General features: G+C 73.2%; 50 protein-coding genes and 1 riboswitch. Of the genes, 18 read left to right on the top strand and 32 right to left on the bottom strand.

Going from position 1 to position 56,596, the window contains the following annotated elements:
* Positions 1-169: 169 nt before the first annotated feature.
* The 5 genes from ACZ7C5_RS24335 to ACZ7C5_RS24355 all read left to right on the top strand — a co-directional run bounded on the left by ACZ7C5_RS24335 (position 170) and on the right by ACZ7C5_RS24355 (position 3,343).
* The gene (locus ACZ7C5_RS24335; RefSeq protein ID WP_470323461.1) at positions 170-1,018 is read left to right on the top strand and encodes a helix-turn-helix domain-containing protein; all 849 of its coding nucleotides are present in this window, start codon (positions 170-172) and stop codon (positions 1,016-1,018) included.
* Between the two features lie 11 nt (positions 1,019-1,029).
* Complete coding sequence (locus ACZ7C5_RS24340; protein ID WP_470323462.1) at positions 1,030-1,221, top strand: DUF397 domain-containing protein; 192 nt, start codon at positions 1,030-1,032, stop codon at positions 1,219-1,221.
* A gap of 147 nt (positions 1,222-1,368) precedes the next feature.
* Positions 1,369-1,788 (top strand): I66 family serine proteinase inhibitor, encoded by a 420-nt coding sequence (locus ACZ7C5_RS24345; RefSeq protein WP_401079022.1) that lies wholly within the window; start codon positions 1,369-1,371, stop codon positions 1,786-1,788.
* A 97-nt stretch (positions 1,789-1,885) separates the two neighbouring features.
* Positions 1,886-2,209, top strand: coding sequence for a DUF6191 domain-containing protein (locus ACZ7C5_RS24350; RefSeq protein ID WP_470323463.1), 324 nt, complete (start codon positions 1,886-1,888; stop codon positions 2,207-2,209).
* Positions 2,210-2,563: 354 nt separating this feature from the next.
* The gene (locus tag ACZ7C5_RS24355) at positions 2,564-3,343 is read left to right on the top strand and encodes a VOC family protein (RefSeq protein ID WP_401079017.1); all 780 of its coding nucleotides are present in this window, start codon (positions 2,564-2,566) and stop codon (positions 3,341-3,343) included.
* A gap of 134 nt (positions 3,344-3,477) precedes the next feature.
* Here the strand turns inward: ACZ7C5_RS24355 and ACZ7C5_RS24360 are convergent, their stop codons facing one another.
* From ACZ7C5_RS24360 to ACZ7C5_RS24370, 3 genes are all read right to left on the bottom strand, one after another.
* Positions 3,478-4,053, bottom strand: coding sequence for a dienelactone hydrolase family protein (locus tag ACZ7C5_RS24360; RefSeq protein WP_401079015.1), 576 nt, complete (start codon positions 4,051-4,053; stop codon positions 3,478-3,480).
* A gap of 99 nt (positions 4,054-4,152) precedes the next feature.
* Positions 4,153-5,028, bottom strand: a complete 876-nt coding sequence (locus tag ACZ7C5_RS24365; protein WP_470323464.1) for an ABC transporter permease — start codon at positions 5,026-5,028, stop codon at positions 4,153-4,155.
* The gene (locus ACZ7C5_RS24370) at positions 5,025-7,859 is read right to left on the bottom strand and encodes an alpha/beta fold hydrolase (RefSeq protein WP_470323465.1); all 2,835 of its coding nucleotides are present in this window, start codon (positions 7,857-7,859) and stop codon (positions 5,025-5,027) included. The genes ACZ7C5_RS24365 and ACZ7C5_RS24370 overlap by 4 nt, the downstream gene beginning before the upstream one ends.
* Positions 7,860-7,956: 97 nt before the next feature.
* Between ACZ7C5_RS24370 and ACZ7C5_RS24375 the strand changes: the two genes are divergently transcribed.
* Positions 7,957-8,976, top strand: coding sequence for a mechanosensitive ion channel family protein (locus ACZ7C5_RS24375; RefSeq protein ID WP_401079007.1), 1,020 nt, complete (start codon positions 7,957-7,959; stop codon positions 8,974-8,976).
* A 69-nt stretch (positions 8,977-9,045) separates the two neighbouring features.
* On the opposite strand, the gene ACZ7C5_RS24380 is transcribed toward ACZ7C5_RS24375, so the two are convergent.
* The 4 genes from ACZ7C5_RS24380 to ACZ7C5_RS24395 form a co-directional block, all read right to left on the bottom strand.
* Complete coding sequence (locus ACZ7C5_RS24380; protein WP_401079004.1) at positions 9,046-9,510, bottom strand: GNAT family N-acetyltransferase; 465 nt, start codon at positions 9,508-9,510, stop codon at positions 9,046-9,048.
* 1 nt (position 9,511) lies between these two features.
* A complete protein-coding gene (locus tag ACZ7C5_RS24385; protein ID WP_470323466.1) occupies positions 9,512-10,450 on the bottom strand; it encodes an RluA family pseudouridine synthase in 939 nt (312 codons plus the stop codon).
* Positions 10,451-10,504: 54 nt separating this feature from the next.
* Complete coding sequence (lspA, locus tag ACZ7C5_RS24390; protein ID WP_470323492.1) at positions 10,505-11,212, bottom strand: signal peptidase II; 708 nt, start codon at positions 11,210-11,212, stop codon at positions 10,505-10,507.
* Positions 11,213-11,343: 131 nt separating this feature from the next.
* On the bottom strand, positions 11,344-11,808 hold the full coding sequence (locus ACZ7C5_RS24395; RefSeq protein WP_317620284.1) for a TraR/DksA family transcriptional regulator: 465 nt from the start codon (positions 11,806-11,808) through the stop codon (positions 11,344-11,346).
* A 739-nt stretch (positions 11,809-12,547) separates the two neighbouring features.
* Here ACZ7C5_RS24395 and ileS point away from each other — a divergent pair.
* Positions 12,548-15,679 carry an isoleucine--tRNA ligase gene (gene ileS, locus ACZ7C5_RS24400; protein ID WP_401079000.1) on the top strand — a complete coding sequence of 1,044 codons (3,132 nt, stop codon included), beginning with the start codon at positions 12,548-12,550 and terminating at the stop codon, positions 15,677-15,679.
* A 228-nt stretch (positions 15,680-15,907) separates the two neighbouring features.
* On the opposite strand, the gene ACZ7C5_RS24405 is transcribed toward ileS, so the two are convergent.
* The 16 genes from ACZ7C5_RS24405 to rsmH all read right to left on the bottom strand — a co-directional run bounded on the left by ACZ7C5_RS24405 (position 15,908) and on the right by rsmH (position 34,551).
* On the bottom strand, positions 15,908-17,254 hold the full coding sequence (locus ACZ7C5_RS24405; RefSeq protein ID WP_470323467.1) for a DivIVA domain-containing protein: 1,347 nt from the start codon (positions 17,252-17,254) through the stop codon (positions 15,908-15,910).
* Between the two features lie 59 nt (positions 17,255-17,313).
* Positions 17,314-17,595 (bottom strand): YggT family protein, encoded by a 282-nt coding sequence (locus ACZ7C5_RS24410; protein WP_030060143.1) that lies wholly within the window; start codon positions 17,593-17,595, stop codon positions 17,314-17,316.
* Between the two features lie 99 nt (positions 17,596-17,694).
* Positions 17,695-18,312, bottom strand: a complete 618-nt coding sequence (locus ACZ7C5_RS24415; protein ID WP_188298871.1) for a cell division protein SepF — start codon at positions 18,310-18,312, stop codon at positions 17,695-17,697.
* Between the two features lie 307 nt (positions 18,313-18,619).
* Positions 18,620-19,408 (bottom strand): YggS family pyridoxal phosphate-dependent enzyme, encoded by a 789-nt coding sequence (locus ACZ7C5_RS24420; RefSeq protein ID WP_188298870.1) that lies wholly within the window; start codon positions 19,406-19,408, stop codon positions 18,620-18,622.
* On the bottom strand, positions 19,408-20,139 hold the full coding sequence (pgeF, locus tag ACZ7C5_RS24425; protein WP_401078989.1) for a peptidoglycan editing factor PgeF: 732 nt from the start codon (positions 20,137-20,139) through the stop codon (positions 19,408-19,410). The genes ACZ7C5_RS24420 and pgeF overlap by 1 nt, the downstream gene beginning before the upstream one ends.
* Entirely contained in the window at positions 20,136-21,359 is a 1,224-nt protein-coding gene (gene ftsZ, locus ACZ7C5_RS24430) for a cell division protein FtsZ (RefSeq protein ID WP_401078986.1), read from the bottom strand. The genes pgeF and ftsZ overlap by 4 nt, the downstream gene beginning before the upstream one ends.
* Before the next feature lie 364 nt (positions 21,360-21,723).
* The gene (locus tag ACZ7C5_RS24435) at positions 21,724-22,500 is read right to left on the bottom strand and encodes a cell division protein FtsQ/DivIB (RefSeq protein WP_401078983.1); all 777 of its coding nucleotides are present in this window, start codon (positions 22,498-22,500) and stop codon (positions 21,724-21,726) included.
* Positions 22,493-23,599 (bottom strand): undecaprenyldiphospho-muramoylpentapeptide beta-N-acetylglucosaminyltransferase, encoded by a 1,107-nt coding sequence (gene murG / locus ACZ7C5_RS24440; protein ID WP_188300855.1) that lies wholly within the window; start codon positions 23,597-23,599, stop codon positions 22,493-22,495. The genes ACZ7C5_RS24435 and murG overlap by 8 nt, the downstream gene beginning before the upstream one ends.
* 6 nt (positions 23,600-23,605) lie before the next feature.
* The gene (gene ftsW / locus ACZ7C5_RS24445; RefSeq protein ID WP_401078980.1) at positions 23,606-24,919 is read right to left on the bottom strand and encodes a putative lipid II flippase FtsW; all 1,314 of its coding nucleotides are present in this window, start codon (positions 24,917-24,919) and stop codon (positions 23,606-23,608) included.
* 101 nt (positions 24,920-25,020) lie between these two features.
* Positions 25,021-26,469: a UDP-N-acetylmuramoyl-L-alanine--D-glutamate ligase gene (gene murD, locus ACZ7C5_RS24450; protein WP_401078978.1), complete on the bottom strand. Its 1,449-nt coding sequence runs from the start codon at positions 26,467-26,469 to the stop codon at positions 25,021-25,023.
* Positions 26,466-27,527, bottom strand: a complete 1,062-nt coding sequence (mraY, locus tag ACZ7C5_RS24455; RefSeq protein ID WP_188300858.1) for a phospho-N-acetylmuramoyl-pentapeptide-transferase — start codon at positions 27,525-27,527, stop codon at positions 26,466-26,468. Before mraY ends, murD begins: the two co-directional genes overlap by 4 nt.
* Entirely contained in the window at positions 27,527-28,930 is a 1,404-nt protein-coding gene (locus ACZ7C5_RS24460) for a UDP-N-acetylmuramoyl-tripeptide--D-alanyl-D-alanine ligase (protein ID WP_188300859.1), read from the bottom strand. Before ACZ7C5_RS24460 ends, mraY begins: the two co-directional genes overlap by 1 nt.
* On the bottom strand, positions 28,927-30,492 hold the full coding sequence (locus ACZ7C5_RS24465) for a UDP-N-acetylmuramoyl-L-alanyl-D-glutamate--2,6-diaminopimelate ligase (protein WP_401078973.1): 1,566 nt from the start codon (positions 30,490-30,492) through the stop codon (positions 28,927-28,929). The genes ACZ7C5_RS24460 and ACZ7C5_RS24465 overlap by 4 nt, the downstream gene beginning before the upstream one ends.
* 94 nt (positions 30,493-30,586) lie before the next feature.
* A complete protein-coding gene (locus ACZ7C5_RS24470) occupies positions 30,587-32,824 on the bottom strand; it encodes a peptidoglycan D,D-transpeptidase FtsI family protein (protein WP_401078970.1) in 2,238 nt (745 codons plus the stop codon).
* Positions 32,825-32,906: 82 nt separating this feature from the next.
* Complete coding sequence (ftsL, locus tag ACZ7C5_RS24475; RefSeq protein ID WP_470323468.1) at positions 32,907-33,419, bottom strand: cell division protein FtsL; 513 nt, start codon at positions 33,417-33,419, stop codon at positions 32,907-32,909.
* A 157-nt stretch (positions 33,420-33,576) separates the two neighbouring features.
* Complete coding sequence (gene rsmH, locus ACZ7C5_RS24480; protein WP_401078965.1) at positions 33,577-34,551, bottom strand: 16S rRNA (cytosine(1402)-N(4))-methyltransferase RsmH; 975 nt, start codon at positions 34,549-34,551, stop codon at positions 33,577-33,579.
* Positions 34,552-35,091: 540 nt separating this feature from the next.
* Between rsmH and ACZ7C5_RS24485 the strand changes: the two genes are divergently transcribed.
* The 4 genes from ACZ7C5_RS24485 (at position 35,092) to ACZ7C5_RS24500 (ending at position 40,719) form a co-directional block, all read left to right on the top strand.
* Positions 35,092-35,658, top strand: coding sequence for a beta-class carbonic anhydrase (locus tag ACZ7C5_RS24485; protein WP_188300217.1), 567 nt, complete (start codon positions 35,092-35,094; stop codon positions 35,656-35,658).
* A 396-nt stretch (positions 35,659-36,054) separates the two neighbouring features.
* Positions 36,055-36,969 carry an AAA family ATPase gene (locus ACZ7C5_RS24490; RefSeq protein ID WP_317620399.1) on the top strand — a complete coding sequence of 305 codons (915 nt, stop codon included), beginning with the start codon at positions 36,055-36,057 and terminating at the stop codon, positions 36,967-36,969.
* Position 36,970: 1 nt separating this feature from the next.
* Complete coding sequence (locus ACZ7C5_RS24495; protein ID WP_401078962.1) at positions 36,971-38,293, top strand: DUF58 domain-containing protein; 1,323 nt, start codon at positions 36,971-36,973, stop codon at positions 38,291-38,293.
* Positions 38,290-40,719: a transglutaminase TgpA family protein gene (locus ACZ7C5_RS24500; RefSeq protein WP_470323469.1), complete on the top strand. Its 2,430-nt coding sequence runs from the start codon at positions 38,290-38,292 to the stop codon at positions 40,717-40,719. Before ACZ7C5_RS24495 ends, ACZ7C5_RS24500 begins: the two co-directional genes overlap by 4 nt.
* A 112-nt stretch (positions 40,720-40,831) precedes the next feature.
* Here the strand turns inward: ACZ7C5_RS24500 and ACZ7C5_RS24505 are convergent, their stop codons facing one another.
* The 3 genes from ACZ7C5_RS24505 to ACZ7C5_RS24515 form a co-directional block, all read right to left on the bottom strand.
* The gene (locus tag ACZ7C5_RS24505) at positions 40,832-41,224 is read right to left on the bottom strand and encodes a DUF3040 domain-containing protein (RefSeq protein ID WP_470323470.1); all 393 of its coding nucleotides are present in this window, start codon (positions 41,222-41,224) and stop codon (positions 40,832-40,834) included.
* Between the two features lie 456 nt (positions 41,225-41,680).
* Positions 41,681-42,433, bottom strand: a complete 753-nt coding sequence (locus ACZ7C5_RS24510; RefSeq protein ID WP_401078954.1) for a methyltransferase domain-containing protein — start codon at positions 42,431-42,433, stop codon at positions 41,681-41,683.
* A 45-nt stretch (positions 42,434-42,478) separates the two neighbouring features.
* Positions 42,479-43,054 (bottom strand): SAV_6107 family HEPN domain-containing protein, encoded by a 576-nt coding sequence (locus tag ACZ7C5_RS24515; RefSeq protein WP_401079781.1) that lies wholly within the window; start codon positions 43,052-43,054, stop codon positions 42,479-42,481.
* Positions 43,055-43,654: 600 nt separating this feature from the next.
* On the opposite strand from ACZ7C5_RS24515, the gene ACZ7C5_RS24520 reads away from it, so the two are divergent.
* Positions 43,655-44,272: a DUF4126 domain-containing protein gene (locus ACZ7C5_RS24520; protein ID WP_401078951.1), complete on the top strand. Its 618-nt coding sequence runs from the start codon at positions 43,655-43,657 to the stop codon at positions 44,270-44,272.
* Positions 44,273-44,283: 11 nt separating this feature from the next.
* A complete protein-coding gene (locus ACZ7C5_RS24525) occupies positions 44,284-45,798 on the top strand; it encodes a phytoene desaturase family protein (RefSeq protein WP_401078948.1) in 1,515 nt (504 codons plus the stop codon).
* 11 nt (positions 45,799-45,809) lie between these two features.
* Here the strand turns inward: ACZ7C5_RS24525 and ACZ7C5_RS24530 are convergent, their stop codons facing one another.
* Together ACZ7C5_RS24530 and metF are read right to left on the bottom strand one after the other, a co-directional pair.
* On the bottom strand, positions 45,810-46,697 hold the full coding sequence (locus ACZ7C5_RS24530) for a hypothetical protein (RefSeq protein ID WP_470323471.1): 888 nt from the start codon (positions 46,695-46,697) through the stop codon (positions 45,810-45,812).
* 216 nt (positions 46,698-46,913) lie between these two features.
* The gene (gene metF / locus ACZ7C5_RS24535; RefSeq protein ID WP_188295427.1) at positions 46,914-47,828 is read right to left on the bottom strand and encodes a methylenetetrahydrofolate reductase [NAD(P)H]; all 915 of its coding nucleotides are present in this window, start codon (positions 47,826-47,828) and stop codon (positions 46,914-46,916) included.
* Between the two features lie 197 nt (positions 47,829-48,025).
* Between metF and ACZ7C5_RS24540 the strand changes: the two genes are divergently transcribed.
* The gene (locus ACZ7C5_RS24540; RefSeq protein ID WP_470323472.1) at positions 48,026-49,156 is read left to right on the top strand and encodes a polyprenyl synthetase family protein; all 1,131 of its coding nucleotides are present in this window, start codon (positions 48,026-48,028) and stop codon (positions 49,154-49,156) included.
* Between the two features lie 73 nt (positions 49,157-49,229).
* Here ACZ7C5_RS24540 and thiE read toward each other — a convergent pair whose 3' ends face one another.
* Genes thiE through ACZ7C5_RS24555 form a run of 3 tightly spaced genes read right to left on the bottom strand, consistent with a single transcriptional unit; the run spans position 49,230 to position 51,499 of the window.
* The gene (gene thiE / locus ACZ7C5_RS24545) at positions 49,230-49,883 is read right to left on the bottom strand and encodes a thiamine phosphate synthase (RefSeq protein WP_401078938.1); all 654 of its coding nucleotides are present in this window, start codon (positions 49,881-49,883) and stop codon (positions 49,230-49,232) included.
* The gene (locus tag ACZ7C5_RS24550) at positions 49,883-50,248 is read right to left on the bottom strand and encodes an Rv2175c family DNA-binding protein (protein WP_188295425.1); all 366 of its coding nucleotides are present in this window, start codon (positions 50,246-50,248) and stop codon (positions 49,883-49,885) included. Before ACZ7C5_RS24550 ends, thiE begins: the two co-directional genes overlap by 1 nt.
* Positions 50,249-50,290: 42 nt before the next feature.
* The gene (locus ACZ7C5_RS24555; RefSeq protein ID WP_470323473.1) at positions 50,291-51,499 is read right to left on the bottom strand and encodes an NAD(P)/FAD-dependent oxidoreductase; all 1,209 of its coding nucleotides are present in this window, start codon (positions 51,497-51,499) and stop codon (positions 50,291-50,293) included.
* A 119-nt stretch (positions 51,500-51,618) separates the two neighbouring features.
* Positions 51,619-51,731: riboswitch (TPP riboswitch) on the top strand.
* On the opposite strand from ACZ7C5_RS24555, the gene thiO reads away from it, so the two are divergent.
* The 4 genes from thiO to pknB all read left to right on the top strand — a co-directional run bounded on the left by thiO (position 51,726) and on the right by pknB (position 55,859).
* Positions 51,726-52,910 (top strand): glycine oxidase ThiO, encoded by a 1,185-nt coding sequence (gene thiO, locus ACZ7C5_RS24560; protein ID WP_401078931.1) that lies wholly within the window; start codon positions 51,726-51,728, stop codon positions 52,908-52,910. Its footprint overlaps the riboswitch before it by 6 nt.
* Positions 52,907-53,176, top strand: a complete 270-nt coding sequence (gene thiS, locus ACZ7C5_RS24565) for a sulfur carrier protein ThiS (RefSeq protein ID WP_401078928.1) — start codon at positions 52,907-52,909, stop codon at positions 53,174-53,176. Before thiO ends, thiS begins: the two co-directional genes overlap by 4 nt.
* Positions 53,177-53,180: 4 nt before the next feature.
* Positions 53,181-53,978, top strand: a complete 798-nt coding sequence (locus tag ACZ7C5_RS24570; protein WP_188300922.1) for a thiazole synthase — start codon at positions 53,181-53,183, stop codon at positions 53,976-53,978.
* A 102-nt stretch (positions 53,979-54,080) separates the two neighbouring features.
* Positions 54,081-55,859, top strand: coding sequence for a Stk1 family PASTA domain-containing Ser/Thr kinase (gene pknB, locus ACZ7C5_RS24575; RefSeq protein WP_401079779.1), 1,779 nt, complete (start codon positions 54,081-54,083; stop codon positions 55,857-55,859).
* Between the two features lie 34 nt (positions 55,860-55,893).
* On the opposite strand, the gene ACZ7C5_RS24580 is transcribed toward pknB, so the two are convergent.
* Positions 55,894-56,523, bottom strand: coding sequence for a molybdopterin-dependent oxidoreductase (locus ACZ7C5_RS24580; RefSeq protein WP_401078924.1), 630 nt, complete (start codon positions 56,521-56,523; stop codon positions 55,894-55,896).
* Between the last annotated feature and the right edge of the window lie 73 nt (positions 56,524-56,596).

Here is a 56,596-nt window from a genome sequence, read left to right on the forward strand (position 1 = left end):
AAGAAGTGGCGTGACAACAGCCAGAGCTGACGATCCATCGGATCGACGTAGCACTGACGATACCCCTCTGGAATCATGTGTGATCCCGGATCCGGATAGATTCATCCTCAAGTGGACCCCGAGCGCAGCAGCGCGGCAGACTTGGGGCACTTCGGCAAGGAAGGGACCAATGCCGCCACGAGTCAACCCGACGCTTCGTCAACGCCGCGTCGGGGCCGAGCTTCGGAAGATGCGCGAGGCAGCCGGACTGTCGACCTTGACCCTGAGCAGAGCCCTCGGCATCGACCGGACGCAGGTCAGCCAGATAGAGGCAGCGAAGGTCGGCGTCAGCCCGGAGCGGCTCCGCTCCTTCGCCGCCGCCTGCAAGTGCATGAACGAGCCCTTGATCGACGCCCTGGAATCCATGGTCCTGGACCGTTCCAAGGGCTGGTGGGAGGAGTACCGCGGCAGCGTCCCCGAGGGCATCCTTGAAAATGCGGAGCTTGAACGAACCTCCCACGGGCTTATGTTGTGGGTCCTCACCCACATGCCCGGACCGTGCCAGACACTCAGCTACGCCTCGGCGGCGTTCGGGCGAATCTTTCCTCCACTCCCACGCCACGAGTTGGAGATCCGAACGGCTTTCAGGATGCAGCGCAAGGCCGACCTCCGCCGCAACCCGAAGCCGCTGACGGCGTTCATCTACGAGTCGGTCCTGCTGACTCGCTTCGGCGGAACACAGATCCTCAAGGAACAGCTCTCTTCCCTTCTCGAAGACTCCGAGCTGCCCTGGATGACCATCCGTGTTGTGCCGTTCGACATCGAGACCTTCCCCGGCCCTGTCGAGAACCTCACCTATGCGTTCGGCGCGGTCTCGGAGCTCGACACAGTCGAGCGGGAGTCTTCCCATGATTCCGAACACCTTGATGCGATCAGCGAGCTCACCAGCTATCGATCCATCTTCGACCGGACCGAATCGCTCGCTCTGAATGAGAGTGATTCCCGCGACTTGATCCACAAGATCGCACGAGACATATGAGAAGGCCCACGATGACCGATACCGACTGGCAGAAGTCCTCCTTCAGTGGATCCTCCGAGAGCTGTGTGGAGGTCCGCACCGCGGGCAGGGCAGTCGAACTCCGCGAGTCCGACGAGGGCCACCTCACCATCCACACCACCCCCGCCGCCCTCGCCACCCTCCTCCACGGCGTCAAGGCCGGCGAATTCGACCACCACGCCTGACACTCCACGCCCCCACGCCCCCTCGCCCGCCCCGGGCGAGGGGGCGTAGCTCGTTCAGGTGATGACACGCTGCGGCCCCTCCCCCGCCTTCCTCCGACCACGTACAACTGTCGTGCACCTCGCCCGCACCGCGAAGGAATGACAGCCATGGCACAGCTGGAGTCCGGCCTCTACACCATCCAGAACGGCGACGCCAAGATCGGCCGAGCCCGTCACGAAGCCCTGGACCTCTCCCCCAAAGCCGTCTTCGCCCACACCGACGACCAGGACGCGGTCTGGGTCGTCGAGGCCTACCCCAACAACCACTACCGGCTCTACGCCAAGGGCGCCCCGACCGCCGTGGAGGACCTCAAGCCCGCCGGCCCGCTGGTCTCCCTCCTCCTCGACCAGGGCGACGCCCCCGAGTGGGAGTTGATCCCCGTCGACGGCGCCCCGGACACCTATCAGATCAAGTCCCCCCAGGGCTCCTCGTGGACCGTCCTCGAACCCAACAAGCAGAGCAGGATCGAGGTCATCCCCGTCCTCGAAGGCTCCACCGCCTTCACCTTCGAGAAGATCGACGTCTGACCCCCGCCGCACCGGAAGTCGGCCCGCCCGACTTCCGGTGCACACGCACTCCCCCGACGCCGGAACTGACCTGCCACCACAGCACGTTGGGGCTGACATGGTGATGACGGCGGGTCTGCTCCTCATGGCGGCGCTGGTGATCGTGCCCTTCACGCTCGCCTCCGCCCGGCACGTCGTCGCACGCTCGGGCCATCCCGCCTGGCTGTCCCGACGGCTCTCGGCCCGGTCCCGATCCGGCGAACTCGGCCTCGGTGCCACCGCGACCGAGGAGTTCCACGCCTTCCTCAACGCCAACAAACGCGTGCAGATCGAGCAGCGCCAAGCCCGGCTCGTCCTGCGGGACGACGACCACGCCGGCGCCCCGCCCCGCACCGGTGTCGACCTTGACGGAGGCACCGCCGTCATCCCGCCCCTCCGGTAGCACCGCGCAGGAAGCCGGCCCGCCCCCCGAGCCCCCGAGGACCGTCCGGCGGTCCTGCTCCACTCCGACCCCGAGCGCATCGCGACGATCCTCGCGCGCGGCCACTTCACGGCCTCCGGCCCCTCGGGTGTCCACGCTTCGTCCCCGCACACGCGCGACCGACCCGCCCGCCGCGGTGCCCGGGGTCGAACCACCCGTCACCCGAACGGACGCACCCACACCCGTACGTCCGTCGGGCAGGCCCCGCCGCGCCGCGCCCGTCCGACCCGGCGGCCGGGGAGGTGCGCCGAGTGGCGAACCAGGGTGCGCAAGGAGATGGTGACCGGCAGAGACCCCTCACCAGAAAGGGCGATCATGCCCGAGGTCACCTCCCCGTACGCGACCGGCACCCCGTGCTGGGTCGATCTGATGGCCAAGGACCAGCAGGCCGCACTGGACTTCTACCGCGACCTCTTCGGCTGGCAGGGCCAGCCCGGCCCGGCCGAGTTCGGCGGGTACGCCGTCTGCGAGCTGGACGGCAAGGCCGTCGCCGGCATCGGTCCGGCGATGGCCCCCGAAGGAGCGCCGGAGCCGCCCACCGTCTGGACCAGCTACCTGGCCACCACCGACGCCCAGGCCACCCAGGACGCGATCGTCGCCGCCGGCGGCACCCTGCTCGCGCCGGTCATGGACGTCGGGAACCTGGGCCGGATGCTGATCGCCGCCGACCCGCAGGGCGCGGTGTTCGGCGCCTGGCAGCCGGGCGAGTTCTCCGGCGCCAAGGTCGTCAACGAGGCCGGCGCGCTGACCTGGAACGAGCTGCACACCAGCGACATCCCGGCCGCCACCGCCTTCTACGGCGAGGCGTTCGGCATCGAGATCGAGCCGCTGGACGGCGCGGACGCGTACTGGGAGCTGCGGGTCGGCGGCCGGCCGGTGGGCGGCGCCACCCTGCTCGCCAACGACCCGCCCGGCACCCCGGCGCACTGGCTGACGTACTTCTCGGTCGACGACGTCGACTCCACCGTGGACGCCCTGGTCAAGCGCAACGGGACGGTCCTCGCCCCGCCCTTCGACATGGTCGCCGGCCGGATGACCGTGGTCGCCGACCCGCAGGGCGCCCCCTTCGCCATGATCAAGCCCCAGCCGCTCTGACCCGCCCCGCCCTCACGACCCGCCGCCCGCCCGGCCCCCACCCGGGCGGGCGGCCGCCGTTCCATCCCCGCCGGACCCCGCTCGGGAACAGGAGGTCGGCCGGGCCGACTTCCCACGCACGGCCGGGGCACCGCTCAGTCCAGTTCCGCCAGGAAGGCCAGCGCCGCCGCCCAGGCCCGCTCCGCCGCCTGCGCGTCGTAGTCCGGCAGCTCCGGGTCGGTGAACAGGTGCCCGGCACCCCGGTACCGGTGCACCTCGACGTCCGCCCCGGCCCGCACCATCCGCAGGTACCAGGCGTTCAGCCAGTCCTCCGGCTCGAACGGGTCCGGCTCCGCGATGTGCAGCTGCACCGGGATCTCGGTGGCCGCGTCCTCCCGCAGGTCCGAGGTGCCGTGCAGGAGCAGCAGCCCGCGCGCCTTCTCGTCGGCCAGCGCCAGGTTCTGCGCCAGCGCGCCGCCCAGCGAGAAGCCGGCGTACACCAGCCCGCCCTCGGACAGCGGCGCGGCCGCCGTCACGCCCCGCCGCAGCAGTTCCTCGCTGCCGCCGAGCTCCTCCTGGAACTCCTGCGCCTCCTCGACGGAGTCGAAGGTCCGCCCGTCGAACAGGTCCGGGGTGTGCACGGTGTGCCCGGCGGCGCGGAGCCGCTCGGCGGCGGCCCGCACGGCGGGGCGCAGCCCGTAGGCGGAGTGGAAGAGGACGATCTGGGCCACGGTTCGGGTCCTTCATCAGGGGAGTCGGCTACCCACCCATGATCCCGCATCCCTCACCGGGCCCGACGATCCCACCTCCGGCTGGGGCTCCACGCCCGGCTACGAGACCACGTCCTTGCGCGCGAACCCCCGGAATGCCAGCGCCAGCAGCACCACCGCGTACGAGAGCGACAGCGAGACGCCCTGCACCATGCCGCCCCACTCCAGTTGCGGCTGGAGGGCGTCCGCCCAGGAGTACTGCCAGTGCGCCGGCAGCCACTCCCGCAGGTCGCCCAGCGCGGTGACGGCGTCCAGCACGCCCGTGATGATCGACGCGAACACCGCGCCGCCCACCGCGCCCAGCGGCGCGTCGGTCGCCGTGGAGAGCCAGAACGCCAGCGCCGCGATCACGATCTCGCCGAGGAACACGAAGGCCACCGCGACGGCGATCCGGGGCAGCGCCTCCCCGGCCGGCAGGCTGACCCCGGCGGGCAGCTTGAGGTCCCCCCAGCCGTACGCCGCGGTGCCGACGACCAGTCCGATCGCGGGCAGCATCACCACCGCCACGGCCGAGAACGCCAGTCCGACCGCGAACTTGCGGGCCAGCAGCCTGGCCCTGGGCACCGGCGCGGCCAGCAGGTAGCGCAGCGAGGACCAGCTCGCCTCGGAGGCGACGGTGTCGCCGCAGAACAGCGCGACCGGGATCACCAGCATGAAGCCGGTGCCGACGAACAGCATGGTGACCGCGAAGTTGGCCCCCGAGGCGGTGGCCAGCTCGATGAAGGTGGTCCGGCCAGGACGGCCCGGGGTGCCGCCGATCTGGAACGCTGCCAGGAGGACGAACGGCATGGCGGCCAGCACCGCGCCGATCACCATCGTGCGGCGCCGGCGCAGCTGGCGCATCGCCTCCACCCGCAGCGGCAGCGTCCGGCTCGCCCGGTACCCCTCGGCATGGTCCTTCGACTCGGCGAGGTCCGTCGTCGTCACGGCGCTCACTCTCCACCTCCGATCAACGACAGGAACGCGTCCTCCAGGCGCCGCTGCGGTCCGGCGCTCTCCACCGGCACCTCCAGCCGCACCAGCTCGGCCAGCAGCGCGCTCGCCGCCAGCCCGTCCAGGCGCACCAGCAGTCCGCCCTCGACGGCCTCCGCCGAGCCGACCCCGGCCAGCGCGGCGACCTTCCCGGCCACCGGCACCGGGTCGTACGGGCCGGCGATGCCGACCATCAGCAGCTCGCCGGCCCCCACGATGTCCCCGACCGGCCCGGCCGTGACGAGCCGCCCGCGGTCCATCACCACCAGGTCGGTGCAGCTCTGCTCCACCTCGGACAGCAGGTGGCTCGACACGATCACGGTCCGCCCGCCGGCCGCGTACCGGATCATGACCTCGCGCATCTCGCGGATCTGCGGCGGGTCCAGCCCGTTGGTCGGCTCGTCCAGGATCAGCAGGTCCGGCATCCCGAGCATCGCCTGCGCGATCGCCAGCCGCTGCCGCATGCCCTGCGAGTACGTCCGCACCGCGCGGTCCAGCGCCTCGCCGAGCCCGGCGATGGCCAGCGCCTCGTCGAAGCGCGCGTCGGCCTCCGGCCGTCCGGTCGCCTGCCAGTACAGCCGCAGGTTGGCCCGCCCGGTGAGGTGCGGCAGGAAGCCGGCGCCCTCCACGAACGCCCCGACCCGGGACAGCACCGGGGCGCCGGGCCGCACCAGGTGCCCGAAGATCCGGATCTCGCCGGCGTCCGGGCGGATCAGGCCCATCAGCATCCGCAGCGTGGTGGTCTTGCCCGCGCCGTTCGGCCCGAGCAGTCCGAGCACCTGCCCCCGCTCCACCCGGAAGCCGAGGTCCCGGACGGCGTAGCGGTCCTGGGAGCCCTTGTAGCGCTTGCTCAGCCCGCTGATCAGCAGCGGCATCGCGGCCAGCTCCGGGTCGAAGCCGGGCCCGGCGGCCGCCCTGCGGCGTCGCAGCCGCGGCACCAGCACCAGCCCGGCGGCCATCACGACCGCGACCACCGGCAGCAGCCAGGTCCGCGAGGGCAGCGGCGCCGCCTCGGTGACCAGCTCCTCGACGGTCGGCACGGTGAGCGCCCCGGCCGGCGCCACCTGGTAGGTGGCCGGCTCGACCGGTGAGGCGTACGCCAGGTCGGTGCTCGCCAGCACCAGCCGCACCCGGTGCCCGGCCGGGAAGGTGTGGTCGACGGTCGGCAGCGCCACCGTGACGGTCTTCCCGGCGTCCGCGCCGGTCACCCGCAGCGGGGCGGCGAGCTGCTGCGGCAGCACCGCCTTGCCGTCCGGGCCGACGTCGTACAGCTTCGCGAACAGCACCGCGTCCGGCCGGTCGGCCTTCACCCGCACCGGCACGGTCGGCTGCCCGGTCAGGTGCAGCGGCGAGTCCAGCGGCGCCGAGTCGAAGGCCGCGTTCTGCCCGGGGAAGTCCAACGACAGTCCGGCGCCCAGCGAGGCCGCCTGGCTGAGCGCGCCGACGCCGGGCAGCGTCGAGATCCCGGGCGGCGCGCCGCCGGGCGGGTTGGCGAGGGTCTTCTCGCCGCCCGCCAGCTCGACGGGCCGCGAGCCCGTCCCGCCCAGCCCCGGGTACCGGTCGGCGGTGGCCCCGCGCAGCACGGCCTGGAAGCCGGTCGAGTCCACCCCGCCGGTGCGGGTGACCCGGAACGCGGCACCGGTGTCGGTGCCGCCGCCCTTCAGGCCGTGATCCTTCAGATACCGGTCGAACCAGGCGGTCACCCGGTCGTCCACCCGGGCGCTGGTGTCCGTCCCGCCGTCGTGGCCGCCCGCGAACCAGTCCACCGCCACCGGTGCGCCGTTGGCGGCCACCGCCTTGGCGATGCGGTCGCCCTGGTCCAGCGGGAACAGCGAGTCCTGCTGCCCCTGCACCACCAGCGTGGGCGCCTTGAGCTGCGCCGCCACCGAGGACGGGCTGGAGCGCTCCAGCAGCGCGACGGCCTCCGGATCGGCGTGCCCGGCGGTGGCGACCCGGTCGTACATCGCGCAGAGCGACTCCAGGAACCGCCCGCAGCCGACCGGCCCGTCCGTCTGCTGCGCGCCGCCGCCGGCCTGCGGCTGTGCGCCGCCGCCCGTCGGCGCCCCCGCGCCGCCGCTCTCCCGCGGCGCCTCGCCCGAGGGGCCGAGGTCCCCGGCCGCGCCGGTGGTGAAGAAGATCCCGGCCCACAGCTTCTTGAACACGCCGTCCGCCGCGCCCGAGCCCTGCACGCCCTGCGGGAACAGCGCGTCGGCCAGGTTCCACCAGGTGATCTGGGTGGCCACCGCGTCGATCCGGTGGTCGTACGCGGAGGCCAGCAGCGAGACCGCCCCGCCGTACGAGGCACCGGTGATGCCGACCTTCGGGTCGCCTGGCCCGTCCAGCCGCACCTCGGGCCGCTGGGCCAGCCAGTCCACCAGGTGCCTGACGTCCTCGACCTCGCGGTCGGGCGCGTTCAGGCCGATCCTGCCGCCCGAGTGCCCGAAGCCGCGCGCCGACCAGGTCAGCACCGCGTACCCCTGCCGGGCCAGCTGCTCGGCGCGGGCGCGCTGGCCCTCCTTGGAGCCGCCGAAGCCGTGGGCCAGCAGCACCGCGGGGCGCGGACCGCTGCCGGTGGTGAAGAACGAGGTGTCCAGCTGGACCTGCTGGTCACTGCCGGGCGTCTCGGGCATGGCGAGGAACCGGTCCTCCTGAAGGACCGCCTGCTCACCGCCGGAGGCCACCGTCACGGTGCCCGCTCCGGCCACCGCCACCAGGGCCACCGCCCCGGCCAGCAGCCGACGTCTGACCGATGTTCCCCGGGCGCGCCAGCGACGCCATGCCCCACCGAACTCCATGGGCGCTGATCGTATCCGCCGTCCGGGTAGGCCGCCGATAAAGCCGCCGCACGCTTTCGCCCGGTTCGCCCCGCTGTGCACGGGTATCGTACGGCCCATGCCCTGGCCGCTGATCTCGCTGCTCGCCACCGTCGCCGCCACCCTGGCGATCGGCTGGATCGTCGACCAGGCCCTCCAGCGGATCGCCGCCCGCCGGCCGGGGGCACCGGTCTGGCCGCTGCTCCGACGCTGCCGGATCCCGCTCCAACTCACCGTCGTGTCGGCCCTGTTGCTCGCCGCCAAGCCGCTCCAACAGGCCTTCCGCCTGAAGCGGGACGACGGCGCGCACCACCTGCTCCTGCTGCTCCTGCTCGCCTCGCTGGGCTGGCTCACCGTCCGCGTGGTGGCCGCCGTCCTGGAGGCCCTGCTCAGCCGGTACGAGACCCGCGTCGACGACCCGGCCCGGGTCCAGCGGGTGAACACCCAGATCAGCATGCTGCGCCGGGTGGTCAGCGCGGTGATCGTCGTGGTCACGGTGGCCGTGATGCTGCTGACCTTCTCCGCCATGCGCACCATCGGCGCCAGCCTGCTCGCCTCGGCGGGCATCATCGGCATCGTGGCCGGCATCGCCGCCCAGAGCACCCTGGGCAACTTCTTCGCCGGCCTCCAGATCGCCTTCGGCGACACCGTCCGGATCGGCGACACGGTGGTGGTGGACGGCCAGCAGGGCACGGTCGAGGAGATCACCCTCAGCTACCTGGTCGTCCGGCTCTGGGACTACCGCCGGCTGGTCGTCCCGGTCTCGTACTTCGTCAACAAGCCCTTCGAGAACTGGACCCGCAGGGACCCCGGCCTGCTCGCCGCCGTCCTGCTCCACCTCGACCACACCACCCCGGTGGACGAGCTGCGCGCCGCCCTGCGCGCCCGCCTCGACCGGAACCCGCTCTGGGACGGCGCCGAATGGGCCCTCCAGGTCACCGACACCACACCCAGCACGATGGTCGTCCGCGCCACCATGACCGCCCGCACCCCCGACGACGCCGCCCAGCTCCGCTTCGACGTCCGCGAACAGCTCATCGCCTACCTCCGCGACGAGCACCCCGACGCCCTCCCCCGCCTCCGCACCACCGGCACCTGACCCCCGCCGGCCCCGGAAACACGTGCCGCCCCCGGCCGAAGACCGGGGGCGGAACCGTGCGAGGAACGCCTACAGCACCCGCGTCATCGTCCGGTGCGGGATCCCCGCGTCGTCGTACACGGGCCCCTCGGCCACGTACCCCAGCCGCTCGTAGAACCCGAGCGCCTGCACCTGCGCGTGCAGCTCGACCTCCGCGCCACCGCGCCCGGCACCCGCGGCCTCGACCGCCCTGACCAGCTCCGCGCCCAGACCCGTGCCCCGGGCCGCCGCGACGACCGCGAGCCGCCCGAGCAGCACCCGCCCCTCGACGCCGCCGGTCAGCTCCCGGGCGTGGTCCCCGAAGATCAGCCTCGCGGTCCCCAGCCCGGCCCCGTCGGCCCCCACCGCCAGCAGGTGCACCGAGGTCGCGTCGTACTCGTCGTACTCCAGCTCCTCCGGCACGCCCTGCTCGACGATGAACACCTCACGCCGGACGGCCCGCACCAGCTCCAGGTCCGCCTCGCCCTCGGCGACCCGGACGGCAGTGGCCGACATGTCAGCTCTCCGCCGTGATGATGTCCAGCGCCTTCGTCAGGTCCTCCGGGTACTCGCTGGAGAACTCGACCCACTGGCCGTCCGCCGGGTGCTCGAAGCCGAGCGACACCGCGTGCAGCCACTGCCGGGTCAGCCCCAGCCGCTTGGCCAGCGTCGGGTCGGCGCCGTACGTCAGGTCGCCCACGCAGGGGTGCCGCAGCGCGGACATGTGGACGCGGATCTGGTGGGTGCGGCCGGTCTCCAGCTTGATCGTCAGCAGCGACGCGGCGCGGTACGCCTCGATCAGGTCGTAGTGGGTGATGGACGCCTTGCCGTCCTTGGTGACGGCCCACTTCCAGTCCGAGCTGGGGTGCCGTCCGATCGGCGCGTCCACCGTCCCGCTCAGCGGGTCCGGGTGGCCCTGCACCAGCGTGTGGTACCGCTTCTCGGTGATCCGGTCGTGGAACTGGCGCTTGAGGTCGGTGTACGCGCGCTCGGACTTGGCGACCACCATCAGCCCCGAGGTGCCGACGTCCAGCCGGTGCACGACGCCCTGGCGCTCGGCGGCGCCCGAGGTGGAGATGCGGAACCCGGCCGCGGCCAGCCCGCCGATCACGGTGGGGCCGGTCCAGCCCGGGCTGGGGTGCGCGGCGACGCCGACCGGCTTGTCGACCAGCACGATGTCCTCGTCCTCGTGGACGATCCGCATGCCCTCGACCGGCTCGGCGACGATCCGCACCGGGGCGGCCGGCGCCGGGATCTCGACCTCCAGCCAGGAGCCGGCGGTCACCCGGTCCGACTTCCCGGCCACGGCGCCGTCGAGCGTCACCTTGCCGTCGGCGGCCAGCTCGGCGGCCTTGGTCCGGGAGAAGCCGAACATCCGGGCCAGGGCGGCGTCGAGGCGTTCGCCCTCCAGGCCGTCGGGTACGGGGAGGCTGCGGATCTGCGCTGCGGTACTCACCCGTACGAGTATGCCGGAAACGCGACCCGCCCCCGCCCGCCGGTGATCCGGGGGCTACTTCCCGGCCTGCTCCGGCTTCTCGCCCTTCTCGCCCTTCCCGTCCTTCTCGGGCTGCTGGTGGACGGTCCCGTCCGGGTTGCTGCCGCGGAAGGAGAGCAGCACCACCAGGATCCCGCCGCAGACGATCGCCGAGTCCGCGAGGTTGAAGACCGCGAAGTGCTGGACGGAGATGAAGTCCACCACGTGCCCGCGGAAGACGCTCGGCGAGCGGAACAGCCGGTCGGTGAGGTTGCCGAGCGCCCCGCCGAGCAGCAGCCCGAGCGCGATCGCCCAGGGCAGGCTGTACAGCCGGCGGGCGATCCGCCAGATCACCACGATGACGGAGGAGGCGATCATCGTGAAGACGACGGTCAGCGCCTGCCCCATCCCGAAGGCCGCGCCCGAGTTGCGGATCACCTGGAAGGTGACCACGTCCCCGATCACCTTGATCGCCGAGTGGTTCTCCAGCCGGGCGACCACCAGCGACTTGCTGGCGAGGTCGATCAGGAACGCGAGGACGGCGATGACCAGCAGCACCCCGATCCGGCGCGGGCCCCTGGGCTTCTCGGCCGTCGCGTCGTCCACGGGCGAGGCCTCGGCCGGCTCGGCCACGGGCACCTCCACGGCATCGGCGGGGGACGGGACGGCGTCGTCCCGGGTCTGGGGGGAACCTTGCGTACTGATGATCCGCTCCGCTGCCGATGGAGCTCCCCCGGTCCGCAGGAGGGGGAGGGTGGTGGGCCGATGACGGCCTGCCCGCGTTCACGAACGCGTCAGGCGACGTTTATTCAGGCGACGATACGGGGTCGAGCGTACGGCAAGCCCGACCCCCCACGTCGCTCCGGTCGCCCGGTTCAGCGGCGCTCCTGCTTGGCCTTGCACTGTACGCAGAGCGTCGCCCTGGGGAAGGCCTGCATCCGGGCCTTGCCGATGGCCTGCCCGCAGGACTCGCAGGTGCCGAAGCCGACGCCCTCCAGCCGCCCCAGCGCGCGTTCGGTCTGGGCCAGGCTGTCCCGCGCGTTGTTGGCCAGCGCCAACTCGCTCTCCCGCGAGATGTTCTTCGTACCGGCGTCCACCTGGTCGTCGCCGGCTCCGTCGTTGGAGTCGCGCATCAGTCCCGAGATGGCCGCCTCGGCGGCGTCGATCTCGCTCCGGAGCCGGTCCAGCTCGCTGATCAGCTCGTCGTGCAGCTCGTGGACCTCCGCCCTGGTCCACGGTTCCTCGCCGGGCCGGACCGGCAGCGTGGCCGGGTCCACCGACTCGGCGCCGTGCGGCCCGGTGACGGTGTCCTTGCTGGTCTTCGGTGCGGTAGTGGTCACGGTCCCCTCCCCTGGGTCGACCGCCACGGCCTTGCGTGCCCGCTTGGTGGCGGTACCCGCGCCGGTTCCCTTCTCAGCCATGGCTTTCGACCCCATCTACGAACGAATCGAGCCGCCGGTTCCCGGCGGCTTCCAGTGCCGGAACGATAATCCCGATCAAAACCGGTCACAACATGACATACCGACGCCCCATAACGATCCCACCCAGGCAGCCGCCCCAACCGTCACGCCCCGTACGCTCAGAGATTTGTGCCCAGATCGACTCCGGCTAATCTCCGCCGTCGAACGCCACGGAATGCCACCGAACGGCACCGCACGGCACCGGACAGCGCCGGACAGCGCCGTACGCGCCTCCGCATACGCGCCTCCCCGGGCGGCCCCGGAGAGCCCCCGGGGAACCACCCCGGGGGCCGCCCGCCGGAAACGGTTTGGACAAACCGCCTCACCCGGCCGATACACTGGCCGTGCGAGGCGCAGATGGGACGAGTACCGACGTACGCAGCCACCAGCGACCCGGGGACGGTGCGAGCCCGGGGGTGTGCACGGCGGGAAGATCACCCCGGAGCCGCCGGAAGAACGGCCACCGACCACGGCGGCCCACTAGAACCGGCAGCAAGCCCAAACAAGAGGGCCGCGAACGCAGCACCGCGGCCAAGGAGGGTGGTACCGCGGGGCGGCCAGGCCGTCTCGTCCCTCCGGAGGATCCAGTCCCAGTATCCGCCGGAGGTCGACGCCCGCGATGAGCAGCTCCTACAACCCCGTCCCCGCGCAGGTGGACCTGCCTGCCCTGGAGCACCAGATCCTGTCGTTCTGGCAGGACAACAAGATCTTCCAGCGCAGCCTGGAGCAGTCCGAGGGCCGCCCCGAGTGGGTGTTCTACGAGGGCCCGCCCACCGCCAACGGCATGCCCGGCGCGCACCACATCGAGGCCCGCGTCTTCAAGGACGTCTTCCCGCGCTACCGGACCATGAAGGGCTACCACGTCGCCCGCAAGGCCGGCTGGGACTGCCACGGCCTGCCGGTCGAGCTCGCCGTCGAGAAGGAGCTGGGCTTCTCCGGCAAGCAGGACATCGAGGCGTACGGCATCGCCGAGTTCAACGCCAGGTGCCGCGAGTCGGTGACCCGCCACACCGACGCCTTCACCGAGCTGACCACCCGCATGGGGTACTGGGTCGACCTGGACGAGGCCTACCGGACGATGGACCCGTCGTACGTCCAGTCCGTCTGGTGGTCGCTCAAGCAGATCTTCGACAAGGGCCTGCTGGTCCAGGACCACCGGGTCGCCCCCTGGTGCCCGCGCTGCGGCACCGGCCTCTCGGACCACGAGCTGGCCCAGGGCTACGAGACCGTGGTCGACCCCTCGGTCTTCGTCCGCTTCCCGCTGACCAGCGGCCCGCTGGCCGGCCAGGCCGCCCTGCTGGTCTGGACCACCACCCCGTGGACCCTGGTCTCCAACACCGCCGCCGCCGTCCACCCCGAGGTCACCTACGTGGTGGCCACCGACGGCGCGGAGAAGCTCGTCGTCGCCGAGCCGCTGCTGGCCAAGGCACTCGGTGAAGGCTGGGAGACCACCGGCGAGTCCTTCACCGGCGCCGAGATGGAGCGCTGGGCCTACCGCCGCCCCTTCGACCTGGTCGCGATCGAGGACGCCCACTACGTCGTCAACGCCGACTACGTCACCACCGACGACGGCACCGGCATCGTCCACCAGTCCCCCGCCTTCGGCGCGGACGACCTCGCGGTCTGCCGCCGCTACGGCCTGCCGGTGGTCAACCCGGTGCTCGGCGACGGCACCTTCGCCCCCGAGGTCCCGCTGGTCGGCGGCCAGTTCTTCAAGAAGGCCGACGAGGCCCTGGTCGCGGACCTCAAGGAGCGCGGCCTGCTCTTCCGCCACCTGCCGTACGAGCACAGCTACCCGCACTGCTGGCGCTGCCACACCGCGCTGCTCTACTACGCGCAGCCGTCCTGGTACATCCGGACCACCGCCGTCAAGGACGCGATGATCCGTGAGAACGAGGCCACCAACTGGTTCCCCGACACGGTCAAGCACGGCCGCTTCGGCGACTGGCTGAACAACAACATCGACTGGGCGCTCAGCCGCAACCGCTACTGGGGCACCCCGCTGCCGATCTGGCGCTGCGAGGAGGGCCACCTCACCTGCGTCGGCTCGCTGGCCGAGCTGTCCGAGCTCACCGGCACCGACCGGAGCGACCTCGACCCGCACCGCCCGTACATCGACGAGGTGACCTTCGCCTGCCGCGACTGCGGCGGCACCGCCACCCGCGTGCCCGAGGTCATCGACGCCTGGTACGACTCGGGCTCGATGCCCTTCGCCCAGTACGGCTACCCGTACCGGAACAAGGAGCTGTTCGAGAAGCGCTACCCGGCGCAGTTCATCTCCGAGGCGATCGACCAGACCCGCGGCTGGTTCTACACGCTGATGGCGATCGGCACCCTGGTGTTCGACAGGAACAGCTACGAGAACGTCGTCTGCCTGGGCCACATCCTGGCCGAGGACGGCCGCAAGATGTCCAAGCACCTGGGCAACATCCTCCAGCCGATCCCGCTGATGGACCAGCACGGCGCCGACGCCGTCCGCTGGTTCATGGCGGCCGGCGGCTCGCCCTGGTCGGCCCGCCGGGTCGGCCACGGCACCATCCAGGAGGTGGTCCGCAAGACCCTCCTCACCTACTGGAACACCGTCGCCTTCCAGGCGCTGTACGCGCGCACCTCGGACTGGGCCCCCTCCGCGGGCGACCCGGCCCCGACCGACCGCCCGCAGCTGGACCGCTGGGTGCTGTCCGAGCTGAACACCCTGGTCCGCGACGTCGACGCGGCCTTCGAGGCGTACGACACCCAGCGCGCCGGCAAGCTGCTGTCCGGCTTCGTCGACGACCTGTCCAACTGGTACGTCCGCCGCGGCCGCCGCCGCTTCTGGCAGGGTGACGCCGCCGCGCTCGCCACCCTGCACGAGGCGCTGGAGACGGTCACCCGTCTGATGGCCCCGCTCACCCCGTTCATCACCGAGCGGGTCTGGCAGGACCTGGTCGTCCCGGTCGCCCCGGACGCCCCGTCCTCGGTGCACCTGGCCACCTGGCCGGAGGCCGACGAGTCGCTGATCGACACCGAGCTGTCCCGGCACATGGCGCTGGTCCGCCGCCTGGTCGAGCTGGGCCGGGCCACCCGCGCCGAGTCCGGCGTGAAGACCCGTCAGCCGCTGTCCCGCGCGCTGGTCGCCGCCCAGGGCTGGGAGGACCTGCCCGCCGACCTGCGCGCGCAGATCGCCGAGGAGCTCAACGTCTCCACCCTGGAGTCGCTGGCAGCGGTGGGCGGCTCACTGGTCGACACCAGCGCCAAGGCCAACTTCCGCGCACTGGGCAAGCGTTTCGGCAAGGGCGTCCAGGACGTCGCCAAGGCGGTCGCCGCCACCGACGCCGCCCGGCTTGCCGCCGAGCTGCGCGCCGGCGGCGAGACCTCGGTCGAGCTGAACGGCGAGACGATCACCCTCTCTCCGGACGAGGTGATCATCACCGAGACCCCGCGCGAGGGCTGGGCCGTCGCCAACGAGTCCGGCGCCACCGTCGCCCTCGACCTGGCCATCACCCCGGAGCTCAAGCGCCTCGGCATCGCCCGCGACGCCATCCGCCAGATCCAGGAGGCCCGCAAGAACTCCGGGCTGGACGTCGCCGACCGCATCGTCCTGCGCTGGCGCGCCACCTCGGAGGAGACCGCCGAGGCCATCGCCGAGCACGGTCCGCTGGTCGCCGAGGAGGTCCTCGCCACCGACTTCGCCGCCGGCGCGGCCGACTGGGAGTCCGAGAGCTTCACCGACGACTCGCTCGGCCTCGCCTTCCAGCTCCGCAAGGCCTGATCCGCACGACGAAGCCGCCGTCACCCCCACGTGACGGCGGCTTCGCCATACCTGCCCCATATCCCACACCCACCCCAACTCCCGCACGCCCCCGTCGAGTTCCCCGCACCCCTCAGCACTCCCACGCGCCCCCCGGCACACCCGCACGCCCCTCCCCACGCAGAGAGGCGCCCCCTCCCCGACCCGTGGGTCGGGGAGGGGGCGCCTCCGAAAGGCCCTGCTACAACCTCAGTTGTCGCCGTCCTCGTCGATCAGGAAGCCCCGCATCGGCGCCGGAGCCTGCTGCATCGGCTGCGGCGGCTGCGGACGGACCGCCGCCATCGGCTGGGTCATCCCGGCCGGCTGCATCTGCGGAGCACCGCTGTTGCCACCGGCCGACTGCCCGCCGAAGCCCGGCGCCGAGGAGCCGCCACCGAAGGAGCTGCTCCCGCCGAAGGACGGCGAGTTGCCACCGAAGGACGGCTGGTTGCCACCGAAGCTCGGCGCGCCGCCGCTCATCGCACTGGCACCGGCCGGCGCCATCGACGAGGCCGCCGGCGGCAGCGACGCGGTGGCGGGGATCCGCGGCGGGGCGAGCGAGTCGTCCGCCTGCGACTCCAGCTGACGCAGCTGGGTCTCCAGGTACGACTTCAGACGCGTGCGGTACTCACGCTCGAACGCCCGCAGGTCCTCGACCTTGCGCTCCAGCGTGGCCCGCGCGGACTCCAGCGAGCCCATCGCGACACGGTGCTTCTCCTGCGCGTCCCGCTCCAGCGCGTCGGCCTTGGCACGGGCGTCGCGCTCCAGGCCCTCGGCCCGGCTGCGCGCCTCGCCGACGATCTTGTTGGCCTCGGAACGGGCCTCGGAGATCGCCTGGTCGGCGGTCTGCTGAGCGAGCGCCAGCACACGGGCGGCACTGTCTCCGCCGGGGCTCTGCTGCTGCATCGGGCCGCCCATGGGGCCGCCCATCTGCTGCGGGCCGCCCATCGGGCCACCCATCGGCTGCATCTGCTGCTGGCCCATGCCCTGGCCCATCGGGTTGCCCATCTGCTGCGGGCCACCGGGGCCGCCCATGGGCTGGAGCATCTGACCGCCCATCGGCTGGACCAGCTGCTGCTGTCCGCCCATGGTCTGGTTCATCTGCTGCTGCTGGCCGCCGGCAGCCGGAAGCTGCGGCTGGGAGCCGGCGGGCAGGCCGAGCGGCTGGTTGCCCATCTGCTGCTGCGGGCCGCCGGGGCCCATCTGCTGCGGACCACCCGGACCCATCTGCTGCGGACCACCGGGGCCCATCTGCTGCGGACCGCCGGGACCCTGCTGGCCGGGGACCGGCGGACCGGATATGGCGGCGGGCACCGGAGCACCACCCTGTCGGGGGGCGTCCTGCTGCGGCTCCTTGCGCAGGTTGGCCTGGTTCTGCGCGGCGGCACGAGTCGCGGCGGCCAGCTTGGCACGCAGGTCCTCGTTCTCCCGGAGGAGGCGGGTCAGCTCCCCCTCGACCTCGTCGAGGAAGGCATCGACCTCGTCCTCGTCGTAGCCTTCACGCAGGCGGACGGTCGTGAACTGCTTGTTCCGAACGTCCTCGGGGGTCAATGGCATCTCTTCACCTCAACGTGATCGTCGGCACACCGGCATCCTGTCGCATCGCTCACCTACGACTAGGGGTGCACAAGCGAGATCAGGACATACACAATGATCATCAGTACGAAGAAGGACAGGTCGAGCGCCACGCCCCCGAAACGCAACGGCGGAATGAGCCGCCGAAGAAGCTTGAGCGGCGGATCCGTGACAGTGTACGTGGCCTCCAGGACCAGGACCATGGCCTTGCCGGGCCGCCACGAACGCGCGAACTGGAAGACCCAGTCCATGACCAGCCGTACGAGCAGGAACACCAGAAAGACGGTCAGGGCGTAGTAGAGCACCGCCCATACGATGTCCATCCCGTTTCCCTCTCCCCGGTCCCGATCCCTCGGGCCTGCCGCTCGTCACCTGTCGCTAACCCACTGTTGATCAGATCCACACGTAAAGTCGTGGCCGGGTCAGCTCTGGTTGAAGAACCCACCCTCGGCGATCCGAGCCTTGTCCTCCGCCGTGACATCGACGTTAGCAGGCGACAGCAGGAACACCTTCTGTGTCACGCGCTCGATACTGCCGTGCAGACCGAAGACGAGTCCAGCCGCGAAGTCTACGAGGCGCTTCGCGTCGGTGTCGTCCATCTCGGTCAGATTCATGATCACGGGAGTCCCGCCACGGAACTGTTCCCCGATGGTACGGGCCTCGTTGTAGGTTCGGGGGTGCAGCGTGGTGATGCGGTAGGGCTCTCGTTCGTTCACTACCTTGGGCATGATCACCGGTGCGCTCTTCTCCAGGTTGTGGCGACGTTCGGGTGTGATGGACGACACGGGGGCCATCCTCGGAGTCTCCTGTCGGATCGGCACCGCCGCGGGCACCGGCTGCGGGGTGATCGAGGAGACCGGGGCCGGCGCGGCGGCCGCCGCGGCCGGGGCCGGACGGGGAATGTCCTCGGTCCGCTGTCCCGTCCGGATCGGCTCGGGATCCGCGTCGTAGTCGTCGTCGGGGTCGTACCCCTGGCCGTCGTACGTCTCGTCCTCCACGAGGCCGAGGTAGACCGCCATCTTGCGCATTGCGCCGGCCATGCTCCTGTCTCCTCCGCTCATAGCCACCTCGCTGACGCTCGGTGGCAGCTTCGCGATGCGCGCGCCTTCTGATGGTCGCTCGCTTCGCTCGCTCCGTGCGGACCGGCGCTCCGTCCCGGCAGCCCGGGCGCGTGACGGCCCTGCCTGCGGATTCCGCGGTCCCTCCACGACGGAACGTCAGCCCGACGGCCGGTCGGATTCGTGGTGTGGGGGCCGCGGAGCTGCGATCCACGGTTCGCTAGCGCTCCGGGGAGCTGCTAGATTCTGTCCTATTTTGTCCTGCTGTCTGATCTACTACCCGGTGACGTTACCTGAGGGGTGACCTCACTCCGAGTACCGCCGTTCCGACGCGCACATGTGTCGCCCCGGCGGCAATCGCCTGCTCAAGGTCGCCGCTCATCCCTGCGGAGACCATGGTGGCAGCCGGATGGTCCGCCCGTACGGCGGTTGCGATTTCCGCCAGCCGATCGAAGGCGCGGGCCGGGTCACCGGCCAGCGGGCCTGCCAGCGGAGCGACGGTCATCACACCGTCCAGTCGGAGCCCGGGCGTGTCGGCGATCGCGTCGGCCAGTCGCACGACGTCCTCCGGCGCGACCCCCGCCCGGTGCTCGCCCTCCCCGTGCTCCTTGTCCAGCGCCACCTGCACCAGGCAGCCCAGCTCGGGGCGCTCCGACTTCAGCACCGCCGCGGAGAGCGACTCGACCAGCCGCGGCCGGTCCACCGAGTGCACGTGGTTCGCGTACCGGACGACCGAGCGGACCTTGTTGGTCTGCAACTGTCCGACGAAGTGCCAGTCAAGAGGAAGGTTTCTGCACTGCTCCGCCTTCGGCGCGGCGTCCTGGTCGCGGTTCTCCGCGACGTCCGTCACGCCCAACCCGGCCAGCAGCGCGCTGTCCTCGGCGGGGTAGGTCTTGGTGACGACGATCAGGGTGACCTCGTCCCGGGCGCGTCCGGCGGCCGCACAGGCGTCCGCGATCCGGCGCTCGACCACGTCGAGGTTGGTCCCGAGCTCCTCGTAGCGCGCCCGCTGGCCGTCCGTCAGGGCCGCCACGAACTCGGCGCCACCGGGGAACGGTCCGTAGATGTCGTTCGTCATCAGTGATCAGAGTCCAACCAGACGTAGCTCGCGAGCCGGCCCGTGCGCTGCTCGCGACGATAGGAGTAGTGATCGGCGGATTCGAGGGTGCAGACCGCTGATCGCACCACCTCGCTGACCCCCGCCGCCGCCAGCTGGGCCGCGACTCCCCCGGGCACGTCCAGGGCCGGGGTCCCCCAGGAGGTCTCGGCGAAGGCCTCCGGCACCACCGCGGCGACTTCGGCACGCAGTGCGGCCGGCACCTCGTAGCAGCGGCCGCAGACCGCGGGGCCGGTGGCGGCGGTGATCCGCCCGGGCTCCGCGCCCAGCTCGACCATCGCCCGGACGGCCGCGGGCACCACCCCGGCCGCCAGCCCCGGCCGGCCCGCGTGGGCCGCGCCCACCACGCCCGCCACCGGGTCGGCCAGCAGCACCGGGGTGCAGTCGGCGGTCAGCACCGCCAGCGCGAGCGGCCGGTCGGAGACCACCGCGTCCACCGTCGGCGCCTCGCCGAGCGGCTGGCGCCCGGTCACCACCGCGACCTCGGCGCCGTGCACCTGGTTCATCCACACCACGTCGGCCGGGTCGATCCCCAGCCGCCGGGCGGCGACCGCCCGGTTCTCCCGGACGGCCTCCGGGTCGTCGCCCACCGCGCCGCCGAGGTTCAGCTCCCCGTACGGCGAAGTGCTCACCCCGCCCCACCGTGAGGTGAAGGCGAAGTGAGCACCCGCGCGGATCGCGTGATCGATCACTTAAGGAAATCCGGGACGTCGAGCTCCTCGGCCGGACTCTCCACGAACGGCTGCCTGACCGGCTGCACCTGGGGCGGCACCGGGGCGGCGGTCGTGGTGGCCGAGGTCTCGGCGTTCCGGCTCGACCCGGAGGACTCGCCCTCCGAACGGGACGTCACCGAGCCGATGGTCCCGTACGGGCGGCCGGCCGGGCGCTCCGGGGCGGCCGGCGGCGTGGCCGGGCGCTCCGGGGAGGTGGACTTGACCACCGGGTCGCGGACGATCGCCGGCGGCTGCCCGCCGTCGAAGCCGGCCGCGATGACGGTGACCCGGACCTCGTCGCCGAGCGCGTCGTCGATGACCGCACCGAAGATGATGTTGGCCTCGGGGTGGGCCGCCTCGCTGACCAGCTGGGCCGACTCGTTGATCTCGAACAGACCGAGGTCGGAGCCGCCCGAGATGGACAGCAGCACGCCGCGGGCGCCGTCGATCGAGGCCTCCAGCAGCGGCGAGGAGATCGCCATCACCGCGGCGGCCTTGGCGCGGTCCTCGCCGCGGGCCGAGCCGATGCCCATGAGCGCCGAACCGGCCTCCGACATGACGGACTTGACGTCGGCGAAGTCGAGGTTGATCAGGCCCGGGGTGGTGATCAGGTCGGTGATGCCCTGGACACCGGAGAGCAGGACCTGGTCGGCCGAGCGGAACGCGTCGAGGACGCTGACCTGGCGGTCCGAGATGGACAGCAGCCGGTCGTTGGGGATCACGATGAGGGTGTCGACCTCTTCGCGCAGGGAGGCGATGCCGTCCTCGGCCTGGTTGGCCCGGCGCCGGCCCTCGAAGGTGAACGGACGGGTGACCACGCCGATGGTCAGGGCGCCCAGGGAGCGCGCGATGTTGGCCACGACGGGCGCGCCGCCCGTGCCCGTGCCACCACCCTCACCGGCGGTCACGAAGACCATGTCGGCCCCCTTGAGGACCTCCTCGATCTCCTCGCGGTGGTCCTCGGCGGCCTTGCGGCCGACCTCGGGGTTGGCGCCGGCGCCGAGGCCCCGGGTGAGTTCACGGCCCACATCGAGCTTGACGTCGGCGTCGCTCATCAGGAGGGCCTGCGCATCGGTGTTGATCGCGATGAACTCGACGCCCTTGAGACCGACCTCGATCATCCGGTTGATGGCGTTGACACCACCGCCGCCGATTCCGACGACCTTGATGACTGCGAGGTAGTTCTGCGGTGCTGCCACGTCGAAGGCCTCTCGCCTCGAATTTCCGGGTCGGCCCGCCCCGGAGCGGGGCCGTTCCGACGGATGTCGATGGGTAGGGAGCCTGGTTTCTGACTGAATGTCCGAAATGCCGACCGCCGACCCCAACCCTAAACTTGACCTTTAGGGTTAGTGCTGTGTCTCCGTCACGTCACCAGGAAACACAGTCTGGTGACACAGGACACTAGGTGGCTCCGGGCACGTGTTTCAACGAACACGCCGAGCTTCCCTTTTTCTTTTGAGCCTATGTGATCATCGGCCGGCTTAGGAAACCGGGGGTGACCACCAAGAGTCGGGCCGACACTTCAAGGCGTCAACCCCTCCCTCAGGCAGAGAACCTACCGGATCATCCGGACACCGCCGGCGCCTCCGGCGCCGTCACGTCGAAGGTCGTGCCCTTCTGGTTCATCAGCGCGACCAGGACCCTGGCCTTCCGGTCGATCTGCTCAGGACTCCCCCAGCGCACCGTCACACCCCCGCTGAGCTGCAGCTGGATGTCGTCGTACGAGTGCACCACCATCGAACCGGCCAGCTTGGCGACCTCCGGCGGCAGCCCGGCGGCCACCGCCACCGCGCCCTGCACCAGCTGCGGACGGGAAATCACCCCGTCCACGTCGTTCGCCTGCTGACTGAGTCGCAGCTCCACCACGGGAACGCCCTCCGGCGGGGCCTGCTCGGTGGCGAAGCTCACGCCCCCGGCATCCACCTGGGTGAACTGGCCGTCCTCACCCTTGACGGCGGCCACCGCCTTGCGCTCGACCACCTTCACCCGCAGGGTGTGCGGCCAGCCCCGCCACACCTCCGCCCTGGCCACCCGGGGGATCGCCTCCACCCGGTGCCTGACGTCGTCCAGGTCCACGCGCGCCAGCGGGCCGTCACCGAGCCCGCCGACCGTCTCGCGGACCTGGTCCGCCGTCAGCTTTCCGTCACTCGTCCCCTGGACGGCGACGTCGCGCACGTCCAGCACCGAGGAGAAGAACACCAGCCAGGCCAGCACGCCGAGCACCGCGGCGCCGAGCGCGCCCAGCACCACGATGCCCCGCCGGGAGAGCCGGAGGCGGGGAGCGGACTCCTCCACCTCCAGCTCCTCCTCCAACGGGTCGGCGAGCCGGCCGTCAGCCACGGCGGCGGCCGCCGCGGTGGGCCTGGATCGCCTCGTAGACCATGCCGACGAGCAGGTCGTCGGCGTCCCTGCGGCCGAACTCGGCGGCCGCCCGGCTCATGTCCCACAGCCGCTGCGGGTCGGTGAGCACCGGCAGCACGTTCTGGAGCACCCAGTCCGAGGTCAGCTCGGCGTCGTCCACCAGCAGACCACCGCCGGCCTTGACCATCGGCTGGGCGTTCAGCCGCTGCTCGCCGTTGCCGATCGGCAGCGGGACGAAGGCGGCGGGCAGGCCGACGGCCGCCAGCTCGGCCACCGTCATGGCGCCGGCCCGGCAGAGCATCATGTCGGCCGCCGCGTAGGCGAGGTCCATCCGGTCCAGGTACGGCACCGGGCGGTACGGCGGCATCCCGGGGACGTCCGCCACCTGCGGCAGCTCGTTCTTCGGGCCGACCGCGTGCAGGATCTGCACGCCGTACTGCTGGAGCCGCGGGGCGATCGCGGTGATCGTCTCGTTGAGCCGGCGCGCGCCCTGGGAGCCGCCGGAGACCAGCAGGGTGGGCAGCCGCTGGTCGAGGCCGAAGTACTGGCGGGCCTCGGGGCGGGCGGCACCCCGGTCCAGGGTGGCGATGGTCCGGCGCAGCGGGATGCCGATGTACCGGGAGTCACGCAGCTTGCTGTCCGGCGTGGAGACCGCCACGAAGTCGCTGTAGCGGGCGCCGATCTTGTTGGCCAGGCCGGGGCGGGCGTTCGCCTCGTGCACCACGATCGGCACGCCGGCCCGCTTGGCGGCCAGGTAGGCGGGCATCGCGACGTAGCCGCCGAAGCCGACCACCGCGTCCGCGTTGACCCGTTCGATGATCTCCTGCGCGGCCCGGACGGTGCCGCGCAGCCGCCCGGGGACGGTGATCAGCTCCGGGGTGGGCTTGCGGGGCAACGGGACGGCCGGAATGAGCTCCAGCTGGTAGCCGCGCTCGGGTACCAGCCGGGTCTCCAGTCCGCGCTCGGTGCCCAGGGCGGTGATCCCGACGGACGGGTCGTGCCTGCGGAGGGCATCCGCGAGGGCCATGGCCGGCTCGATGTGACCGGCGGTCCCCCCGCCGGCGAGTACGACATGCACCGAAATTCACCGCTCCCTGCGTGCCGGCCCCGGGGCCGGGCGCGCTGTGGTTCGTCGTCGTGGCAGCACCCGGGCCAGTTGTCTCCTGATCCGGGAGTTCTTGCTCCGGGCGGCCAGGGCCGCCTTCGCGCCCGAGGAGCTGCGCGCCAGGCACAGCAGCACTCCGATCGCGGACATGGCCGACAGCATGGCGGAACCGCCGTAGGAGAACAGCGGGAGCGGGACGCCCGCGATGGGCAGCAGTCCCAGCGCCGACCCCAGGTTGATCATGGCCTGCGCCATGATCCAGGTGGTGGCGGCTCCCGCGGCGTACCTGACGAAGGGGTCCTTCGTACCGATGGCCACACGGATACCCGCGTAGCCTAGTGCCGCGAAGAGACCGAGCACCGACAGCGTCCCCACCAGACCGAGTTCCTCGCCGGTCGCGGCGAAGATGAAGTCGGTGTGCGCCTCGGGCAGCTGGCCCCATTTCTCCACGCCGGCGCCCAGGCCGGTGCCGAAGCCTCCGCCGTTGGCGAACGCGAAGGCGCCGTGCAGGGCCTGGAAGCAGGCGCCCTCGGGATCGATCTTGGTGACGCCGATGCAGCTCAGCCGCTCCGCCCGGTGCGGGACGGTGACCACCAGGGCGGTGCAGACCACCACCGCCACCCCGACGGTGGCCACGAACAGCCGCAGCGGCGCTCCGACCATCCAGAGCAGCGCGAACACCATGGCCACCAGGATCATCGAGGTGCCCATGTCGCCGCCGAACATGATCAGCGCGAGCAGCAGCAGGGCGCCCGGCACCAGCGGCACCAGCAGGTGCTTCCAGGAGTTGAGGGTGCCGGCCTTCTGCTTGCGGGCGAGCAGGTCGGCGCCCCAGAGCACCAGTGCCAGCTTGGCGAACTCCGAGGGCTGGAACTGGAAGAAGCCGAAATCCAGCCAGTTCTGGTTGCCGTTGATCCGCATCCCGATGCCGGGGATGGCGACCAGCGTGAGCGCGCAGATCACCGCGAACATCACCGGGTAGACGATCACCCGCAGCACCGCCACCGGGACGGAGGCGAAGCCGATCAGCAGGACCAGGCCGAGGACGGCCGCGATCAACTGCTTGAGGAAGTAGTACTGCGCCGAGTGGTGCTGGTTCAGGGCCAGGATCTGGGAGGCCGAGAAGACCATCATCAGGCCGAGCACGACCAGCAGCAGGGTGCTGCCGAGGACCAGCAGGTACGGGGTGAGCGGCCGGTCCAGCCAGTACCGGACCCGGGCCCTGAGGGCCTGGACCCGGCCCAGCGGACCGGCCGACTTGTACTTGGTCGTGGTGGCGGAGATCACTCTCATCGGCTCGGCGGCGTCCCGCTTCACAACGCCGGAATCCGCTCTGCCCTGCCCCGCCACCGCTCCCCGCCCACTCTCTCCGGCCGACATCCGTGCCGGCCCGCCTACTCGCCCGCCAGCTCCAGGACGGCCGCCGCGAAGAGGTCGCCGCGCTCGCCGTAGTTGGTGAACATGTCCATCGAGGCGCAGGCCGGTGCCAGCAGCACGGTGTCACCCGATCGGGCGAGCGACGCGGCCGTTCGAACGACCTCGGCCATCGCCATCGCGCCAGTCTGGCCCTCGGCCGCCTCGATCACCGGCACATCCGGCGCGTGTCGCTCCAGCGCCTCCCGGATCAGCGCCCGGTCCTGGCCGATCAGCACCACCGCGCGCAGCCGCCCTGCCGCGCCCCGCACCAGGTCGTCGAAGGCCGCGCCCTTGGCCAGGCCCCCGGCGATCCAGACGACCGGCCGGTAGGCGGCCAGCGAGGCGGCCGCCGCGTGGGTGTTGGTGGCCTTGGAGTCGTCGATGTACGTGACCTCGCCGACCACCCCGACCTCGGCGATCCGGTGGGCGTCCGGACGGAAGGCCCGCAGGCCCTCCCGGACGGCCTTCGGCTCGACGCCGTACGCCCTGGCCAGCGCCGCCGCGGCGAGCGCGTTGGCGATGTTGTGGGGCGCCGGTGGGTAAACATCCTCGACGGCGCCCAGTTCGGCCGCGTTCTTGGCCCGGTCCTCGACGAAGGCCCGGTCCACCAGCAGGCCGTCCACCACGCCGAAGTTCGACGGGCCCGGCGCGCCGAGACCGAAGCCGACCGCCCGGCAGCCCTCCTCGACGTCGGCCTCGCGGACCAGCGCCTCGGTGGCCGGGTCGGCCAGGTTGTACACGCAGGCGACGACGTTGCCCTCGTAGATCCGGCCCTTGTCGGCGGCGTACGCCTCCATCGAGCCGTGCCAGTCGAGGTGGTCGGGCGCCAGGTTGAGCACCGCCGCCGCGTACGGGCGCAGCGAGGGCGCCCAGTGCAGCTGGTAGCTGGAGAGCTCGACGGCGAGCACGTCGTACGGCTCCTCGGCGAGCACCGCGTCCAGCACCGAGACCCCGACGTTGCCGACCGCGGCGGTGCGCTTGCCGGCGGCGGTGAGGATCGAGGCGAGCATCTGGACGGTGGTGGTCTTGCCGTTGGTGCCGGTGACGGCCAGCCAGGGGGCGGGCTCGCCGGTGCCGGGCAGCGGCTTGCGCAGCCGCCAGGCCAGCTCGACGTCGCCCCAGACCGGTACCCCGGCCGCCTCGGCGGCGGCGAACAGCGGGCTGTCCGGCGCCCAGCCGGGCGAGGTGACGATCAGCTCGGTGCCCTCGGGCAGGCTCGCGCCGTCGCCGAGCCGCACGGTGACGCCCAGCGCCTCCAGCTCGGCGGCCCTGGGGGCCAGGCCGGGCCCGCTGCCGCCGTCCACGACGGTGACCCGGGCGCCGAGGCCGTGCAGGACGCGCGCGGCGCTGATGCCCGAGACGCCGAGCCCGGCGACGGCGACCGGCAGGCCGCCGAAGTCCGGGTTGGTCAGCTGGGGGTCTGTCATCCGGTCACCCATCCCGCGTAGAACAGGCCGAGGCCGACGGCGACGCACAGGCCCTGGATGATCCAGAACCGGACCACGATCAGGACCTCGGTCCAGCCCTTGAGTTCGAAGTGGTGCTGCAACGGCGCCATCTTGAAGACGCGCTTGCCGGTCATCCGGAAGGAGCCGACCTGGATGATCACCGACAGGGTGATGATCACGTAGAGGCCGCCGAGCAGGGCGAGCAGCAGCTCGGTGCGGGAGCAGATCGCCAGACCGGCCAGGGCGCCGCCGAGGGCGAGCGAGCCGGTGTCACCCATGAAGATCTTGGCGGGCGAGGTGTTCCACCACAGGAAGCCGAAGCAGGAGCCCATCAGGGCGGAGGCCACGACGGCGAGGTCCAGTGGGTCGCGGATGTCGTAGCAGTTGGCGGTCGCGGTGATCGCGTAGGCGCAGCTCTGGGTGTGCTCCCAGATGCCGATGAACGTGTAGGCGCCGAAGACCATCACCGAGGCACCGGTGGCGAGGCCGTCCAGACCGTCCGTCAGGTTCACGCCGTTCGACATCGCGGCGATCATGAAGTACGCGAAGATGACGAACAGGACGGGGCCGACGGCCCACTTGAAGTCCCGGACGAAGGAGAGGCTCTGGGACGCCGGGTTGAGCCCGCGGTCGTCCGGGAACTGCATCGCCAGCACCGCGAACCCGAGGCCGACGATCGACTGCCCGGCCAGCTTCGCCTTGGCCCGCAGGCCCAGCGAGCGGCGCTTGACCACCTTGATGTAGTCGTCCAGGAAGCCGACCAGGCCGAGGCCCGCGGTCAGGAAGAGCACCAGCAGCCCGGAGGCCGTCGGGCTCTCGCCCGTTATCGCCTTCGTGGCGAAGTACGCGATCAGGGTCGCCAGGATGAAGGCGATGCCGCCCATGGTGGGCGTGCCCTTCTTGCTGTGGTGCGCCTTGGGGCCGTCGTCACGGATGTACTGGCCGTAGCCGTGCTTGGCGAGCACCTTGATCAGGGCCGGGGTGCCGAGCAGCGACAGGATGAGACCGATCATCCCGGAGAAAAGGATCTGCTTCATTATTCGGTCACACCGTCCGCCAGGAGGGTCTCGGCCACCTTCTCCAGCCCCACCGAACGGGAAGCCTTCACCAGGACCACATCCCCCGGCCGAAGCTGACTGCGCAGCAGCTCGACCGCCGCGTCCGCGTCGGACACCAGCACCGACTCCTCACCCCACGAACCTTCGTTCCTCGCGCCGAGTTCCATGCAGGCCGCATCGCGTCCGCCGACCGCCACCAGCTTGGTGACGTCCAGCCGGACGGCGAGCCGCCCGATGGCGTCGTGCTCGGCCAGGCTCTCCTCGCCGAGCTCCCGCATCTCGCCGAGCACCGCCCAGGTGCGGCGGCGCTCCGGGCCCCTGCCCCCCATCGAGACCAGAGCCCGCAGCGCGGCCCGCATCGAGTCGGGGTTCGCGTTGTAGGCATCGTTCACGACGGTGACACCATCGGCCCGGTCGACGACCTCCATGCGCCAGCGGGACAGCGCACCCGCCTCGCCCAGGGCGGCGGCGGTGTCGTCGACGGACATCCCGAGCTCCACCGCCACCGCGGCGGCGGCGAGGGCGTTCGAGACGTGGTGCTCACCGTACAGGCGCAGCTGCACGGGCGCGGAACCGGCCGGGGTGGTGAGCGTGAACGACGGCCGCCCGGTGGCGTCCAGACGAACGTTCACGGCCCGTACGTGGGCATCCGGTGATTCCCCGAACAGGACCACCTTCGCCTTGGTACGGGAGGCCATCGCGCGCACCAGCCGGTCGTCCGCGTTGAGGATCGCGACGCCGTCGGCGGGCAGCGCCTCGACCAGTTCGCCCTTGGCCTCCGCGATCGCCTCCTGGGAGCCGAACTCGCCGACGTGGGCGGTGCCGACGTTGAGGACGAGGCCGATCCGGGGCGGGGTGATCGAGGTGAGGTACTCGATGTCGCCCTTGTGCCGGGCGCCCATCTCCATGACCAGGTGCCGGGTGCCTGCCTCGACCCGCAGCGCGGTCATCGGGTGGCCGATCTCGTTGTTGAGCGAGCCGGGCGGGTAGACGGTCTCGCCGCGGCGCTGGAGCAGCTGGGCGATCAGGTCCTTGGTGCTGGTCTTGCCGGCCGACCCGGTCAGCGCGACGACGGCGGTGCCGTCGGCACGGGCGACCACGGCGCGGGCCAGCCTGCCGAGCGCCTCCACCACACTGTCGACCAGGACGGCGGGCACGCCGACCGGCCGGGAGGCCAGCACCGCGAGGGCGCCGTCCTCGACCGCCTTGGCCGCGTAGTCGTGGCCGTCCGCGTGCTCGCCGACGAAGGCCGCGAACAGGCCGCCGGGGCTCACCTTCCGCGAGTCGACCTCGACCGGGCCGGTGACCAGGGCGTCCGGGTCGGCGCCGTCCAGCGTGCCTCCGACGGCGGCGGCCACCTCGGCGAGGGTCAGTGCGATCACTGCTGCTCTACTCCTCGGTCGCCCCGCGCGGCGGTGGTCCGCGCGATGGACTCGCGCAGCACCTCCCGGTCGTCGAAGGGGCGGATCTCGTCTCGTACGTACTGCCCGAGCTCGTGGCCCTTGCCGGCCACCAGCACGATGTCTCCCGCCTCGGCGCGGGCGACGGCGAGTTCGATCGCCTCGGCCCGGTCGGGGACGACCAGGACGGCCCCGCGCTCGGCCTCGGGCACCGAGGCGGCGCCGGTCAGCATGGTGGCGAGGATCGCCAGCGGGTCCTCGCTGCGCGGGTTGTCGCCGGTCAGCAGGGCGGTGTCGGCGAGGCGGGCGGCGATGGCGCCCATCGGGCCGCGCTTGTGCGGGTCGCGGTCGCCGCCGCAGCCGACCACGACGTGCAGCCGGCCCTCGGTGACCTCGCGCAGCGAGGCGAGGACGGCCTGGAGGGCGTCCGGCTTGTGCGCGTAGTCGACGACGGCGACGAAGGGCTGTCCGGCGTCCACCCGCTCCAGCCGGCCCGGCACGCCGGGGACGGCGGCGACGCCGGCCACGGCCCGCTCCAGCGGCAGCCCGGCGGCGACGAGCACGGTGATCGCGGCGAGCGCGTTGGCGACGTTGAACGGTCCCGGGAGCGGGACGGAGGCGTCGGCCCCGGCGCCGTCCGGGCCGAGCACCCTGAAGGTGGAGCCGACCGGGCCGAGCCGGACGTCCACGGCCCGCCAGTCGGCCTCGGCGGCGCCGGTCGCGGAGAAGGTGGTCACCGGGATCTTGGCCTCGGCGGCGAGCCGGCGGCCGTACGCGTCGTCCAGGTTGACCACGCCGTGGCGGGACTTCCCGGGCTGGAAGAGCCGGGCCTTCGCCTGGAAGTAGTCCTCCATGTCCGGGTGGAAGTCGAGGTGCTCGGGGGTCAGGTTGTTGAACAGCGAGACGTCGTACGCGACCCCGTCGGTGCGGCCGAAGACCAGGGCGTGGCTGGAGACCTCCATGGTCACCGCGTCGGCGCCGCGCTCGGCCATCACGCCGAGGATCGCGTGCAGGTCGGTGGCCTCGGGGGTGGTGCGCTCGCTCTTGATCCGCTCCTCGCCGACCCGCATCTCGACGGTGCCGATCACGCCCGGGCCGCGCCCGGCGCCGCGCAGGCCGCCCTCGACCAGGTACGAGGTGGTGGTCTTGCCGTTGGTGCCGGTCAGCCCGATCATCAGCAGCCGCTCGGAGGGGCGGCCGTAGACGATCGCGGCCAGCTCGCCCATGACGGCCCGCGGCCGGTCCACGACCAGCAGCGGCAGGCCGGTGGCGGCCGCCTGCTCGGCGCCGGCCGGGTCGGTGAGCACCGCCACCGCACCGGCCCCCGCGGCCGTGGCGGCGAAGGCCGCGCCGTGGTGGTTGGCGCCCGGGAAGGCCACGTACACGTCGCCCGGGCGCACCGCGCGGGAATCGTGGGTGACGCCGGTGACGGCGCCCCCCTCGACGGGCGGCAGGCCCAGTTCGGCGGCCAGTTTCGCGAGCGGCAGGGCGGTGGTCCCGGTCGGGCGGGGCGGACTCACGGTGGTTTGATCGGGTTTCGGCACGGCGGGAAGGCTATCCGCCGAAGGGTGTCCAGGGCCAAACCGGCCCTCCTCCGCGCCGCGCTCCAGCCCCGCCCGCTCGTTGCTCATCGTTCGTTCACGGCTTCCACTCGACGGCCAGGTTGGGCGCCGGGCTGCCGCTCGGCGGGACCTGCATGGTCTTCAGGGTGAACTCCATCACCTGCTTGAACACCGGGCCGCACAGCTGGCCGCCGAAGTGGCCGTTGACCGGGCCCTGGAGGGTGCAGGAGACGGTGTACCTGGGGGCGTCCGCGGGGGCGAAGCCGATGAAGGAGGCGGTGAAGCCGTCGTAGCCCTTGCCGTCGGCGGCGCCCCGGTCGGCGGTGCCGGTCTTGCCCGCGACCCGGTAGCCCGGGATGGCGGCCTTGCCGCCGGTGCCCTGCTCGTCGTCGACGACCGACTCCAGCATCGAGGTGAGCGTCCTGGCCGTCTCCGGGCTGACCACCTGGGTCTGCGCCCCCGGCGTGCTCGGCGTGTACTTGCCGTTCGGGTCGGTGAGGCCCTGGACGACGCTGGGCGCGACCCGCACCCCGCCGTTGGCGATGGTCGAGTAGACCGAGGTGGCCTGGAGCGCGTTCATCTGCAGCGGGCCCTGGCCGAAGGAGATGTTGTACTTCTCCGAGGCGACCAGGTCCTCCGGCTTCTTGAGCATCCCGGAGGCCTCTCCGGGGAAGCCCAGGCCGGTCGGCTCGGCCACTCCGAACTTGCGCAGGTAGCCGTCCAGCACCTGGTTGGCCTTGAGCTGGTCCCCGTCGCCGAGGGTCTCGACCGCCTCGATGGTGCCGATGTTGGAGGACTTGGCCAGCACCCCGGCCAGGGTCAGGTACCAGGGGTCGTGGTTGACGTCGTCCTTGAACTGCTGCCCGGCCCTGACCAGCCGGTTGGGCACGGTGACCTTGGTGTCCCAGGTGGCCTTCCCGCTGTCCAGCACGGCGGCCAGGCTCATCAGCTTGGCGGTGCTGCCGGGCTCGTACGCGTCGACCAGGGCGGGGTTGCCCAGGTCGGCCTGCTTGGACAGGCTCAGGTCGTTCGGGTTGAAGCCGGGCGCGCCGGCCATCGCGAGGACCTGACCGGTCTTCACGTCCTGGACCACCACGTAGCCCTTCTCCGCGCCGGAGTTGGCCACCTGGTCGGTGATCGCCCGCTGGGCGGCCCACTGGATGTCCCGGTTGATGGTCAGCTTGACGTCGCTGCCCGGCACGGCGGGCTCCATCGAGCCACCGGCGGTGGGCACCAGCCGCCCGCCCGACTGGGCGTAGCTGCTGTGGCCGTCCTTGCCGGCCAGCAGCTTCTGGTACTGGAGTTCCAGGCCGCCGGCGCCCTCGCCCTCGGCGTTGACGAAGCCGACCAGGTTGGCGGCCAGCCCGTCCGCCGGGTAGATCCGCTTCTGGGTCTCCCGGTTGAACACCCCGGCCAGCGGGTTGGCGCACTCGTTGTCCACCCGGGTGCGCCCGCCCTGGTCGGCGGGCTTGCCGAGCAGCTTCTTCTGGGCCTGGCAGGCCCGCGAGCCGGCCTGCTTCTCCAGGCTCGACTTGAGGTCGCTGATCTGCTTCCTGGTGGCCGGGGTCTGCTGGGGGGCGAGCCGCTTGTACCGGCTCTTGGGGGTGTGCAGGTCGGTGGCGATCTTCTCCTTGGGCACGCCGAGGATCGGCGACAGCAGCGCGGCCGCCTGCTCGGGCGCGTCCGGGATGCCGGTCGCCTCCGGGGTGAACATCGCCGGGTCGGCGGTGATGTCGTACGCGTCCACGGTGGCCGCCAGGGCGACCCCGTCGGAGGACGTTATCGAGCCGCGTTCGGCGGTGATCGGGATGTTCAGGTAGCGGTTGGTGTTGGCGTCGGCGGCCAGCGCGTCGGCGTCCACCAGCTGGAGCTGCACCAGGCGCCCCGCGAAGACGGAGAACACCAGCGACAGCACCACGGTGATCACCTTCAGCCGGCGCTTGGGCTCGGCCAGCTTGAGTGCCTTGGGGCGCAGCGGCGGACGGCTCTTCGGGCGCGCCGCCGCCTGGCTGCGGGCCGGCGGGCGGCCCTCGGGGCGGCGCTGCTGCGGCGCCCGCGGGGTACGGCCGGCGGAGGCGGACCTGGCCGGCTGGGCCTTGGCCGACTGGCTGCGGGCGGGCTGGCCCTTCGCGGGCTGCCCCTTCGCGGACTGGCCGCGACCGGCTGCCGGCTGGCCCTTGGCCGGGGGCTGGCCGCGGCCGGCTGCGGGCTGGCTGCGGCCGGAGGAGGACTGCGCGCGCGGCGCGGTGCCCCGGGGCACCGGACGGCGGCCGTTGCCGCTGCCGGACCCGCCCGGCTGGCGTGGCTCACTCATGCGCGCACCTCGCTGTGCTCGGCGGGCGCTTCGCACGATCCGCACGTTCCGATGGTTCGCTCGTTCCACTCGTTCCACTCACTCACCGGGCCGCGCCCCCGCCCGGGTGCCCGGGTGCCGGCGAGACCGGGTTGAGCTGGATCACCGAGTCCCCCGCGGACGTCGCCGGGGCCGGCGACGGCGGGGGCGCGGCCGGCGACGGCGCGCCGCCCGGCTGGGGGGCCGGCGACGGCGGGGGCGCGGCCGGCGACGGCGCGCCGCCCGGCTGGCCCTTGGTCGGCCACGGCTCGGCGGTGGAGCGCTTGACCGGCGGACTGTCCTTGGCCGGGCCCGGGGTGCCGATCACCGTGCCGCTGTTCGGGACGTCCAGGAAGGCCATCCCGCCGGCCGGGACCAGGCCCAGCTCGGCGGCGCGCCTGGCCAGCGCGTCCGGGGCCGAGCTCTGGTCGATCTCGTGCTGGAGGCTCTGCTGTTCGTCGGTCGCCACGGTGGTCTGCTTCTGCAGTCGGGACAGCTCGAAGGAGCCCTCGTTGAGCGCGGTGTTCAGCGCCAGCAGGCCGAGCAGCCCGGCCGCCAGCAGCACCACGACGAGCACCGCGAACGGTGTGCGCCCCCGTACCGGTCGTTTCCCCGGGCGGACCGTGATCCGCGCCCTGCCCTGTCCGGGGAGTCCTCCCCGCCCCGCCCGGACCTCACCGGCCACCGGCCCCACTGTTTTCCTCCGCCCTTCGGACCCTGCCGGGGCCGGTTCGTCAGCCCCGCTTGCTTCGGTCCCTGATCCTCTCCGCCACCCGCAGCCGTACGGGCGCGGCGCGCCGGTTCTCCTCGATCTCCTCCTCGGTGGCCAGTTCGGCACCGCGAGTGATCAGTTTGAGCCAGGGCTGGTGCTCCTCCGGGATGAACGGCAGTCCCGGCGGTGCGGTGTCGGTCGCTCCGGCGGCGAGGTACTGCTTGACCAGGCGGTCCTCCAGCGACTGGTAGGACATCACCACGATCCGGCCGCCCACCGCGAGGGCGTCCAGCGCCCCGGGGATCGCCCGGTCCAGGACCTCCAGCTCGCCGTTGACCTCGATCCGCAGCGCCTGGAACGTCCGCTTGGCCGGGTTCCCGCCGGTGCGACGGGTCGCCGCCGGAATGGCGTTGCGCACCAGATCGACCAGACGCGCGCTGGTGGTGAACGGTTCCTTCTCCCGCTCCCGCAGGATCACCGAGGCGATCCTCCCGGCGAACCGCTCCTCGCCGTAGAACTTGAGGATCCGGGCCAGCTCGCCGTGGCTGTAGGTGTTCAGCACCTCCGCCGCGCTGATCCCCCTGGTCTGGTCCATCCGCATGTCCAGCGGGGCGTCCTGGGCGTACGCGAAGCCGCGCTCCGCCTCGTCCAGCTGCATCGAGGAGACGCCGAGGTCGAACAGGACGCCGTCCGCCTTCTCGATGCCCAGGCGCTCCAGCACCTCGGGGATCTCGTCGTAGACGGCGTGCACCAGGGTGGCGCGGTCGCCGAACGGGGCCAGCCGCTCGCCGGACAGCTTCAGCGCCTGCGGGTCGCGGTCCACCGCGACCAGCCGGACCTCGGGGAACTGGGTCAGCAACGCCTCGCTGTGGCCGCCGAGGCCGAGGGTGGCGTCCACCACCACGGCACCGGGGCGCGAGATCGCCGGGGCCAGCGCGTCCATGCACCGCTGGAGCATCACCGGAACGTGCTTCGGGCCCGGTTCGTTGGTGGTCATGCGCGGTGGCGCCCTTCCTCGGTGCGGAGCAGCCCGACGTCCGGGAGCTGCGACCATTCTCGCCCACCGCGCACCGGCACGACGAAGCGGCCCGTGGTCCCCGCCCGCTCAGGGGGAAGGTCGTGACCGCCCGGCACCGGGGAAGGTGCGCCAGGTGAGCACGGAGCGGGTGGAGGCCACGGGCCCGCGTCGACCGGACCGCACCGGCCGGGAAGGCACCGTTGACGGGCCCGGCCGGGTGTGCTCCAATGCGCCGCAAACTCTATCGCGCGAGCCCTGCCAGTCAATGGTCCGCTCCGGCGCACCACCCGGGCGGCGGTACGGATCACCGCAGGTCGCAGCCGTCGGGGCGGCCTGGCGACGGTCCGGACCGGGGGCCCTCGGTGGCGGGCGCGCGCCCCCCGTCCGCCACCGCGTGCGGGCCACTCGGGGAACGGCCGGGCCGCACCCCCCTGTTGTGGCTTTGCGCTCGATCACGGCGCCCCGTTCTGTAGTTCTCCGCTCCACCGCGCGGGCCCGATCCCCACTAACGTCGCCACCATGACAGTGACACCTGATCGGCCCTCGCCGAACGCCGCTGCCGACCCTGCCGGATCCACCGTCATCGACCGCTTCGTCACGGCCAACCGCGCCTACGCGGTGACCTTCCGGGACGGCGGCATGGACGCCCGCCCGGTGCAGAAGATCGCCGTGGTGGCCTGCATGGACGCCCGCCTGGACCTGTTCGCGGCACTCGGCCTCGAACTCGGCGACGCCCACGTCATCCGCAACGCCGGCGGTGTCGTCACCGACGACACCATCCGGTCCCTGACCATCAGCCAGCGCGCCCTCGGCACCCGCTCGATCGCGCTGATCCACCACACCGGCTGCGGCCTGCTCGGGCTCACCGAGGACTTCCGCCGCGAACTGGAACTGGAGGTCGGCCAGCGCCCGCAGTGGGCGGTGGAGGCCTTCGTCGACCTGGACGGCGACGTCCGCCAGTCCATGCAGCGCGTCCGCACCTCTCCCTTCCTGCTGCACACCGACGACGTCCGCGGCTTCGTCTTCGACGTCCACACCGGCCTGCTGCGCGAGATCGACCAGCACCCAGGCCCCGTCCCGTCCTGAGCCACCGCCCCGTCCCGGGTCCCGCCCGGGTCCCCGCCGTCCCGGCATTGGGGCACCGCCGAATGGTGACTTCTGGCCATCGCCCGGGGGACAATGCGCCTGCCGGTCGGACCCCGAACCACCTGGGGCGGCCAGGCCGCAGGCCGCCTTCCCGGCGCCGGGACCCTCGTTCGGAACCGCCCCCGGGACGGCCGCGTCAAGCATGGGGTGGGGCCCGGCCTCGGGACGGGGCGGGCACAGGGTGCCAGGGAGCGTATACGGGTGACGAGCTACAGCGATCAGGCCGGACTCGGCAGTGCTGCGGGGGGCGAGCAGCAGAGGGCGAACGGGTACCGGCAGGTCGGGCACGACGAGCTCGCCGCGGTCGTCGACCGCGTCCGCGCCAACGTCGAGAGCGTGATCGAGGGCAAGCCGGAGGCCGTCCGGATCGCCCTGACCGTCCTGCTCGCCGAGGGCCACCTGCTGCTGGAGGACGTGCCGGGCGTCGGCAAGACCATGCTGGCCAAGGCGCTCGCCCGTTCCCTGGACTGCACCGTGCGCCGCATCCAGTTCACACCCGACCTGCTGCCCTCGGACGTCACCGGCACCAACATCTACGACCAGCAGCGGCACGACTTCGAGTTCCGCCCCGGCGCGATCTTCGCCCAGCTCGTGGTCGGCGACGAGATCAACCGCGCCTCGCCCAAGACCCAGTCCGCGCTGCTGGAGTCGATGGAGGAGCGCCAGGTCACCATCGACGGCACCAGCTACGAGCTGCCCTCGCCGTTCATGGTCGTGGCCACCCAGAACCCGGTCGAGATGGAGGGCACCTACCCCCTCCCGGAGGCCCAGCGCGACCGCTTCATGGCCCGGATCTCGATCGGCTACCCCAGCCCCGAGGCCGAGCTCGCGATGCTGGACGTGCACGGCGGTGCCAGCCCGCTGGAGGACCTCCAGCCGGTCGCGCACGCCTCCGACATCCTCAAGCTGATCGACCTGGTCCGCACCGTGCACATCGCCGACCCGGTCCGCCGCTACGCCGTCGACCTGGTCGGCGCCACCCGGACCAGCCCCGAGCTGCGCCTGGGCGCCTCGCCGCGCGCCACCCTGCACCTGGTCAGGGCCGCCCGCGCCGCCGCCGCCCTGGACGGGCGCGACTACGTCACCCCGGACGACATCCAGCGCCTCGCCGTCCCGGTCCTGGCGCACCGTCTGATGCCGACCGCCGAGACCCAGCTCAGCCGCCGCACCTCCGAGCAGATCGTGGCCGACCTGGTCGCCCGGCTGCCGCTGCCGCGCCCGCAGGGCGGCCCGGCCGTCCGGAGGGGCTGAGGTGGTCCAGTCCGACTCGGCGTCGGGACTGCGGGCCGGGTTCCGCGGCCTCACCACCCGGGGCCGCTCCTTCCTCGCCGCCGGGGTCACCGCGGTGGTCTGCTCCTACCTGCTCGACCAGGACGCCCTGCTGCGCGTCGGCGTCCTGCTCGCCGCGCTGCCGCTGGTCGCCGTGGTGGTGGTCGCCAACACCCGCTACCGGGTGGCCAGCGGACGCCGGCTCAGCCCGCGCCGGGCGGCCGCCGGCCAGGAGGCCAGGGTGCACCTGCGGGTCGACAACGTCTCCCGGGTGCCCACCGGGGTGCTGCTGCTGGAGGACAAGGTCCCGTACGTGCTCGGGCCGCGCCCGCGCTTCGTGCTGGACCGGGTCGAGCCGCGCGGCCACCGCGAGGTCTCCTACCGGGTCCGCTCCGACCTGCGCGGCCGCTACCCGCTCGGGCCGCTCCAGCTGCGGCTGTCCGACCCGTTCGGGATGTGCGAGGTGACCCGCGCCTTCACCGCCTCCGACGTCCTCACCGTCGTCCCCCAGGTCCAGGCGCTGCCGAACGCCCGGCTCAGCGGCGAGTGGGCCGGCCAGGGCGAGAGCCGCAGCCGCACCCTGGCGATGGCCGGCGACGACGACCTGATCCTGCGCGAGTACCGGCCCGGCGACGACCTGCGCCGGGTGCACTGGCGCTCCACCGCCCGGTACGGCGAGCTGATGGTGCGCCGCGAGGAGCAGCCGCAGCAGGCCAGGGCCACCGTCCTGCTGGACACCCGGGAGATCGCCCACCGCGGCAGCGGCCCCGCCTCCTCCTTCGAGTGGGCGGTCGGCTGCGCCGCCTCGGTCTCCGTGCACCTGCTGGAGCGCGGCTACCAGACCCGGCTGCTCACCGACACCGGCCAGTCGGTGCCGGGGCCCGGTGGCGGCCGCAGCCACAGCACCGCCGAGACCTCCGGGCTGGTCCTGGACGCCCTCGCGGTCGCCGACCTGTCCGACGGCGGCACCCTCTCCCGCGCCGAGGACCCGCTGCGCACCGGCGGCGAGGGCCTGCTGGTCGCCGTCCTCGGCGACCTGGACGACACCCAGGCCGCCCGGCTGGGCCGGCTGCGCAGCCGCACCGGCGGGGCGGTCGCCTTCCTGCTGGACACCGGCACCTGGGCCGGCCTGCGGATGCTCGCCCCGGACACCGGCGGCGACGAGTTCCGGGACCGCGCCCGGCAGCTGCGCGAGGCCGGCTGGACGGTGATCCCGGTGCGCGCCGGGGACTCCGTACCGGACCTCTGGCGGGCCGCCGACGGCAGCAGGACGACCGCCCCCTACCGAGAAGAGGCCGGCGCGTGACCACCCGGGCCAAACTGACCGTGTACTCGGCGCTGGCCACCGCCCTCGCCTCGCTGTGCATGATGCCGCTGCTCACCACCCGCAGCTGGCTCTCCCACGCCTTCCTGGTGATCGCCGTGATCGGGGCCGTCGGCGCGGGCCTGCGCCGCTCCCCGCTGTACCGCTGGACGGTGCCGGTCGGGCAGCTGCTGGCGCTGCTGATGCTGATGCTGCTCGGCTTCGCCGGCGCCGGCGGGGTGCTGCCGGGGCCGGCCACGATGCGGGTCCTGGACCAGGTCTTCGCCTCCGGCGTGGACGACATACAGCAGTACGCCATCCCGGCTCCGCCCTCCGCGGGGCTGCGGCTGATCCTGGTCTCGGCGGTCGGCCTGATCGCCGTCGCGGTGGACACCGTCGCGGTGACCTACCGGCGCTCGGCGCTGGCCGGGCTGCCGCTGCTGGCGCTGTACTCGATCGGCAACGGCCTGGCCGGGGCGCACGGCAGCTGGGTCTGGTTCGGCGCCGCCGCGGCCGGCTACCTGCTGCTGCTGTTCGCCGAGGGCCAGGACCGGGTCTCCCGCTGGGGCCGCGTCTTCTACGGCGGCTCGCGCGGCTCCGTGGAGTCGGGCCGGGTCAGCCCCGGCGGCCGTCAGGTCGGCGTGCTGGCCCTGGCGGTGGCCCTGCTGCTGCCGGTGGTGCTGCCGCACTGGAGCTTCGGGCTGCTGCACTCCGGCTCCGGCGGATCGAGCGGCAAAGGCGTCGGCGGGAGCCTGTCGACCAGCCTGGACCCGCTGGTCAGCCTGGAGGCCGCGATCACCAAGCCCACCGACGCGGAGCTGCTCAGCTACACCCTGGACAGCCCGCTGGCCGACCAGACCTACCTGCGGACCGGCTCGCTCGACCAGTTCGACGGCACCAACTGGAAGCTCGGCAGCACCACGGTCGGCGACCTCCCGGTGACGCTGCCCACCCCCGAGGGCCTGCGCAACGCCCAGGTCCCCCGGATCGAGGGCGACTTCCAGGTCAGCGACCGGCTGGAGGCCAGCTGGCTGCCGATGCCCTACCCGGCCGCCTCCGTCCAGGTCCCCAACCGCGGCGACTGGAAGCTCGACCCGCTGACCGGCACCGTCCTGCCGGCCGGCGACAAGGCGATCCGCGGCCTGCGCTACCACGTCAGCGCCCTGGACCTGCGGCCCACCGCCGACGAGCTGCGCCTCGCGGCCACCGCGCCCCAGGACGTCAGGGAGCACTACACCGCCCTCCCGTCCGACCTGCCGGCGGTGGTCGCCGAGCAGGCCAGGGCCGTCACCTCGGGCGCGCAGAACGACTACGACCGGGCGACGGCGCTGGTGAACTGGTTCACCGGGCCGACCTTCAAGTACGACACCACGGTCAACGGCGGCACCGGCAGCAACGCCATCGCCGTCTTCCTGCGCGACCGCAGGGGCTTCTGCGTGCACTACGCCTCCACCATGGCGGCGATGGCCAGGGTGCTGAAGATCCCGGCCCGGGTGGCCGTCGGCTTCACCCCGGGCGACAACAAGGGCGGCGACGTCTACTCGGTGAACGGCCGGATGTACCACGCCTGGCCCGAGCTGTACTTCGCGGGCTACGGCTGGCTGCGCTTCGAGCCGACCCCGAGCCGCGGCGTCCCGGCCCGCTACACCGAGAAGTCCAGCACCCCGACCACCGCGCCGAGCCAGCAGGCGACCGCGGCCCCGCAGTCCGCCTCGGCCGCCCCGGTGCCGACCGCCGGTTCGGACTGCACCGCCAAGCAGCGCCAGCTGGGCGAGTGCGGCACCAAGGGCAGGACCGCCGCCACGGCCGGCGAGGAGTCCTGGCTGCTCTCCGCCCAGGTGCTCGGCACCCTGGCCGCGGTGGCCGTGCTGATCGCGCTGCTGCTCGCCCCGATGCTCTGGCGCGCCGCCGTACGCCGGCGCCGGCTGGGCGGCGGCGGACGGCGCGGGCCCGGCGGGAGCGGTCCCGCGGAGCTGACCGACGCCCAGGTGCTGGCCGCCTGGGACGAGCTGGTCGACTCCGCCTGGGACCTCGGAATTCCCCCGGACGAGTCACGCACACCGCGTTCCGCCGCGCGCCGGATCGCCGAGACGGCACAGCTGGACGCGGACTCCGCGGCGGCCACCGGCCGGCTCGCGCTGGCCACCGAGCGGGTGCTCTACGCCCCGCCCGGGCCGCTCACCGCGGAGCCGCTGGCCGCCGACGTCCGCGCCGTACGGCGCGGGCTGCGGGCGGCGGCCGGGCGGCGCGGACGGACCAGGGCGCTGCTGCTGCCGCCGTCCTCGGCGCAGCTGTGGTGGCGGATCTCCGACGCGGTGCGGGCCGCCAGGGCGGCCGTCGCCACCGGGTCGGGCCGGGCGGTCGAGCGGGTCTGCGTGCCGGTGCGGCGGGTACTCACCCGGCGCAAGCGCTCCACGCCGGAGTCCTGAGCCGGGGTTCCGCGCCAGGGTTCCGCGCCGGACACGAAGCCGAGACGTACGAAGCCGGGGCGGGCAGTCGATCGACTGCCCGCCCCGGCTTCGTAGGTCTCGGCCGAGCGGCTCAGAAGCCGCCGGTCTGCTCGTCCCTGCGGCGCTGCCAGCGCTGCTCCACCCGGTCCATCATCCCGGCCTTGCGGCGCGGGGCCGCGGCCGGGCCGGCACCCCCGGTGCCCTGGCCCGCGGGCCCGCGCCGCCAGCCGGTCACGGCGAACACCGCACATCCGAGCATCACCAGGAACCCCACGACGCTGACCCAGATCTGGTCCGGCACGACCATGCCGCCCATCAGCAGGCCGATCCCCACCACGAAGCCGGCCACGGCCAGGTAGACCCGCCGACGGGTGTAGGTGCGCAGCCCGGTTCCCTCGAGCGCCGACGCGAATTTGGGATCTTCGGCATACAGCGCTCGCTCCATCTGGTCGAGCAGTCGCTGCTCGTGCTCCGAGAGCGGCACGGAGTCCTCCTACTCGTCGGTCGCGGGTGCGACCGGTCCGCCCACCCCGGTCGGGGAGGCAAGTCCAATCAGCCTTGGGGCACACGGTCGGACGCCTGTGCGGGGGCCCGGCCCGTGTCGTCCATATGCCCCACGCATCCGGCTGTCATGCTTTCCGGCTTTACCCAGATCATACGGTCCGTGAGCCCGTTACGGGGTGGTCTGCGCCGCGTGGGACGGGCCACTTCGAGCGCGGACGACCGCATCGGAGTCAACGCGCCACGCCCCGGACAAGTGCCCGATCGGATGGAATCGTCCCGGACCTGGGGAGGTATGCCGCCGGGCGGCCCGGCGCGAACGGGGAGCGGGCGGGAAACCGGCGGGCGTACGGGGCGCGAACCACCGCCGTACGGTGTGCGAAACCGTGCGGCGGTGTGAAGGCGCTGCGAATGGGGCGCGCGGGTCCGGAGGGACGCCTCAGGCCAGGGTGGCCAGCAGGTGCAGCTGGGTCGCCACGGCGTGGAAGGCGGGCTGCGCGGCGGCGGCCTCCTCCAGCTTCAGCAGCGCCTCCAGGGCGCCGGGCTCGGTGTCCACCAGCACACCGGGGACGAGGTCGGCGAAGACGCGTACACCGTGCACCGACTCCACCCGCAGGCCCGCGGCCTCGGCCAGCCGGCCCAGCTCGTCGCCGGTGAAGCGGCGCGGCATCGGGTCCTGCTCGCCCCAGCGGCCGTCGGAGGCGGAGAGCACGGTGCGGGCCTCGGTGAAGTGGCCGGCCAGCGCGCGGGCCAGCACGGCGCCGTTGCGGTTGGCCGCCAGCAGGCTGACCAGGCCGCCCTTGCGCAGGGTGCCGGCCAGGCTGCCGAGCGCCTCGGCCGGGTCGTCCACGACCTCCAGCACGCCGTGGCAGAGCACCGCGTCCACACTGCCGGCGGCGACCACCTCGGGCAGCGTCTGGGTGTCGCCCTGGACGGCCCGCACCAGGTCCGTCACACCGGCCTCGGCGGCCCGGCGCTCCAGGGCGAAGAGGGCGTCCGGGCTCGGGTCGACCACGGTGACGCGATGGCCGAGCTTGGCGACCGGCACGGCGAAGTTGCCGGTGCCGCCGCCGGTGTCGACCACGTCGAGCACCGGCTGGTCCAGCTCGGCCGCCCGCTTCTCCAGGGCCGTCCGGACCACCTCCCACACCACGGCGGTACGCAGGGCACTGCGGGGACGCGTCGGGTACAAGGTGGAACTCCTCGGCACGTGCGGTTCGATCAGGTTGCCTCCACCTTAGACCGGCCCGGCGGGCTGCCCGCCCGCGCCCGGCGGCTCGTCGGCGTCCGGCGGCGGTCCTGCCGCGGGCGGGGCTGCGTGCAGGCCCAGCAGCCGCTCGACCAGGCGCAGGAAGAGGGCGGAGTTACGGATCAGGTCGTCGGCGTCGCGGGCCGAGGCGGCGCCCCGGATCCCGGCCTCGGCGGCGGCCCGGCGCCGGGCCCCCGCGCCGTAGTAGAGCGCCCACTCGGCGAGCTCGGGGGCCACCTCGGGCAGCACCTCCCAGGCGCTGCGGATGGCCTTGCGCCGGCGCGGGCTCTTCTCCGGGCGGCCGCGCACCGCCAGGACGGCCGCCACCGTGCGCAGCGCGGCCAGGTGGGCGGTGGCGTAGCGCTCCAGCGGATCGTCCAGGGCGCGGGCCCCGGCGAGGGTGCGGTGGGCGTCGGCGAGCAGGTCGAGGGCGGCCGGCGGAGCGGCGATCCGGCGCAGCACGGGGTGGACGTCCCCTCCGGCGGGGCGTGCACCGGACGGACCCGGCAGGTACGGCAGGGCGGCGGAGCGGAGGCGGGCGGTGACGGGCTCAGGGTGACTGATGGTCATGGTCTCCCCCTTCCGAGGCAGCGCGCGGACCGGGTGGCCCGTGCCCCTCCATCGTGAACGGCGCCACTGACAATCCGGCCCCGTCCGCCGTCATTCCCCGGGAACGGGCCGGAAACGGGCGTAGCGGCGGCGGGCGCGGTCCTCCCCCGGTCCGCGCCGCCGCCGTGCCGTCGCTCCGCCGCTCCCCCCGGGGCGGCGGTGGCGAACTCCCCCCGCGGCCGGTCTCCCCCCGGCCCGCTCCGCCGCCCCGTGTCGGCGGTGCGGGGACCGTGACCAGCCCCGTGGCGGACCGTCCACCCGACTCCCCCGGCGTTCGCTGCCGGGAGACGGACGGATCCGCCGCCCGGGCGGGCCCGGCGCCCGACGCGCCGCCCTCCCGGGTGCCACCACTCTCCCGTCTCCGCAGGTCGGGGGCCATCCGTTGACGTACTCAACCGGGGATCTGAGTATCCGTACTCAGTCCGCCGCACGCCGGCCGCCGGAACCGCGACCCGCGCCCACGGCGTCCCGGCTGCCGGTACGGTACGGCGGGGCCGGCGGAACCGGCCCGGGTTCCGAGGAGGGGGACGCGATGACCACGAGGAGGGGGACGCGATGACGGTCCTGCCGCTGATCTTCACCAGCGGACTGGCCAGCGGCATCAACGCCTACGCGGTGGTGCTGCTGCTCGGCCTGCTGGGCAGGTTCGCCGACGCGGACTCGGTGCCGCAGGCGCTGGAGCGCACGGACGTGCTGCTCGTGGCCGCCGTGCTGTTCACGCTGGAGGCGGTGGCCGACAAGATCCCGTACGTGGACAGCGTCTGGGACGCCGTGCACACGGTGATCCGGCCGATCGCCGGTGCCACCGTCGGCGTGCTGATCGCGAGCAACGACCCCGGCTCGCTCAGCGAGGTCGCGGCCGGCGCGATGGGCGGCACCTCGGCGCTGGTCAGCCACCTGGTGAAGGCCTCGCTGCGGATGGCCGTCAACACCTCCCCCGAGCCGCTCAGCAACATCGTGGTCAGCATGGCGGAGGACCTCTCGGTGGCCGGCCTGGTCACCCTGGCGATCTTCCACCCCTGGCTGGCCGCCACGGTCGCCGGCGTGGTGCTGGCCGTCGGCCTGCTGCTGGTCTGGCTCGCGGTCAGCAGGATCCGGGCCTTCCGGGCCCGCCGCCGCGAACGCAGGGCCGCCCGGGCGGCCGCGGACGGATCGCCCGCCCGGCCGACCTAGGATCAGGTGCCATGGCACAGATCGTCATCATCGGCGCAGGAATGAGCGGGCTCGCGGCGGCCTCCCGGCTGGCGACCCTCGGCCACCGGGTGACGGTCTGCGAGGCCGGCGGCACGTACGGGGGCATGGTCGGGCGGTACGAGCGCGAGGGCTTCGCCTTCGACACCGGGCCCGGCCTGCTCACCCTCCCCGCGGTCTACCGCGACCTCGCGCTGAAGACCGGCAGGGAGCCGCTGGAGCAGCTGGTCGGGCTGGCCCCGGTCGACCCGGAGAGCCGGCACCTGTTCCCCGACGGCACCGCCGTCACCCTGCCCAACGCCTCCAGGGGCGGCGTCGGCCAGGCCCTGGACGCCGCCTTCGGCGCGGGCTCGGGCGCCCGCTGGAGCGAGGTGATGAACCACGGCCGGACGGTCTGGGAGGCCACCCGCCGCCCGCTGCTGGAGGAGCCGCTCCCGGCCGAGCGCGGCGTCCTGTCCCCGGCCGACCGGGCCGTCCTGGAGGCCGACCCGTACCCCGTCCCGCCGCGCACCGGCCTGGCCCGGCTGCGCAAGCCGGTCCGGTGGACCCTCGACACCGTCGCCCGGCGGCAGCTCGACGGCCACCCCGGCCTGACCGCCCTGCTGGGTGAGGCCGCGCTGCGGTACGGCCTGCCGCCCGGCCAGGCCCCGGCCGGGGCCACCGTGCTGCCGTACATGGAGCAGTCCTTCGGGGTCTGGTACGTCCGGGGCGGCCTGCGCGCCCTCGCGGACGCGGTCTACCGGCGCTGCGAACTGCGCGGGGTCGGGTTCCGCTTCGACACCCCGGTCACCCGGGTGGTCGTCGAGGGCGGCCGGGCCCGCGGGGTCGAGACGGCGGACGGCCGGATCGACGCCGACCTGGTGGTCTCCGCGATGGACACCGCCGCGCTGTTCCGCCACGGCCTCGCCGAGTGGCCGGGGACGGAGCCCGACGGGTGGGAACCGTTCGAGGTGCCCGGCCGGTTCAGCGTGCTGCTGGCCCTGCGCGGGCCCCGGCCCGAGGGCACCGTGCACCGGACGGTGGTGCACGCGGCCGACCCGGCCGCCGAGGAGAACGCCCTCACCCTCTCGGAGCCGCCCTGCGAACGCCCCACCGTCCAGGTGCTCCGCCCGGACGACCCGTCGCTGCGGCCCGACGACGCCCACGAGAGCGTGGTGCTGACGGCGACCGTCCCGGCCCAGGGCGACGTCGACTGGACGGCCCCCGGCGTCGCCGACCGCTACGCCGACCGGCTGCTCGCCCACGTGGACGCGGCCGGCCTGGGGCTGCGCGAGCGGGTGCTGTGGCGGGTCGTGCGCACCCCGGAGGACACCCGCAGGGAGACCGGCGCCCTCGGCGGCTCGGTCGCCCGCCCGGTGCTCGCCTGTTCGTTTCCGGGGCTGCACGCCGCCAACGAGTCCCCCGTCCCCGGCCTCTACCTGGTCGGCGGCAACGCCCACCCCGGCGGCGGGCTGGCCCGCGTCGGCATGTCGGCCTGCATCGCCGCGGGCCTGATCGGCCCGGCCTGACGGCCTGCGGCTCAGCCCTGGTGCCAGGTGTTGTCCTGCTGCTGGTAGCCGTAGTTCTGGTCGTACACCGGCTGCTGCGGGATGCCCTGGGTGTGCTGCTCGGGCTGGGGCTGCCACTGCTCGTGCTGCTGGGGCTGGGCGTTCGGGTCCCAGGGCTGCTGGTGCTGCGGCTGGTAGCCGGCGTACTGGTCCTGCTGCTGGCCCTGCTGCTGCGGGTAGCCGCCGTACGGGTCCTGCTGGTACTGGGGGTAGCCGCCGTAGGGCTGCTGCTGGTCGTAGGCGAAGGCGGGCTGCTGCTGGGTCTGCCACTGCTGCTGGTCGTAGCCGCCCTGGTAGGTGGCGGCGTACGGGTCCTGGGGCTGCTGCGGGATCTGCGGCTGCTGCTCGTAGTACGAGGTGGCGTAGACGCCGTCCTGGGCGATTTCCTGCATCTCGAAGGCGGCGGTCTGCTCGACCTCGGGCACCTCCGCCGGGAGCTCGTCCGGTACCGGAACCTGCACCGCGGCCGGGGTCTCCTCGACCGCGCTGACCTCGCCGATCCGCTTCCGGGCGACCGCGGCCGCCGCCACCGCGGCGGCGCCGCCGGTGAGGGCGCCGAGCAGCGGCACCTTGGCGAGCGGGCCCGGCAGGCTGCCGTCGGACTTCCGCAGCGACCAGCCGGCCTGGTGGCCGCGCTTGACCGAAAGGGTGACGAAGGTCTGGCCGACCGCGAACAGCGCGGCGCCGGCCCCGATCACCACGACCGACCCGAGGCTCATCCCGGCGGCCACGCCCAGGAAGCCGGTCAGGGCCAGGGCCCGCCAGTGCAGCGGCGCCCGGTTCTGCAGCAGCACCTCCGCGACCAGCCAGAGCGCCACCACCGCCAACGCGACGTACAGCAGCAGGTATCCGATGCCCATCCGCCCGCTACCTCCAGCTCGCGTGCCCACGCGTGTGCGGCGACTGTACCGGTTCAACGGCCGGGGTACCGCATCGCGTTCCCACCCCCCGGACACCGGCCGCACACGTCCGGGCCCGCCACCGTCGGTACGGTGACGGGCCCGTGAACACCCGGCGCCGGCGCCGCGGAGACACCCGCCCGGCCCGGTCTCCCGGCGCCGGGCCGGGCCCGCCGCTCAGCGCTGGTGCAGCCCCAGGTTCTGGTAGATCTCCAGCGTCGCCGTCGAGTGGTTCAGCGTGATGAAGTGCAGACCGGGCGCGCCCTCGGCGAGGAGGCGCTCGGCCATCGCCGTGGCGTGCTCCATGCCGATGGCCCGCAGCGCCGCCGGGTCGTCGATGGCCGCCCGCAGGCGGGCCTCCAGGTCGGCGGGGAAGGCCGAACCGCTGAGCTGCGGGAAGCGCTCCAGCTGCTTGGCGTTGGTGACCGGCATGATCTCCGGGATGATCGGCGTCTCGCAGCCGGCGGCCGTCACCCGGTCGCGCAGCCGCAGGTAGTCGTCCACCTCGAAGAACATCTGGGTGATCGCGTAGTCGGCCCCGGAGCGGACCTTCGCCACGAAGTGCCGGATGTCGTCGTCCCAGTCGGTCGAACGCGGGTGCATGTTCGGCGAGGCGGCGACGCCCACGCAGAAGTCGCCGATGCCCTTGATCAGCTCCACCAGCTCGTAGGCGTACGTGACGCCCTCGGGGTGGCTGACCCACTCGCCCATCGGGTCGCCGGGCGGGTCGCCCCGGACCGCGAGGACGTTCCGGACGCCCTGGTCGGCGTACTGGCCGATGATGTTGCGCAGCTCCGCGATCGAGTGGTCGACCGCGGTGAGGTGGGCGACCGGGGTCAGCGTGGTCTCGGTGGCGATCCGGCCCACCATGTTGACCGTGCGTTCGCGTGAGGAGCCGCCCGCGCCGTACGTCATGCAGACGAAGTTGGGGTCGAGTGGTTCGAGTCGCCGGATGGCGTCCCAGAGTTTCTGCTCGCCGACCTCGGTGCGCGGCGGCATGAACTCGAAGGAGAAGGAGCGCTTGCCGGCCGTCAGGAGTTCGCGGACCGTCAGTGCGCGATCCGTCCTCGTGGAAGCGATGCCGAGTGCCATGCTGGCAGGCTATCCGGCGTTCGAAGGGGCCGGACAACCCAGGTCCATTTATTGAGACAACAAGTGGACGGCGTTCCGGTTCGCCCGGCGCCTCTCCGCGGCACCTCCGGGAGCGCCCCCGGCGCCGCCGCTCGCACATCCGTTCCCAGTCGCCCCGCTACGCTTGCTGCACCCCAGCGAACCAGCGGAGCCCCATCGTGACCTCGTCCAGCACCCGGCCGGCCAACCCCAGCGCGGCCAATCCCATTGACGTGGAGGACGTCCGCACCCGCGTCAACGCCGCGCTCGCCGCCTTCATCGACGGCCAGTCCGTGCTGCTCGGCAAGATCTCGCCCCAGCTGGTCCCCGCCGCCGACGCGCTGCGCGACTTCCTGCTGGACGGCGGCAAGCGGCTGCGCCCGGCCTTCTGCTACTGGGGCTGGCGCGGCGCCGGCGGCCCGGCCGGGGGCGCCACCGGCGAGGGCATCGCCAACGCGGCCGCCGCCCTGGAGCTGCTCCAGGCGAGCGCCCTGGTGCACGACGACCTGATGGACCGCAGCGACACCCGCCGCGGCCTGCCCTCGATCCACCGCCGCTTCGAGGCGCTGCACCGCGACAGCGGCTGGCGCGGCGACCGCGAGCAGTACGGCACCTCCGCCGCGGTGCTGCTCGGCGACCTGCTGCTGATCTGGTCCGACGAGCTGTTCCTGCGCTCGGGCCTGGACCCGGCCGCGGCGCTGGCCGCGAAGCCGGTGTTCGACCTGATGCGCACCGAGGTCATGCTCGGCCAGTACCTGGACGTGCTGGAGCCGGTGGCCGGCGACTCGACGGACGAGGGCGCGCTGGAGCGGGCGCAGACCGTGCTGCACTACAAGTCCGCGAAGTACACCATCGAGCGGCCGCTCCAGGTGGGCGCGCTGCTGGCCGGCGCCGGTCCCGGGCTGGTCGAGGCGTACGGGGCGTTCGGGCTGCCGCTGGGCGAGGCCTTCCAGCTGCGCGACGACCTGCTCGGCGTCTTCGGGGATCCGGCCGTCACCGGCAAGCCGGCCGGTGACGACCTGCGCGAGGGCAAGCGCACCCTGCTGGTCGCGCACGCGATGCGGGGCCTGTCGGCCGCGGACGCCCGGCACCTGGACGGGCGGCTCGGCGCGCCGGACCTCGCGGCCGAGGAGGTCACCGGGCTGCGCGGGCTGATCGCCCGCAGCGGCGCCCCCGAGCTGGTGGAACGCCGGATCGAGGAGCTGATGCGGCAGTCGCTGGCCGCGCTGGAGGCGGCGCCGCTCGCCGACGAGCGGGCCCGCACGGTGCTGCTGGCACTGGCCGAGGCCGCCACCGTCCGCAAGTACTGACGGACGGCGGCGGCCTCCGGGCCCGCCGTACGGCCCGGGTGGGTCAGAACCCGGGTGGTCAGAACCCGGGTGGTCAGAGCGCGGCGCGCACCCGGCCGGACAGTTCGGCGGCGGCCGCCCGCGGGTCCGCCGCGGCCGTGATGGCCCGGACCACGACGATCCGGCGGGCCCCGGCGGCCAGCACCTCGTCCAGGTTGCCGAGGTCGATCCCGCCGATCGCGAACCACGGCCGGTCGGTGGTCCGCTTCGCCGCGTACGAGACCAGGCCGAGGCCCGGCGCCGGGCGGCCCGGCTTGGTCGGGGTCGGCCAGACCGGACCGGTGCAGAAGTAGTCCACCCCGGGCTCGTCGATCGCCGCGTCCACCTCGGACTCGGCGTGGCAGGAACGCCCGATCAGCACGTCCTCGCCGAGGATCGCCCGGGCGGCCGGCACCGGCAGGTCGTCCTGCCCGAGGTGCAGCACGTCCGGCCGGGCCGCGTGGGCGACATCGGCGCGGTCGTTGACGGCCAGCAGCCTGCCGTGCCGGCGGCAGGCGTCGGCGAGGACCTCCAGGACCTCCAGCTCCTGCCTGGCCTCCAGGCCCTTGTCGCGCAGCTGGACGATGTCCACCCCGCCGGCCAGCGCCTCGTCCAGGAAGTCGGCGAGGTCGCCCTGCTCCCGACGGGCGTCGGTGCACAGGTAGAGCCGGGCGTCGGCCAGCCGGGTGCGCGGCGTGTCCGCCGCCATCAGATCAGCATCGCCTGGGCGCGGCGCTTCACCTCGGTGCCACGGTTCTCCCGCAGCGCCTGGATCGGGCTGCCGGGCAGCGACGGGTCCTCGGTGAAGAGCCACTCCAGGATCTCCACGTCGTCGTACCCGCAGTCCCGCAGGACGGTCAGGGTGCCGGACAGGTGCTTGACCAGGCCCGGGCCGTCGATGAACGCCGCCGGGACCTGCAGCGACTTGTTCGGCCCGCGCCGTACGGCGATCAGGCCGCCGTTCTTGACCAGGTCACGTACCTCGGTGACCCGGACCCCCCACTGCTCCGAGATGTCGGGCAGGTACATCCAGTCGGTGACCAGGGCTTCAATCTTGCTTTCGATCTCACTCACGCCACCAGACTGCCACCTCCACGGCCCACCGCGCACCAGGCGCTACCCCGCGACGGCCGCCTTCAGCGGCACCGCCGGGTCGGCCGCGCGGGCCGGGTCCAGCGCGGTGCCGCGCTCGATCAGCTTCCGCCCCTGGGTGAGGTCGCGCGGCCGGTCCACGGTCAGCAGCGCGCTCGGCACCCCGTCGCGCAGCCAGAGCACCGACCAGCCGGCGTCCTGCGGACTGCCGCGCCGGAGCGGCTCGTCGCCCTCGGCGTGCCGGCCGGCGTACTGGACCATCCGCCCGAACTGCTCGGACCAGAAGTACGGCACCGGGTCGTAGGCCGGCGCGTCCGCGCCCAGGACGGCGGCGGCCACCGCCTCGCCGGACTGCAGGGCGTGGTCCCAGTGCTGGACGGCCAGCCGGGCGCCGGCCCGGGCCGAGGGGTAGCTGACGCAGTCGCCGGCCGCGAAGACCCCGGGCAGCGAGGTGCGCAGCCGCCCGTCCACCACGACGGCGCCGGCCGCGTCCAGCTCGACCCCCGTGCCGGCCAGCCAGCCGGTCGCGGGCCGGGCGCCGATGCCGACCACCACCTCGTCGGCGGGCAGGTGCGAGCCGTCCGCCAGCAGCACCGCGCCGGGCTCGACGGCGGCCACGCCCACCCCGCAGCGCAGGTCCACGCCCGCCTCGGCGTACCAGGCGGCCATCGCCGAGCCGATCTCCGCCGGCAGCGCGCCGGGCAGCGGCGCCGGACCGGCCTCGGCCACGGTCACCTCGCAGCCCGCCGCCCGGGCCGCGGTGGACACCTCGGCGCCGATCCAGCCCGCGCCGACCAGCACCAGCCGCAGCCCGGGGCGCAGCAGCGCGCGCAGCGCCAGGGCGTCGTCCAGGGTGTGCAGCAGGTGCGCCCGCTCGGCTCCGGGCAGGGCGCGCGGGACGGCGCCGGTGGCGATCACCAGCGAGCCGTACGGGAGGTCGCCGGCGTCGGTGTGCAGCACGCCGGGGGTGAGGCCGGTGGCGCGGCGGCCGGTGAGCAGCTCGATGCCGAGCCCGTCGTAGTCGATGTCCAGGGCGGTGGAGTCGGTCTTGCCGAGCAGCACGTCCTTGGAGAGCGGCGGCCGGTCGTACGGCGCGTGCGGCTCCTCGCCGACCAGCGCGATCCGTCCCCGCCACCCGCCCTGCCGCAGCTTGAGGGCGCACTGCGCCCCGGCCAGCCCGGCTCCGACGACGACCACCTGATCCGTTGCGCTCAGCTCTGCCACGCCCGTCACTGTACCCAGCGGCCGGACGGCGGCCGCGGGCCGTCCCGTCCCCCGTACGGGCCCGCGGCCCCTCCGCCGTCCGCCCTGCGTACGGGCCTTCGGCCGGGCCGACCCCCGGCGTTATGGTGGGAGCACCACACGGGAGCCCGGCGCACCGGGCTGAGAGGCGGGCTGACACGGCCTGCGACCGTCCGAACCTGATCCGGGTCATACCGGCGAAGGGAGAAGAGCTGCCTTGTCACGCTTGCTACCGGGCGCCCGCACGGACGTCCTGGTGATCGGCGGGGGCATCATCGGCCTCGCCGTCGCCTGGCGGGCCGCGCAGCGCGGCGTGCGGAACGTGGTCGTGGTCGACCCCGATCCCGGCCACGGCGCCGCCGGGGTCGCGGCCGGGATGCTCGCCCCGGTCACCGAGCTCCAGTACGGCGAGGAGCCGCTGCTGCGCCTCGGGATGGCCTCGAACGAGCGGTACGCGGCGTTCGCCGCCGAACTGACGGAGGCGAGCGGCGGCCTGGACACCGGCTACCGCCGCTGCGGCACGATCGCCGTCGCCCAGGACTCCGACGACCGCGCGGAGCTGCGCGAACTGCACGCCTTCCACCAGCGGCTCGGCCTGGACTCGACCTGGCTGACCGGCCGGGAGGCCCGCAGGCTCGAACCGATGCTCGCCCCCGGCGTGCGCGGCGGCCTGCACGTCGCCGACGACCACCAGGTCGACCCCCGCCGGCTGCTCACCGCCCTGTCCGCCGCCTGCGAGCGCGCGGGCGTCCTGCTCCACCGGGCCGAGGCGGTCGAGCTGCTGGTCGGGGGCGGCCGCGCGGTGGGCGCCCGGCTGAGCACCGGCGGGACGGTGACCGCCGGGCAGGTCGTCCTCGCCGCCGGCCCGCACAGCCACCGGCTGCCCGGCCTGCCGCAGGACGTGCTGCCCGCGATCCGTCCGGTGAAGGGCCAGATCCTCCGGCTGCGCGTTCCCGAGTCCTACCGGCCGTTCCTCTCCCGCAACGTCCGCGCGGTCGTCCGCGGGCAGCACCTGTACGTCGTCCCGCGCGAGAACGGCGAGCTGGTGGTCGGCGCGACCACCGAGGAGCAGGGCTACGACACCACGGTCACCGCCGGCGGGGTGTACGAACTCCTGCGGGATGCCCACGAGTTGATCCCCGGGATCACCGAACTCCCGCTCGTGGAGACCTCCGCGGGCCTGCGCCCCGGCTCGCCGGACAACGCCCCGCTACTGGGCCCGACCGCCCTGCCCGGCCTGGTCGCCGCCACCGGCCACTACCGCAACGGCGTGCTGCTCACCCCGGTGACCGCGGACCTGGTCTCCGAGCACCTGGCCACCGGTGAAGTCCCCGATCTGGCCCGGCCGTTCACGCCGCTGCGCTTCTCCCCCGACCGCTCCACGACGAAGGCCTCCGCATGACCGAGACCGCACCCCCCGAGACCGCCTCGCACGGCACCGCACCGCACGGGACCGCACCGCACGAGATCGCCCTGACCGTCAACGGCGAGCCCCGCAGGACACCCGCCACGACCACCCTCGCCGAGCTGGTGGCCACCGTCAGCGCCGCCAACACCGGCGTCGCCGCCGCACTCAACGAGGCCGTGGTGCCGCGCAGTTCGTGGTCCGCGACGGCACTGAGCCCCGGCGACCGGATCGAGATCCTCACCGCCGTACAGGGAGGCTGAACCAATGGCCGACGACCTTCTGACCATCGCCGGGACGTCCTTCTCCTCCCGGCTGATCATGGGCACCGGCGGCGCGCCCAGCCTGGAGGTCATGGAGCGCGCGCTGCTCGCCTCCGGCACCGAGCTGACCACCGTCGCGATGCGCCGGGTCGACGCCACCACCCAGGGCTCCGTCCTGGACGTGCTGACCCGCAACGGCATCCGGGTGCTGCCCAACACGGCCGGCTGCTTCACCGCCGGCGAGGCCGTGCTGACCGCCCGGCTGGCCCGCGAGGCGCTCGGCACCGACTGGGTGAAGCTGGAGGTGATCGCCGACGAGCGCACCCTGCTGCCCGACCCGATCGAGCTGCTGGACGCCGCCGAGACTCTGGTCGACGACGGTTTCACCGTCCTGCCGTACACCAACGACGACCCGGTGCTGGCCCGCAAGCTGGAGGACGTCGGCTGCGCGGCCATCATGCCGCTGGGCTCGCCGATCGGTTCGGGCCTGGGCATCCGCAACCCGCACAACTTCCAGCTGATCGTGGAGGGCGCCGGCGTCCCGGTGATCCTGGACGCCGGCGCCGGCACCGCCTCCGACGTGGCGCTGGCGATGGAACTGGGCTGCTCCGCGGTGATGCTGGCCTCCGCGGTGACCAGGGCTCAGGACCCGGTGCTGATGGCCGAGGCGATGCGGCACGCCGCCGAGGCGGGCCGGCTCGCCCGCCGGGCCGGCCGCATCCCGCGCCGCTTCCACGCCGAGGCCTCCTCCGCGATGGCCGGCCGGGCCGATCTGGACACCCGGGAGCACCCGGCGTTCTGAACGCGCCGGTGGGACCGTGTCACAAGCCGGGCACAGCCGGGCCGGCGGGCGGTGTCCTCCGGGCCCGGCCGGGCGCGGCGGCACTAGACTCACCGGGTGGACATGGCACTGCACGACCCCCTGATCGGTAGCCTGCTCGACAACCGGTACCGGGTCGAGCAGCGCATCGCGACCGGCGGGATGTCCACCGTCTACCGGGGCACCGACACCCGGCTGGACCGGGTGGTCGCGCTCAAGGTGATGCACCCCTCGCTGGCCGGGGACGAGGGCTTCACCGCCCGCTTCATCCGCGAGGCCAAGGCGGTCGCCAAGCTCACCCACCCCAACGTGGTCAACGTCTTCGACCAGGGCGCGGACGGCGGCCACGTCTTCCTCGCCATGGAGTACGTGCCCGGCCGCACCCTGCGCGACCTGCTGCGCGACCGCGGCGCGCTGTCCGTCCGGGCCGCGCTGGACGTGCTGGAGCCGGTGCTCGCCGCCCTCGGCTCCGCCCACCGGGCCGGGCTGGTCCACCGCGACGTCAAGCCGGAGAACGTGCTGATCACCGAGGGCGGCCTGGTCAAGGTCGCCGACTTCGGCCTGGTCCGGGTGCTCGGCACCGCCGACGGCGCGCCCACCTCGACCAGCACAGCCACCGGCGGCACGGTCCTGGGCACGGTCTCCTACCTGGCCCCCGAGCAGATCCTCCCGGACGCCCCCACCGACCAGCGGGTGGACGTCTACGCGGCCGGCATCCTGCTGTACGAGATGCTCACCGGCCGCCGCCCGCACACCGGCGACAACCCCGTCCAGGTCATGTACAAGCACCTGCACGAGAACGTCCCCGCCCCCTCGCTGGTCGCCCCCGCCGTCGGCCCCGGGCTGGACGCGATCGTGGCCGGCGCCTGCGCCCGGTCCGCCGACGCCCGCCCGTACGACGCGGTCGAGCTGCTCGCCGCCCTCCAGCGGGTCCGCCGCACCCTCACCCCGGCCGAGCTGGACGCCGAGCCGCCGGCCTCCACCCGGCCCAGCCCGCGCTACCCGACCAGCGAGCCGACCTCGGTGATCGAGCCGCTGCCGTGGCCCGCCGACGCCCCGCCGCAGGAACGCACCAGCGTGCTGGACATGCCGCCGGAGCTGATGGACGAGCTGCTCGCCGAGCCGCGCCCGTACGACGAGCCCGCCCCGGTGCGCCGGCGCCGGCCCGGCCTGCTGCGCCGGCTCCCCCGCAAGCCGCTGATCTGGACGGCCGCGCTGACCGCCCTGGTGCTGGCGATCGGCGGCGCCACCTACGGGATCTCCGAGGGGCTGTACGGCTCGGTGCCCGGCGTGCTCGGCAGGGACCGGGCCGAGGCCCAGCGGGTCCTGGACGGGCAGGGCCTGCACGGGAAGTTCGTCGAGGTGTTCAGCGAGTCCGTCCCGTCCGGGCAGGTGATCTCCACCGACCCCGGGGTGGGCGCGCGCACCCGCAAGAGCGACAGCGTCACCGTCACTGTCTCCAAGGGCCCCAAGCGGATCGCGGTGCCCGACCTCACCGGCAGGAGCGCCGCCGACGCCGCCACGGCGCTGACCGGCGCCCAGCTGGCCAGGGGCAACGTGACGGAGGCCTACGACGACACCGTGCCCGAGGGCTCGGTGATCAGCAGTTCACCCGCGGCCGGGCAGCTGCTACAGGAGAACACCGCGGTCTCGCTGGTGGTCAGCAAGGGCATGGTGGCGGTCCCGAACGTCACCGGGATGACCAAGGACGAGGCGCAGAAGGCGCTCCAGGCGGCCGGCTTCACCATGCAGACCAGCGGCTGGGACGTGTTCGGCGCGGTCACCGCGTCCGGCCAGAGCCCGGCGGCGGGCGAGCGGCGGCCGCAGCGCAGCCCGGTGACGGTCAAGTTCTCGCTCTTCTAGCCGCCGGTCCAGCACCGCCGGCCCCCGGTCGGGGTCAGCGCAGCGGCCCGTCGCCCGGCTCCTCCTGGTAGGAGTAGCGCTGCTCCCGCCAGGGGTCGGCGAGGTTGTGGTAGCCGCGTTCCTCCCAGAAGCCGCGCCGGTCGGCCCGCATGTACTCCACCGCGCGCACCCACTTGGGGCCCTTCCAGGCGTACAGCCGCGGCACCACCAGCCGGACCGGGAAGCCGTGTTCGGCGGTGAGCGCCTCGCCGTCGCGGTGGGTGGCGAGCAGGGTGTGGGGGTCCGCGAAGTCGGCCAGCCGGAGGTTGGCGCTGTAGCCGTACTCGGCCCAGACCATGACGTGGGTGACGCCCGGCGCCGGGGGCACCAGGTCGAGCACGGCGGCGGCCGACACGCCCGTCCAGGTGTTGCCGAGCACGGAGAACTTGGTCACGCAGTGCAGGTCGGCGACGACCGTGGTGCGCGGGAGGGCGCTGAAGGCCTCGAAGTCCCAGCTGTGCTTCTCCGCCGAGGCGGTCGCGCCGAACACCTGGAGGTCCCAGGTCAGCGGCTTGAAGCGGGGCACCGGGCCGTAGTGCAGAGCGGGCCAGCCGCGCTGTGCGCGCTGCCCCGGGGGGAGCCTCGGGTCAGACGGCGGAGGCGGTTCGTGTTTCGGCTGACCCATGGATCCATGGTGACAGACGGCGGACTCGCCCCGGTGCGCGCCCCTTTGCGAGGGTTCGCGCCCCCGCCCGTAC

It is taken from the genome of Kitasatospora sp. NPDC036993, assembly GCF_055607525.1.

Excerpts from the sequence above, each read along its gene's own strand:
- ACZ7C5_RS24335 (WP_470323461.1), top strand. The coding sequence starts at position 170 with ATGCCGCCACGAGTCAACCCGACGCTTCGTCAACGCCGCGTCGGGGCC.
- ACZ7C5_RS24340 (WP_470323462.1), top strand. The coding sequence starts at position 1,030 with ATGACCGATACCGACTGGCAGAAGTCCTCCTTCAGTGGATCCTCCGAG.
- ACZ7C5_RS24345 (WP_401079022.1), top strand. The coding sequence starts at position 1,369 with ATGGCACAGCTGGAGTCCGGCCTCTACACCATCCAGAACGGCGACGCC.
- ACZ7C5_RS24350 (WP_470323463.1), top strand. The coding sequence starts at position 1,886 with ATGGTGATGACGGCGGGTCTGCTCCTCATGGCGGCGCTGGTGATCGTG.
- ACZ7C5_RS24355 (WP_401079017.1), top strand. The coding sequence starts at position 2,564 with ATGCCCGAGGTCACCTCCCCGTACGCGACCGGCACCCCGTGCTGGGTC.
- ACZ7C5_RS24370 (WP_470323465.1), bottom strand. The coding sequence starts at position 7,859 with ATGGAGTTCGGTGGGGCATGGCGTCGCTGGCGCGCCCGGGGAACATCG.
- ACZ7C5_RS24375 (WP_401079007.1), top strand. The coding sequence starts at position 7,957 with ATGCCCTGGCCGCTGATCTCGCTGCTCGCCACCGTCGCCGCCACCCTG.
- ACZ7C5_RS24380 (WP_401079004.1), bottom strand. The coding sequence starts at position 9,510 with ATGTCGGCCACTGCCGTCCGGGTCGCCGAGGGCGAGGCGGACCTGGAG.
- ileS (WP_401079000.1), top strand. The coding sequence starts at position 12,548 with ATGAGCAGCTCCTACAACCCCGTCCCCGCGCAGGTGGACCTGCCTGCC.
- ACZ7C5_RS24405 (WP_470323467.1), bottom strand. The coding sequence starts at position 17,254 with ATGCCATTGACCCCCGAGGACGTTCGGAACAAGCAGTTCACGACCGTC.
- ACZ7C5_RS24410 (WP_030060143.1), bottom strand. The coding sequence starts at position 17,595 with ATGGACATCGTATGGGCGGTGCTCTACTACGCCCTGACCGTCTTTCTG.
- ACZ7C5_RS24415 (WP_188298871.1), bottom strand. The coding sequence starts at position 18,312 with ATGGCCGGCGCAATGCGCAAGATGGCGGTCTACCTCGGCCTCGTGGAG.
- ACZ7C5_RS24420 (WP_188298870.1), bottom strand. The coding sequence starts at position 19,408 with ATGACGAACGACATCTACGGACCGTTCCCCGGTGGCGCCGAGTTCGTG.
- ftsW (WP_401078980.1), bottom strand. The coding sequence starts at position 24,919 with ATGAGAGTGATCTCCGCCACCACGACCAAGTACAAGTCGGCCGGTCCG.
- murD (WP_401078978.1), bottom strand. The coding sequence starts at position 26,469 with ATGACAGACCCCCAGCTGACCAACCCGGACTTCGGCGGCCTGCCGGTC.
- mraY (WP_188300858.1), bottom strand. The coding sequence starts at position 27,527 with ATGAAGCAGATCCTTTTCTCCGGGATGATCGGTCTCATCCTGTCGCTG.
- ACZ7C5_RS24470 (WP_401078970.1), bottom strand. The coding sequence starts at position 32,824 with ATGAGTGAGCCACGCCAGCCGGGCGGGTCCGGCAGCGGCAACGGCCGC.
- rsmH (WP_401078965.1), bottom strand. The coding sequence starts at position 34,551 with ATGACCACCAACGAACCGGGCCCGAAGCACGTTCCGGTGATGCTCCAG.
- ACZ7C5_RS24485 (WP_188300217.1), top strand. The coding sequence starts at position 35,092 with ATGACAGTGACACCTGATCGGCCCTCGCCGAACGCCGCTGCCGACCCT.
- ACZ7C5_RS24520 (WP_401078951.1), top strand. The coding sequence starts at position 43,655 with ATGACGGTCCTGCCGCTGATCTTCACCAGCGGACTGGCCAGCGGCATC.
- ACZ7C5_RS24525 (WP_401078948.1), top strand. The coding sequence starts at position 44,284 with ATGGCACAGATCGTCATCATCGGCGCAGGAATGAGCGGGCTCGCGGCG.
- ACZ7C5_RS24530 (WP_470323471.1), bottom strand. The coding sequence starts at position 46,697 with ATGGGCATCGGATACCTGCTGCTGTACGTCGCGTTGGCGGTGGTGGCG.
- metF (WP_188295427.1), bottom strand. The coding sequence starts at position 47,828 with ATGGCACTCGGCATCGCTTCCACGAGGACGGATCGCGCACTGACGGTC.
- thiE (WP_401078938.1), bottom strand. The coding sequence starts at position 49,883 with ATGGCGGCGGACACGCCGCGCACCCGGCTGGCCGACGCCCGGCTCTAC.
- thiS (WP_401078928.1), top strand. The coding sequence starts at position 52,907 with ATGACCGAGACCGCACCCCCCGAGACCGCCTCGCACGGCACCGCACCG.
- ACZ7C5_RS24570 (WP_188300922.1), top strand. The coding sequence starts at position 53,181 with ATGGCCGACGACCTTCTGACCATCGCCGGGACGTCCTTCTCCTCCCGG.
- pknB (WP_401079779.1), top strand. The coding sequence starts at position 54,081 with ATGGCACTGCACGACCCCCTGATCGGTAGCCTGCTCGACAACCGGTAC.
- ACZ7C5_RS24580 (WP_401078924.1), bottom strand. The coding sequence starts at position 56,523 with ATGGGTCAGCCGAAACACGAACCGCCTCCGCCGTCTGACCCGAGGCTC.